The following is a 57,671-nucleotide window of genomic DNA, read 5'->3' as shown; positions in this document are numbered from 1 at the left end:
CGGCGGACTCCGAGAGCACGACGGTGGTCGCACCGAGCCATCCCGCTCGATCCGGAATCGTCGTTCGCACGTCGACGTCCCGGCCGGCCGCGGCCACGACCCGCCGCACGCGGTCGGACAGCACGGGATCGTCGACGACGACGGTCACGGCGGCGTCGGTCACGGCCGGGTCCGTCGAGGAGGGGAGTTCGGGCGAGGTCACGCCGCCGATCGTGCGCCGAGTCCGAGGCCGGACAGCCCTGCGAACCACCACCCGGGGATGATGACGCGACCCGGGGAGAACTCCCTCGGCGGGTCGGACCGGCGTGCTAGGTGGACCGGCGGTCGACCCCGGACATGGGACGACCCCCGCCAGGGGGGGAGGAGGCGGGGGTCGTCGACGTTCAGCCCCGGGGGGTCGGGCTGAACGCGCCCGATTCGTGACCGGGCACAACGAAGTCTACACCTGACTGCGCTCGGACAACATCGCCGCGCGGCGCGTCGTCGCAGCAGGTCCGGCCGACTTTTCGGTGACCTCCGGGCCCGCCCGTTACCCTGGCCGAGTGAGCAGCACCGACGCACCAGGACGCATCGCCGCGTTCTTCGATCTGGACAAGACGATCATCGCCAAGTCGTCGACCCTGGCGTTCAGCAAGCCCTTCTTCGACGGTGGATTGATCAACCGACGCAGCGTGCTCAAGAGCAGCTACGCCCAGTTCCTGTTCCTGGTCTCCGGAGCCGACCACGACCAGATGGAGCGCATGCGCATCCACATCGCGAGCATGTGCACCGGCTGGGATGTCGAGACGGTCCGCACCATCGTCGCGGAGACCCTGCACGACATCGTCGATCCCCTGGTGTTCGCCGAGGCCGCGGATCTGATCGCCGACCACAAACTGCGCGGCCACGACGTGGTGATCGTGTCCGCGTCCGGCGAGGAGGTGGTCACCCCCATCGCGGAGGATCTCGGTGCCGACCATCACGTCGGGACGCAGATGCGGATCGAGGACGGCAAGTACTCGGGCGAGATCTCCTTCTACTGCTACGGGCCGGGCAAGGTCGAGGCGATGGAGAAGCTCGCCGCCGAGCACGGGTACGACCTGTCCCGCTCGTACGCGTACACCGACTCGGTCACCGACCTGCCGATGCTCACGGCCGTCGGGCATCCGACGGCGGTCAATCCGGATCGCGGACTGCGCAAGGAGGCGGCGAGCAACGGGTGGCCGATTCTCACGTTCTCGAATCCGGTCTCGTTGCGCAGCCGGTTCACCGCGCCGTCGTCGGGCACCGTCGCCGGGGTCGCCGCGTCGCTCGCGGCCGTCGCCGCCGGCGCGGTCTCGTACGGCGTGCTGCGTCGCCGTCGCTGACAGCGACAGTCCACACGAGTCGCTGAATCGATCGGGCTCACGGAAGCCCTTGCTGTGGCGCCGATCACAGAGTAAGAATGGACGCACGGAAAGACGGAAGGCCAAGAGCGAGCCGGAAGAGAAGGAACGCTCTCCCAGCCGGGCTTTCCCGGCACGGACCGACGGTACCCACGCGTAGCGCGCCGCTATGATGGCACAAGTGTTGTGGGCCTGCGGAATTCGGGCGGACGACGTGAGAACTCTGCACTGGTTGCGGACACGAACGAAGGTCGCCACGCATTCTCGCCGAGGCCACGTGGAGGTTTCTCCACCGCAACCCACCCTGCACGCCTGGTAACCGCGGATTCCGTGCCTACGGGCGGCGACGTCGGAGTGAGATCCCGGCATCGCCGCCCGTTGTCATGTGCGGGTCAGGCAGGCTGCGCGTTCTCCGCGATCGTCGTCGCCTCGGCGGCGCCCGCCTCGAACGACCCACAGCACAACAGAACCCAGCTCCCCACGCCGCGTTCGGTGCCGTCCGCGAAGCCCTCGACCCCCGTGCGGTAGGCGGCGAGACGCTTGGCCCAGCTCTCCTCCGGCACGCCCAGATTGTGAGGGTCGAGGCCGGACGCGACGGCGACCAGCCGCGACGCCGCGCGCGCGACCACGCCGTCGGCCGTCCCGAACGGCCGGAGCGACACCAACTCACCGTGGACGATCGCCGCGACCACCGGCGCCGGCGCCCGCGTCCCGCCGGTCACGAGGTCGGCGAGGATCGACAACCGCTGCGCGACGTCGTCCCCCGCCCGCGGCCGGCCGAGCTGATCCTGGTCGTCGACCAGGTCCGCCGCGGCCAGCAGATGCAGGCGGGCCAGCGCCTGGAGCGGGGCGCGTCGCCAGGTCCCGACGGTGCCGGTGAGCGCATCGCCGTCGAGCGCCTGCGCCACCCGCAGCGCACCGGCCAGAATCGGCGGGGCCGTGCCGTCGTCCGCGACGGCGGTCGAGGACCCCTCGATCACCGCAGACGCCCGGGCCGCCCGCACCGCCGCTTCGGCGGCCGTTGCGGGCCATCCCCGTCTGTTCGCCTTGTGCCGGTGCACCTCGGCCAGCGCGTCGCGGGCGCGGTCGGCGGCATCGCGAACGCCCGGTAGGTCGAGGAGCGGAGCCAGCGGATCGGTCACGGGGCGAATCTACCGACCGCCCGCACGCTCGGCGGCGAGCAGTTCCGCCCGCTCCCGACGTCGCACGGCCTGCTGCTCCGGGTCCGGCACGGGCACCGCGGCGAGCAGGCGCTTGGTGTACGGGTCGGTGGGCGAGCGCAGGATGCGGTCGGTGCGGTCGAACTCGACCAGCTTGCCCTTGCTCATCACCGCGATGCGTCGCGCGAGCACCTCGACGACGGCCGGGTCGTGCGAGATGAACAGGCATGCGAAGCCGTATTCGCGCTGCAGTTCCTGGAACAGCTCCAGCACCTTGGCCTGCACGGACACGTCGAGGGCCGACGTCGGCTCGTCGGCCACCAGCAGCGTCGGCTCGAGCGCGAGTGCCCGCGCGATGCCCACGCGCTGTCGCTGACCACCCGAGAGCTGGTGCGGGTAGCGGTTGCGCATGTCGCGGGACAGGTGCACCTGGTCGAGGAGCTCCTCGACCTTCTTGTTGCGCTGCGTACGGTCCATCTCCGTGTGCAGGAGCATCGGCTCCGCGATCGACTGACCGATGGGCCAGCGCGGGTTCAGCGACGACCCCGGATCCTGGAACACGATGCCCACCTTGCTGCGCACCGGGCGTAGCGCGCGGGTGGACGCCGACGTGATGTCGGTGCCGGCCACGGACAGCGACCCGGAATGCAGCTTCAGCAGACCGACGGCGGCCTTGCCGATGGTCGACTTGCCGGATCCGGACTCACCCACCAGCCCGACGACCTCGCCGGGCTCGATGGTCAGACTCACCCCGTCGACCGCGCGGAACCCGCCGGATCGGCGCGACCCGGGGTACTCGATGACGGCGTCACGGAGTTCGAGCGCGTACGTGACGTCCGGCGTGTCGTCGGTGCCCTGCTCGCCCGCCCGCGATCCCAGGTGCGGCACGGACGCGAGCAGTTCGCGGGTGTAGGCGTGGTCCGGGCGGTGGAAGATGTGATCCGCCGTGCCCTGCTCGACGATGTCGCCGTTGCGCATCACCAGGATGCGGTCGGCCATGTCGGCGACCACGCCCATGTCGTGGGTGATGAGCACGATCGCGGCGTCGACCCGTCCGCGCAGGTCCCGCATCAACTCGAGGATCTCGGCCTGCACGGTGACGTCGAGCGCCGTCGTCGGCTCGTCGGCGATGAGCACGGCGGGCTCGGACGCGAGAGCCTGGGCGATCATGGCGCGCTGACGCTGACCGCCGGACAGTTGGTGCGGGTAGTAGCCGACGCGCTTCTCCGGCTCCGGCATCTCGACCAACCGCAGCAGCTCGATGACGCGATCCTTGGCCTGCGACTTGGTGACGTCGCTGTGCGCGCGGATGGCCTCGGTGATCTGCCAGCCGATCGTGTAGACCGGGTTCAGGGCCGTCATCGGCTCCTGGAAGATCACGGCGATGTCCTTGCCGCGCACGCCGTTCAGCTCGCGCTCCTTCAGGCCCGTCAGTTCGCGACCGTTCAGGGTGATGCTGCCGGCGACGCGGCTGTTGTCGGCCAACAGCCCCGGAATCGCCATGGCCGTCGTGGACTTGCCCGAGCCGGATTCACCCACGATGGCGAGGATCTCGCCGCGTGCCACCTCGAAGGACACGTCGCGCACGGCCGTACGCCAGGTCTTGTCGACCTCGAAATCGATGGTCAGGCCGGAGACGCCGAGAATCGGGGTCCCCGCGTCCGATGTTGCCCGTTCGGTCATCGTCAGCTCCGTTTCGGGTCGAGCGCGTCACGCAGCGCGTCGCCCATGAGGATGAAGGCCAGCACGGTCACCGACAGGAACCCTGCCGGGAAGAGCACCAGGTGCGGCGAGGTGGAGATGTAGTTCTGGCCCAGGTTGATCTGCAGGCCCCACGAGATCGCGGGCAGCTGCAACCCGATGCCGAGGTAGGACAGCGTCGCCTCCGCGGCGATGAACGTGCCGACGGCGATGGTGGCGTACACCAGCACCGGCGCCAGGGCGTTCGGCAGGATGTGCCGGACCAGGATTCGGTACGTCGACGCGCCGAGAGCCTGTGCGGCCTGGACGTATTCGCTCTGCTTGATGGTGATGACCGACGAGCGCACCAGACGCATGGCGGTCATCCAGCCGAACGCCACCAGGGCCAGGGCGACCGTCACCACGGTGCGCTCGCTGGTCACCGTGAGCAGCACCAGCGCGCCGAGCAGCAGCGGAATGCCGAAGAAGATGTCGGTGAACCGCGCCAGCAGGCTGTCGAGGAACCCGCCGAAATAGCCTGCGAGAGCACCGATCAGCACACCCACGACCAGGACGCCGATCACGGCGAGCAGGCCGATGGTGAGCGAGATGCGCGCCCCGTAGATGACGTTGGCGTAGTAGTCGCAGCCCTGCAGGTCGGTGCCGAACCAGTGCTCGGCGCTCGGCTTCAGCCGAGTGTTCGTCAGGGTGCAGTCGCGCGGATCGATGCCGCGGGCGAACAGCTGCGGCACCACGGCCATGAGAACGAGGACCAGCGTGATGACGGCCCCGAACCAGAAGAACGCGCTGCGGCGCAGCTTCTTCCACGCGTTGCCCCACAGGCTGGCCTGACCGACGAGGTCCTGCGCCTCACCGGTGACGACGTTGCCCGGCTCGCCCTCGGCGGCCGCGTGCTGTGCATCGGAGGTCATGGTGCCTACTCGTATCGGATTCGGGGGTCGAGGAGCGCGTACAGCACGTCCACGACCAGGTTGAAGAAGATGTAGAAGAACACCATCAGCGTCACGATGCCGACGACGACGGCGCCCTCCTGGTTCTGCACGGCGTCGAAGATGGCGCGTCCGAGACCGGGGATGTTGAACACCGACTCGGTGACGATCGCGCCGCCCAGCAGCGATCCGATGTCGGCGCCGATGAAGGTGACGACGGGAATCATGCTGTTGCGCAGGGCGTGCCGGAAGACGATGCGCCGGTACCCGACGCCCTTGGCGCGGGCGGTGCGGATGTAGTCCGCCGCCATCGCCTCGGACACCGCGGTGCGGGTCAGTCGGGCGACGTACGCCATGGACAACGCCGCGAGGACCAGGCCGGGCAGCAGGTAGCTGTACCAGCCGGCGTTGATGCCGGCGATGGGGAACAGATCCAGCTTGTAGCCGAGCAGGTACTGAGCGACGAAGCCGAGGACGAACACGGGCACCGACACCAGCAGCGTGGTGGACACCAGCACCAGGTTGTCGAAGAACGAGTTCCGACGCAGGCCGCTCAGCACACCGGCGGCGATACCGATCAGGGCCTCGAAGACGATGGCCACGATCGTCAGCCGCACGGTGACGGGCAGACGCTGGGAAATGGTGTCCAGGACGGGCCGACCGGCGAAGTCGGATCCGAAGTCGCCCTGCAGAAGTCCGCCGACGTACTTCACGTACTGCACCAGGAACGGATCGTCCAGGTTGTACTGCGCACGCAACTGCGCGACGACGGCAGGGGCGAGCGGACGATCGCCCGCGAGCGCGCGAATGGGGTCGCCCGGCAGGGCGTAGACCATCGCGAAGATCAGAAAACTGGCGCCGATGAGGACCGGGATGGTCAACAGCAGTCGGCGAGTGATGAAGCGACCCACTGGGTTCTCCTCGAGAGGGGTCTCGTGCCGAAGGGGCACGGACCGTTGCCGTGCCGAACGGCACGGGCCGATAGGTCACGCACCGGTGGGGCGCTCCGCTGTCAGGCAGAACGCCCCACCGGGTGTTCGATCAGTTGACCGTGACGTCCGCGACTTCGATGTCACCGAACAGGTCGATCTTGACGTTGTCCACGCGGTCGCTCCACACGGCCTGGTTCAGACCGTAGAACAGCGGAGTGGCCGGCAGGTCGCGGAACAGGATGTCCTCGGCCCGCTGGTACTGCGTGGTCGCGTCCTCCAGGCTGTCGGCGTTGTTACCGGCCGACAGGGCCGCGTCGAACTCCGGGTTGGAGTAGAACGGCTTGTTCGACCCGGCCGGCGGGAGAGCCGCCGTGCTGTAGGTCGGAGCGAGGAAGTTGTACAGCGACGGGTAGTCCATGATCCAGCCGGAGCGGAACGGACCGGTCATGCCCTTCTGATCCTGCAGGGGCAGGTACTGGGCGAACTGGAGGTCGCCGCGCAGGACGTACTCCACACCGAGGTTGGTGCGCAGCTGGTTGCCGATCGCGGTCATCCAGGTGTCGTGCGCCGCACCGGCGTTGAACCACAGGTCCACCGGCTGCGACCGGTCGAAGCCGGCCTCGTCCAGAAGCTGGTTCGCGCGCTCGACGTTCAGCTCGCACTTGGTGCCGCAGGCGTCCTCGCGGTAACCGTCGACCACGGGGGAGCCGAAGGAGGCCGCCGGGGTACGGGTGTTGGTGAAGATCGCCTCGGTGATCGCCTTGCGGTCGATCGCCATCGAGAAGGCCTCGCGCACACGGGGATCGGAGTACCGCGGGTCGTACGTCGGGAATCCGAGAGCCGTGATGTCGGGACGCGCACGCTCGGCGTAGCGGTCACCGAACTGGTCGCGGGCGGTGGCCCAGGCGTCGGAGGGCAGGTCCAGCATCACGTCGAGGCCGCCGGCCTGGACGTCGGTGTAGCCGGTGCTGAGCTCGGTGTAGACCTTGAACTGCACGCCCTGCGCCTGCGCCGGATCGTCGCCCTTGTAGTCGTCGTACTTGGTCAGGGTGATGCCCTGGCCCTGGACGAAGTCCTGGTCGGCCTTGAACGGGCCGTTGCCGATCGGCTTGCGACCGAACGCATCCGGATCCGCGTAGAACGCCTCGGGCAGCGGCGAGAACGCCGAGTAGCCCAGCGTCACCGGGTAGATCGCGAACGGCTCCTTCAGCTGCACGCGAATCGTGGTGTCGTCCACCGCCGTCAGGCCGGACATCGCGGTCGCGGCGGGGGCGGCGCCGTCGGCGGCCTGCAGATCGTCGTAGCCGGCGACGTTCTCGAAGAAGTACGACGCCTGGTATGCGTTGGTCGAGTTCGCCGTGTAGTTCCACGCGTCGACGTAGGACTTCGCGGTCACCGGCGTGCCGTCGTGGAACGTCCAGTCCGGCTTGAGCTTGATGGTCCAGGTGACCTGGTCGTCCGACTCGACGGACTCCGCGACGCCGTTGTACTCGACCTCGCTGGTCTCGTCGCTGTACGTCACCAGCGGAGTGAAGAGGGCCTTGAGGACCTGGTTGCCCTCGCTCTCGGTGGTGTTGCCGGGAACCAGGGGGTTCTCGGGCTCGCCGATGTAGAGGCTGTAGACGCCCTCCGCGCTGGAGGAACCTCCCCCGCCACCACAGGCCGCGAGCATGCCGACGGCCACGAAGCCGACCGACACGATCGCGAGCGCGCGCTTGATCCTCACAATCGATCCTCCATACATGTCCTGCGGGACAGGGTGCTGCCCTCGACAGTTTCCGTGGACGTCCACGGGCTCGGGTGTGGGCCGCATGCGATGGTGCGACCCGGATATTCGCTTGACTGTAGACACACTCCGGACCCGTGTCGTCGAGTCCCCCGAAATTGGCGCCCGCCGAAACACAGCCGTAATTCGGGCCGGACCGGACCGGTCCGGTCGGACAGCCTGATGGGACGGTTTTTCGGCCCGGTCGCCGCCCGTCGCCGCAGACCACCGCCCGTCGCGCCCAATCGACCTCTCGGCGCACACGTCGTCGTGCTGCCCGATGCAACGGTGCGGCGCCGGTCACACGTGACTACCCTCACATTCGTCAAACAAGTCCAGTCCGAGAGGGGCCAGGAGCACCATGACCGAGACGGTGACCGGCGGCGACGCAGCCGCGGCAACGACCGACACGACGGAGTCGGAACACCCCGTCTCCTACGCTCCGAGCGAGGACTTCGCGCGCCAGGCCAATGCCGGCGCCGAGCTCTACCAGGCCGCCGAGCAGGACCGACTCGCCTTCTGGGCCGAGCAGGCCGGTCGCCTGCACTGGCACACCCCGTTCCAGGAGGTCCTCGACTGGTCGGACGCCCCCGTCGCCAAGTGGTTCGTCGGCGGCGAGCTCAACGTCGCGTACAACTGCGTCGACCGGCACGTGCACGAGGGCCGCGGCGACCAGGTGGCCATCCACTGGGAGGGCGAGCCCGGCGACAGCCGCGACCTCACCTACAGCGACCTCCTCGCCGAGGTCAGCCGTGCCGCCAACGCCTTCACCGATCTCGGCCTCGTCGCCGGCGATCGCGTCGCCATCTACATGCCGATGGTCCCCGAGGCCATCGTCTCCATGCTCGCCTGCGCACGGCTCGGCCTGACGCACAGCGTCGTCTTCGCCGGCTTCTCCTCGTCCGCCCTGCGCTCGCGTATCGACGACGCGCAGGCCAAGCTCGTCGTCACCACCGACGGGCAGTGGCGTCGCGGCAAGGCGGCGCCGCTGAAGGAATCCGTCGACGAGGCGGTCGACGGCGCCGAGTCCATCGAGCACGTGCTCGTGGTCCAGCGGACCGAGATCGACACCCCGTGGACCGAGGGTCGCGATCTCTGGTGGCACGAGACCGTCGGGCAGGCGTCCGCGGAGCACGAGGCGCAGCCGTTCGACAGCGAGCACCCGCTGTTCATCCTGTACACCTCGGGAACCACGGGGAAGCCGAAGGGCATCATCCACACCTCCGGCGGCTACCTCACCCAGACCGCCTACACGCACCACTACGTCTTCGACCACAAGCAGGGCAAGGACGTCTACTGGTGCACCGCCGACATCGGCTGGGTCACCGGGCACAGCTACATCGTCTACGGCCCGCTCGCCAACGGCGCGACGCAGGTGGTCTACGAGGGAACGCCGAATTCGCCCGACGAGCACCGTCACTGGAACATCGTCGAGAAGTACGGCGTCACCATCTACTACACCGCGCCGACGCTGGTGCGCACGTTCATGAAGTGGGGCCGCCAGATCCCCGACGCCCACGACCTGTCGTCGATCCGCCTGCTGGGCAGTGTCGGTGAGCCCATCAACCCCGAGGCCTGGCGTTGGTTCCGCGACGTCGTCGGTGGGGGCACGGCGCCCATCGTCGACACGTGGTGGCAGACCGAGACCGGGGCCATCATGGTCTCGCCGCTCCCCGGCATCACCCACACGAAGCCGGGATCGGCGCAGACGCCGCTGCCGGGCATCTCCGCCAAGATCGTCGACGACGAGGCCAAGCCCCTCGGCCCCGGCGGCAACGGCTACCTGGTGCTCGACGAGCCGTGGCCTTCGATGCTCCGCGGCATCTGGGGCGACATGGAGCGCTACAAGGACACCTACTGGTCGCGGTACGCCACCGAGGGCTGGTACTTCGCCGGCGACGGCGCCCGGTTCGACGACGACGGCGACCTCTGGGTCCTCGGCCGCGTCGACGACGTCATGAACGTCTCCGGCCACCGCATCTCCACCTCCGAGGTGGAGTCCGCGCTGGTGAGCCATCACGGCGTGGCCGAGGCGGCCGTCGTCGGGGCGTCGGACGAGACCACCGGCCAGGGCATCGTGGCCTTCGTGATCCTGCGTGGCGGCGTCGAGAACACCGGTGACGAGCTGATCGCCGAGCTCAAGGCCCAGGTGAGCAAGGAGATCTCGCCGATTGCGAAGCCACGGCAGATCACGGTGGTCCCCGAGCTGCCGAAGACCCGCTCCGGCAAGATCATGCGCCGCCTGCTGCGCGACGTCGCCGAGGGCCGCGACCTGGGCGACACCTCGACCCTGGTCGACCCGGCCGTGTTCGACGCGATCAGTCAGGCGAACGCGAAGTAGTTCTCGCCTCCCCCGACCCCTACCGTCCCGCCCCACCTTCCCGCGCTGCCACCGTGCACCGGCGCTGCGAGCATGCAGCGCGCGAGCACGGAGGCAGCGCGGGAGTCGGTTCAGACCCGGTCGAGATCCCGATCGCGCGTCTCGCGCATGACGATCAGCGCGAACAGGGTCAGCGCCGCCGCCACGGCGAGGTAGACACCCACCCAGGCGACGCCGTAGGAGTTCACCAGCCACGTGGCGATGAACGGGGCGACGGCCGCGCCGAGGATCGAGGCGGTGTTGTACGAGATGCCCGATCCGGTGTAGCGGACGTTGGTCGGGAACAGTTCCGGCAGAACGGCACTCATCGGTCCGAAGGTCAGACCCATCAGCGCCAGACCGACGCACATGAAGGCCAGCATCCGGCCCGCGGTGGCGGTCTCCGGGGCCGCGAACCATCCGAAGCTCAGTCCGAACAGGATGATCGCCGACGTCACCACGATCAGCGTGATACGACGTCCGAATCGGTCCGCGAGCCACCCCGACACGGGGACGAACGCGGCGAAGAACAGCACCGAGATCAGCTGCAGCCCCAGGAAGTCCGTGTAGGCGATGGACACGGCGACCCCGCTGGCGTCGACCACCTTGCCGGTGCCGTAGCTGACCACCCACGTCGTCATCACGTAGAACAGCGTGTAGGTGGCCAGCATGACGAAAGTGCCCAGGACGAGCGGCCGCCAGCTGGTGCGGAAGACCTGCGCCACCGGCGTCTTGACCCGCTGCCCCTGCGCGACGGCGCGCTTGAACACCGGGGTCTCCTCCAGCTTGAGCCGTACGTAGAGACCGATGATCACCATGACGGCGCTGAGCAGGAACGGCACGCGCCAGCCCCAGGTGAGGAAGGCGTGATCGGACGCCGAGGTCTTGGCGTCGTAGTCCATCAGCGTCATCAGCACGAGGAAGATGCCGTTGGCCAGGAGGAAGCCGATCGGGGCGCCGAGCTGGGGCCACATGGCAGCCCACGCACGCTTGCCCTTCTTCGCGGTCTCGGTCGCCAGCAGGGCTGCTCCGCTCCATTCCCCGCCGAGGCCGACACCCTGCGCGAAGCGCATCAGCGCCAGCAGCATCGGGGCGACGATGCCGACACTGTCGTAGGTGGGCAGGAGTCCGATGAGGAAGGTCGCGATGCCCATCGTCAGCAACGAGCCCACCAGGGTCGCCTTGCGGCCGATGCGGTCGCCGAAGTGACCGAAGAGGATGGAGCCGACCGGCCGAGCGACGAACGCCAGGCCGAAGGTGGCGAAGGACGCGAGCAGCGCCGTGGTGTCGTTACCCGCCGGGAAGAACAGGCGAGGGAACACCAGCACGGCGGCGGTGGCGTAGATGTAGAAGTCGAAGAATTCGATGGAGGTACCCACCATCGAGGCGACGACGATGCGGCTGCGGGGAACCCCGTCGACCACGTCGGCGTCGGTTGTCGGACCGTCGGTGGGAACCTGGTCCGCGGAAGTGCTGGTCACGTGTGTGCTCCTGCGGCATGGAGATCGGAAGTACGAGAAGACCCGACCGGGGCGGGTCGACCCGGGAAAAAATACCCGAGTGCTCGCTCGGGCGGACCGAATCCCGCTGCGCGCGGTCGGTGGGACTCGGGGAAGATAGGGTGAGCCCCGACGGGGTATGGATCCCATCGGGCGTGCCGGACGGCACGCGAGACGAGAGAACGTCGAAGGGGACAACACGTGAGCAGCAGCCGAGGCAACTCCCACGCCGACACCACCGTTCCGGCCGGCGTGTCCTCCATTCCGCTCACGGACGTCGACAGTCGGTCGAACCCGGCCACCGCCAGCATCGGAGCACTGGTCAAGGACGCCACCACCCAGGTCTCGACGCTGGTGCGCGCCGAGGTCGAGTTGGCCAAGGCCGAGGTCACGGGCGAGATCAAGAAGGGCCTGCAGGGCAGCGTCCTGTTCGTGCTGGCCCTCGCCGTGCTGATCTTCAGCTCGTTCTTCTTCTTCTTCTTCCTGGCGGAGCTCCTCAACACCTGGGTCGTGCGGTGGCTCGCGTTCCTCATCGTCTTCCTGATCATGGTGGCCATCACCGCGCTGCTCGCCTTTCTCGGCTACCTGCGGGTGAAGAAGCTGCGCAAGCCCGAGAAGACCATCGACTCGCTCAAGGCCACCGCGACCGTGATCCCGGGTCAGCGCGGCTCCGACGCTCCCGAACTGGCAGCGAAGGACGTTCGCGCCCCGCTCACCCGCTGACGCCGGCGGTGCCCGCACCGGATCCCGCCACGGTTCGACTTCCGGGACCGTGGCGTCACCGCGACGTGCGGGCCAACGGCATCAAGTTCCACGTCGCGGAGATCGTCCCCGACCGGTCGATCGACGACCCCACGCCCGAACTGGTCCTGCTCGTCCACGGGTTCGCCGACCTCTGGTGCTCCTGGCGCGCGCAGGTGGTCGACCTCGGCGCCGCCGGCTATCACGCCGTCGCCGTCGACCTACGGGGCTACGGGGACACCGACAAGCCACCGCGCGGGTACGACGGCTGGACCCTCGCGGGCGACATCGCCGGATTGATCCGCGCGCTCGGCCACACCGACGCCCACATCGTCGGTCACGCCGACGGTGGGTTGGTCTGCTGGGCCACGGCGGCGCTGCATCCCCGATCGGTCCGCAGCATCGCCCTGCTCGCGTCCCCGCATCCCCTGGCGCTGCGCCGCGCGGCCGTGCGTGACCGCGGACAGCGACGCGCGCTGCTGCCCACCTTCCTGCGGTATCAACTCCCCCGCGTCCCGGAACGCGCCCTCACCGCGCAGGACGGCGCGGAGGTGGAACGGTTGGTTCGCGAGCGCTCGTCGGAGAGGTGGCAGGGCTCGCCGGATTTCCCGACGACGGTGGACGTCATGCGGCGGGCCATCCTCGTGCCGGGGGTCGCCCACAGCACGCTGGAGTACCAGCGCTGGGCCTTCCGGAGCCAGTTCCGACCGGACGGGCGCCGGTTCGCGTCCGTCGTCGACACCGTTCTGGACCTGCCGGCACTGCAGATCCTCGGCGGCGCCGACCCGTACGTCGTGAGCCGCACCGCCCGCCGCGACGCCCACTGGGCTCCTCGCATCACGACGCACGAACTCCCCGGCGTCGGCCACTACGTGCACCACGAAGAGCCGGAGCGCGTCACCGAGTTGCTGCTGGAGAATCTCCGCCGCTCGTGAGGGGGTCCTCGAGGTGGGCCACCGCCGCGTCGAGACCGACCCGCAGTCGACCCGACGGCGGCGCCTCGCCCCGCACGAAGGCCCGGACCGCGGCAGCCACCGACGCACCGCCGAGCGCCACGTCGCCCGCCAGCTGAGGCCACGTCGACAACGACGTGCCGATGTGCGGCAGCGACGCCGCCATGCGCGGCGTGATCGACTCGGCGCCCAGGATGCGGGGTGCGAGGCGAGCGCGGTCCTCCGCGGACAACGACGCGAGTCCCGCGAGGTCGAGATCGCCGAGCAGGCCGTGGAAGAACGGGCGGGCGCCGTCGAGATCGAACCGTTCGACGTCGAGGACCCCGCCGTCGCTGGTCTCCATGATCACCGGGATGCCCCGCCGACGAGCGTGCTCGCGCACGAGGAACTTCGCCGCGACGGAATCGCATTCCTCGATGACGAGGTCGAGGCCGTCCAGGAAGTCGTCGATCACGGCTTCGTCCACTCCCGTCGGGAAGGTGCGCACCGTGAGATACGGGTCCACCTCGGCGATCCGCCGCGCAGCGACGACCGACTTGTTCACGCCGAGGTCGAACACCGTGGCCGGGACGCGGTTGAGGTTCGACAGGTCGAGTTCGTCGAAATCGGCCAGCCGCAGCTCCCCGCACAGTCCCTCGAGCGCGAGGGTGTGCGCCACCGCATGACCGACGCTGAGCCCGACGACACCGATCCGGAGGTCGAGGGCGCGGGCCTGCTCGTCGAGTGTGAGCTTGTCCCGGTTGCGGTCGAGCCGCAGGCGTCGGAAGCCGATCGGGCCGAGGACCCGGACCAGCGAGCGCCGCCACGGATAGTGCACCCACCGCACGGGCTCGTCCGGACCCGCGACGGGTGTGGGCAGGAGTGCTCCGAGCGAGAGTGCCTGCTCGGCCGTCGTGTCGATCACGGTGGTCGACTCGTCGTTCATCAGTACCTCGGCCGCGCGGGTGTCCGCATCGTCCCGGGGGTCGAACACGCGGTGGGTCACACGGACTCCGTTCTGTCGGCGACGACGACCGGCCGGCCGGCCGTCACGACGCCCCTCGCCGCAACACCTCGAGGCGATCGCGCCGGGACGAGATTCCGCCGAGCGGCCACTCCACCGGGTCCTCCAGGGCGAAGGCGACGCGGTCCCGGCCGGAGGTCTTCGCGGTGTACAGCGCGCGGTCCGCGGCGTAGGTCAGGCGGTCCAGCGTGGTCTCGACATCGACCACCGCATCTGCCGAGCCGGGCCGCACGTCGGCCTGAGCGACGCCGATACTGACGGTCACGTCGCAGGACGAGCGCACGGCCTCGAGAATGTGCTCCTCGAGTCCGGTCACCGTGGCGGCCACCCGCAGGACCAGGAACTCCTCACCACCGAGCCGGGCGACGACGGCGTCGGACGGCACCTGTCGCGCGATCGCCTCCGCGACGGTCGTCAGCACGTCGTCACCCGCGGCGTGGCCACGGGTGTCGTTGACGGCCTTGAAGTGGTCGACGTCGACGAGCGAGACCACGACGGCCTTCTGCGCGAGGCATGCTCGGGCGAGGAGCGCCTCCACCTTCGGCAGCATGCCGCGACGATTCAACAGACCGGTGAGGGGATCGGTGTTGGCGAGAGTCTCGAGTCGCTCGGTGACCGATTCCAGGGACGTTCGCATCGCGGCGATGAGCAACGCCGGCACGATCACGGTGGTGACCGCGGCGCCCGCCGCGACGTAGCGGACCACTCCCTCGGCACCGTTGATGCTCAGCGCGACGGCGAGAATCACCGCGGCACCGGTCAGGGACAGCGTGACCCGGCGAGGCGATCCCGACGCCGCAAGCGCCGGCACGACCGCGAGCATGGCGGTGACGGCACGCGCGCCCGACGGGTCCGCGATGAGGAACGCGCACACGGCCACCCCGAGCATGCCGCCGGATCCGAGCACGGTGAATTGACGGTCGGTCAACGTGCCCACCCGCACGGTGAAACCCACGGTCACGACGGTGAAGACGACGATGCCGACCAGAATCGGCAGGGTGCCGGGGCGGAGGAACGTCGGTTCGAGCACCGCGATCAGCAACAGCGGCAGCGCACCGCCGGCGCTGAAGATGACTCCCTTGGAGCGTGTGTCGAAATGCGATTCGCGCTCCGGCCGGAGACGCCGGTCGGCACGGCGTGTCATGCGTGCCTCACCTCCCCGGGGGACGATCCGCCGACGGAACATCGGTGTCAGCTCGCACCGACGGACGAGTCCGGCCACCCCCGACAGTGCGGACCCACGTCGCCACCGTACGCGGGGAACGCTCCCCGCGGCACCTCCGTCGCACGATCCTCAGACGACACAGGCGCCGGTTCCGACGGCGTTCCCGTTCTGCAGGCCCAGAGCGACCTCTTCGGCGACTTCCGCTGCCGTGAGCACGAATCCGGTATCCGGATCGTCCACCGCCGCACCGAACACGACGCCCAGAACCAGACCGTCCGTGCTCATCAACGGACCGCCCGAGTTGCCCTGCCGGATCGACCCGCGCACCGTGTACACCTCGCGTTCGACGGTGCCCGTGCGATAGATGTCCGGGCCCGACAAGTTCAACGTCTCGCGCACGCGCGCGGGCGACGCCGTGTACGGGCCGCCGCCCGGGTAGCCGAGCACGACGGCGTCGGTCCCGGACTGCGCGCGCTCGGGGGCGAACTGCAGGACGTCCGCGCGCAGACCGGGCACGGCGAGGACCGCGACGTCGATGGACGGATCGAACAGCACGACGTTCGCGTCGAGCGGACCGTCCTGCGTGTCGACGGCGACCGACGACGTCCCTGCCACGACGTGGGCGTTGGTGATGAGCCGTTCGGGTCCGATGACGAACCCGGAGCCCTCCAGCGCGCGCTGGCAACTCTGCGCGATCCCGCGAACCCGCAGGACGCTGTCCGCGACGTCGGCGGCCACCGGCGACTGCGCGACGCTCGGGTCGGGCGGGCCCACGTCCGCGACCGGGGTGCGCCCGAAGGGGCCGATGACGTCGGGCAGTCCTGAGGTGTCGAGCAGCGCGGAGAAGTCGTTGGGAATCTCGCGCACCCAGTCCGGCGCGAGTCGGTCCACCGCGCCGAGCACCGCCGACCCGCGGACCGCGGCGGCGATCTGCGGTTGCGAGGTGGCCGTCAGGGGCACCGCGAGCAGCCATGCAGCCACCAGTACCGCCACGGCCTGCAAACCGGCGCCGATCACGCTGTCCACGCCGCGGGCCACCGGACTGTGGATGCCGCTGCGCAGCGCGCGCCCCAGCACCATGCCGGCGATCTCGCCGACGACGACCACGACCACGATGAGCCCGATACCGGCGAGAATGCGCAGGCGAGGTTCCTCGACGTGGACCAGCACCTTCGGGGCCAGCAGGATGCCCGCCACCGCGCCGATGACGACGCCCAGGAAGGCGAAGGCCGACGCGACGGCGCCCTGGCGCCACCCCGAGGACGCCGCGAGCACGGCGACCAGCACGACGACGATGTCGAGCCACGTCGATCCGGTGACCGTCACAGCAGCTCCGATCCCGCGGCGGCCAGGGCGGTCTCGAGATCTCGCACGTCCGCGGTGTCCCAGGGGACGGTCCATCCGGCCGTGTCGAGAATGCCCGCCAGCACGCCGGCGGTGAATCCCCACACCAACATGCCGCGCACGTCGAACGCCGGTCCCCGGTAGCCCAGCGGATGCCGGACGACGAATCGACGAGCCGGATCCAGCAACTCGCGCAGCGGTACCGCCTCGACCCGCGCCACCTCGGCCGTGTCGATCACCCGGACCGGCCCGGGCCGACGCCAGTAGGCCAGCACCGGCGTGACCTCGAATCTCGACGGCGGCACGAAGATCGGGTCGAACGTCGCGAGTGGATCGACCCCGTCGGCATCGAGGCCGGTCTCCTCCGCGGCCTCGCGGAGGGCCGTCCCCACGGCGCCGCCGTCGCCCGGGTCCGCGGCTCCGCCTGGAAACGCGACCTGACCGCTGTGCTGGCGCAGCGAGGACGCCCGTTGCGTCAGCAGGACCGTCGCGTCGTCGGGCAGGGAGTCCGCGGCGGGGTCACCGCCGAACAGCACCAGCACGGCAGCAGGCCGACCGTCCGCATCCGGCGGTGTCTGCAGCCGGGTGATCGGATTGTCCGGGTGCTGCGCCATCGATCCGGCATCGACGAGACCCTGCAGCCACGACGGCCCGCTCACGTGGTCACCCCCAGTCGGGTGCGGACCGCCTCGGCGATCTCCTCGACCGACCGGAACGGTTGCGGCAGCACGGCGGCGACGTCGCCGGACGGGTCCAGCAGCACGGACACCGGCAGCACCGCCGGCGCGCCCACCGCCGCGGCCACGGACTTGCCGCCGTCCTGCACGCCGGGGAGGCGAACGCCGTAGTCGGTGAGTCGGGCAAGCGCGCTGCCCTGCTGCGGATCCTCGTGCACCGTCAGAACGGTAACCGCATCACCGGCGCGCGCCGCGTACTGCTGCAGATACGGCAGTTCCTCGGCGCACGGTTCGCACCAGTGCGCCCACAGATTGAGCACGACGGGCCGACCGGCCACCGCGCGCCCGAGATCGATCGGTGCGCCGTCCGCGAGGCACGTCACCTGCAGGCCGGCCAGCGGGCCGGTGGATTCCGCGGCACCACCATCGGCCGGCCGCGGACACTCCGCGAGACCCGCCGCGGCCCGCTCGGCGCCGAGGTCGACGGTCGGCGCGTCACCGGTGGCGGTGGTGCCCGCCCGGTCGCGGTACTCGGCGAAGCTGCCCGGCGTCGACACGTCGTCGTCGCGAGGCCAGATGGCGACGATCAACGCGATCACCACCACGAGCGCAGCGAGCGACCACCGAGCGGCCGACGACGGTCTCACCGCTCCACACCGGCCAACGCGAGAATGTGGTCGGTCTCGGGACCGCGCACCAGGGCGGCGGCCTTGCGCGCGTCCGTGGGCCCGGTGCCGTTGGCGGGACACAGCGGAGCGAGCAGACAGACGCCGCACGCGGGCGTCCGGGCATGACAGACCCGGCGGCCGTGGAAGATCACGCGGTGCGAGAGCACCGTCCAGTCCTTCTTCGGAATCAACGCACCCACCGCGTGCTCGACCTTGACCGGATCTTCCTCGGCGGTCCATTCCCATCGGCGCACGAGCCGACCGAAGTGCGTGTCGACGGTGATCCCCGGGACGTCGAACGCGTTGCCGAGCACGACGTTGGCCGTCTTGCGACCGATCCCCGGCAGGGTGACGAGGTCCTTCAGGCGGGGCGGGACCTCGCCGTCGAACCGCTCGAGCAGCTCCCGACCCAGGCCGATCAGCGACGTCGCCTTGTTCCGGTAGAAGCCGGTGGAGCGGATGTACTCCTCGAGTTCCGTCCGGTCCGCCTCCGCGTAGTCCCGCGCCGAGCGGTACCGGGCGAACAACGCGGGCGTCGTCTCGTTCACCCGCTTGTCCGTGCACTGCGCCGACAGGATCGTCGCCACCGCGAGCTCGAGCGGCGTGGTGAAGTCCAGCTCACAGTAGACATGCGGGAACACCTCGCCCAGCTGTCGGTACATCCGCCGGGCACGGCGCGTCAACGCCAGCGGAGTCTCCGACCGAATACCCACGTGAGGGCTGTTTCCGGGTGTTCTGGGCACGACCACGACTCTACGGACACGCTCCGACAGAGCCCTCGATCCGTCCGGCGGACCACCCCGCCGCCGTGGCCGAGGCGGGTCGCCACCGTGTTCTCCCCGTGACCGAGGCAGTGTTTACTCCTCGGTATGCAAGCTCTCGCTGTGGTGCTGTTCCCGGTCTTGCTGATGCTGTTCGCGCTCGCCATGGAGCGCTTCGAGGTCCGCCTCAACCGCGTCGGCGTCCGCGAGCAGGAAGTGCAGGAGTTCCTCGACGCCGCCAGCTCCTCCGAGGTGGCGACGCTCGCGGCCGAGGGCTTCCCGCACGCCCTCGCGCGCTTCAAGACCCGTCGTCGGCGCGGCGGCGAGGTCGCCGACGACGACATCGCCATGCTCGACGACAGGGCGCGCCGCGCCAGCTGACACACCCGTGGGTGGCCGTGCTCACTCCCCGACCGCCCGAGCGACGTAGACTTCCCTCCCGGTACGACTGGACGCAGTCGGATGGCTACGAACGGCGCAGTCATTCGCGGATCGGCAAGGAGCACACGTGGACGAGGTTCTGGCACGGGCCGGCATCTTCCAAGGGGTCGAGCCGTCGGCGGTGTCGGCGCTCACGAAGCAGCTGCAGCCCGTCGACTTTCCGCGTGGACACGTGGTCTTCAACGAGGGCGAGCCCGGGGACCGCCTCTACATCATCGTGAGCGGCAAGGTGAAGCTCGGCCGCCGCTCCCCGGACGGCCGCGAGAACCTCCTGACGATCATGGGACCGTCCGACATGTTCGGCGAGCTGTCCATCTTCGATCCGGGCCCGCGCACGTCCACCGCCACCACGGTCACCGAGGTCCGCGCCGTGAGCATGGACCGCGACGCTCTGAAGGCCTGGATCGATCAGCGTCCGGAGATCGCCGAGCAGTTGCTCCGCGTGCTCGCACGTCGCCTCCGTCGCACCAACAACAGCCTCGCCGACCTGATCTTCACCGACGTGCCCGGTCGCGTCGCCAAGGCACTGCTGCAGCTCGCGCAGCGTTTCGGCACCCAGGAAGCCGGCTCCCTGCGCGTGGTGCACGACCTCACGCAGGAGGAGATCGCGCAGCTCGTCGGCGCCTCCCGCGAGACCGTCAACAAGGCGCTGGCCGACTTCGCACACCGGGGTTGGTTGCGCCTCGAGGGCAAGAGCGTTCTGATCTCCGACTCCGAGCGCCTGGCGCGTCGCGCCCGATAGTCGCAGCGCGTCGCGCCCGATAGTCGCAGCGCGTCAAGCCCGACAGTCGCGCCCGATGACGACAGCGGTCAGCTGCGCAGGTACTCCAGCTGCGCCTTGACCGACATCCGGGCCGCCGGCCACAGCCGCTTGTCGACGTCCGCGTAGACGTGGCGTACCACGGCCCGTGCCGACGCGTCCGCACCGAGGACGTCCAGGGCCCCACGTACCTGGTCCAACCGCTGTTCGCGGTGCGCGCGGTAGGCGCGAGCGAGCACGGCGGTGTCGGGATGGTCGGGTCCATGGCCGGGCAGGACGGCTCGCCCCTCCCCCAGTTGTTCGAGCCGGTCGAGGGAGGCGAGATAGTCGCCGAGGCTCCCGTCCTTCCCGTCGAGCACCGAGGTCCCGCTGCCCAGCACGGTGTCACCGGTGAGGACGGCGTCGGGCAACAGGAAGCTCACCGAGTCGGCGGTGTGACCGGGCGTGGCGACGACGGTGAGGTCCAATCCGGCCGCGGTGATCACCTCGCCGTCTTCGAGCGGTGCGGCGTCGCCGCGAAGGTAGGTGGAGGTCACGGCGCGTACGGGCGCGCGAGTCAGGCGGTGCAGCCGGGCGATGCCGCCGGTGTGATCGTGGTGGCGGTGGGTGACGAGCACGAGGGCGACGGGTCCGCACGCGGCGACGGCGTCGACGTGGGCGCGGCTGCGCGGTCCCGGATCGACCACCACGCACCGGTCCTCGCCCGGTGCGCGCAGAATCCAGGTGTTCGTCCCGTCGAGGGTCATCTTGCCGGGGTTGTTCGCCAGCAGTACCGACGCCGTGGGTGTCACCCGGCGGAGTTGCCCGTAGGCGGGATGCGCGAGACCGGCCATGATTCCACCCAACCACACCCCGGATCGGCACAGTCGGGGTGCAGCTCGAGAAGAACGAGGAGAGAACCGTGCGTATCGGACTCGTCGGCGCCGGCCCTTGGGCGCGCCAGGCCGCCGTTCCCGCCCTCACGGCACACGACGGCGTCGACTTCGTCGGCATCTGGGCGCGCCGCCCGGAGGCCGCGGCGGAGGTGGCACCGGGGGTGCCGATCGTCGACTCGGTCGACGCGCTCATCGACTCGGTCGACGCAGTGGCGTTCGCCGTGCCGCCCGAGGTCCAGGCGGACCTGGCGGTGCGGGCGGCGGAAGCGGGCCGACACGTGTTGCTGGACAAGCCGATCGCCGGGACGGTCGACGACGCCGAGCGGCTGGCGGCAGCCGTGGATCGGGCCGGCGTGGGCTCGATGGTGACGCTGACGCGTCGCTTCGCCGAGGAGACGCGCGAGTTCCTTCGCGCGGTCCGCGCGCACCGGACGGCCAGGGTCACCGCGACGTGGCTGTCCGGGGCGTTGCTGGGCGGTGAGTACGCCGGCTCGACCTGGCGTCACGACGGCGGCGCGCTGATGGATGTCGGTCCGCACGTCGTCGATCTGGTGGAGGCCGTGCTGGGCCCGGTCACCGACGTGCCCTTCGCGCGTCGTGACGTCGACTCCGACACGTGGGCGATCACGCTCGACCACGACGGCCGGGTGAGCCAGGTGACGCTGTCCATGCGAACGCCCGTGCGGCCGTCCGTGCTGCGTGTGTCCGCGAGCGGGCCCGACGGGCTGGTGGAGCTGCAGGAGCGCACCACCCCGCCGGACCGGTGCTACGCGGTGTTGCTCGACGAGTTCCTGGCGTCGGTGCGGCTCGGAGTGCCGCACGAGTGCTCGGTGCACCGCGGCCTGCACCTGCAGCGCGTCCTGGCGCAGGTGACCGCGCGGCTCACCGAGCAGGGCGGCTAGGTCCGCACCTCGACGATCAACTCCACCTCGACGGGGGCGCCGAGCGGCAGTTCGGCGACACCGACCGCGGATCGGGCGTGGACACCGGCGTCGCCGAAGACGTCACCGAGCAGGTGGGAGGCGCCGTTGATCACGCCGGGTTGTCCGGTGAAACCCGGTGCGGAGGCGACGAATCCGACCACCTTGACCACGCGGGTGATCAACTCGAGACCGACCAGCGCGTCGATCGCGGCGAGCGCGTTCAACGCGCAGAGTCGGGCGGCCTCCGTCGCGACCTCGGGATCGACCTCGGCGCCGACCTTGCCCGTCGCGTGGAGAGCGCCGTCCACCATCGGCAGCTGCCCGGACGTGAAGACGTGGTTGCCGCTGCGCACGGCCGGGACGTAGGACGCCACCGGCGGCACGACCGGCGGCAGGGTCAGGCCGAGCTCGGCCAGGCGCTCGCGGATCATCAGCCGACGGGACGCTTGAAGTAGGCCACGAGCTGCTCGCCGGTGGGCCCGGGGGTCACCGTGACCAGTTCCCAGCCCTGGGATCCGAAGTTGTCGAGAATGGTCTTGGTGTTGTGGATCAGAAGAGGTGCGGTGAGGTATTCCCACGTCGTCGATGCGCTCATGGGTGCAAACCCTAGCGAAGACCCTCACCAACCGGACTTTCTATAGGCTCGGCGATGTGTCCGACGAGCCCGACATTCCCGAGAACCCGGCGACGCACGAGTCCACCGGCTGGCCACCCGAGGCGGCGCGGGCGCGTCTGCACTTCGTCTCCGGCAAGGGTGGCACCGGGAAGTCGACCGTCGCGGCCGCGTTGGCCCTCGCTCTCGCCGCGGGCGGCCGAAAGGTCCTGCTGGTCGAGGTGGAGGGCCGCCAGGGCATCGCGCAACTCTTCGATGTCCCGCCGCTGCCGCCCGTCGACACCAAGGTCGCGTCCGCGGAGGGCGGCGGCGAGGTGTACGCCCTGGCCGTCGACATCGAGACCGCGTTCCTCGAGTACCTCGACATGTTCTACAACCTCGGTTTTGCGGGGCGTGCGATGCGGCGAGTCGGGGCGATCGAGTTCGCCACGACGATCGCGCCGGGGCTTCGCGACGTGCTGCTCACCGGCAAGGTGAAGGAGCGCGCGGTCGCGACGAGCAAGGACGGTCGCCCGCTCTACGACGAGATCGTGGTCGACTCGCCCCCGACGGGCCGGATCGGCAGCTTTCTCGACGTCACCACGGCCATGCGGGATCTGGCGAAGAGCGGGCCGGTGCGGTCGCAGAGCGAAGGCGTGGTGCGCCTGCTGCACTCCGAGCAGACCGTGGTGCACCTGGTGACGCTGCTCGAGGCCCTGCCCGTGCAGGAAACCGCCGACGCCGCAGCCGAACTCGCCGCGGCCGACCTACGGCTGGGCACCGTCGTGGTCAACCGGAGTACCGCGTCGTACCTGCCGGACGCGGTGTTGGACGAGGCCGCCGACGGTGTCATCGATTCCGCCGCGGTGCAGCGCGTGCTCGCCGGGGCGGGAATCACGTTGTCCGAGGACGACTTCGCCGGATTGCTGACCGAATCCATCGAGCACGCCGCGACCGTGCGCACGCAGCGGGAGAGCGCGCGCCGGCTCGAGACGCTGCCGGCGGCGCGGCTGGTGCTGCCCACGCTGCCCGACGGGATGGATCTCGGCGGTCTGTACGAACTGGCTGCTCACTTGACCGAACAGGGAGTCCGCTGATGGCCACCGTGCCCACTCTCGACGTCGCGTCCATTCTCGAGAACCCCGCCTCGCGCATCGTGGTGTGCTGCGGTTCCGGCGGCGTCGGCAAGACGACGACGGCCGCGTCGATGGCCCTGCGCGCCGCCGAAAGCGGCCGAAAGGTGGTGGTGCTCACCATCGATCCGGCCCGACGGCTCGCACAGGCACTCGGGGTGGGCGAGCTCGACAACAGCCCGCAGCCCGTCGCGCTGGGCCCCGAGGCCACGGGCGAACTGCACGCGATGATGCTGAACATGCGGCGCACGTTCGACGAGATGGTGATCGAACACTCGACGCCGGAGAAGGCCCAGCAGATCCTGAACAATTCCTTCTACCAAACCGTGGCGTCGTCGTTCTCCGGCACGCAGGAGTACATGGCGATGGAGAAGTTGGGGCAGTTGGCCGCCGACGGCGAGTGGGACCTGGTGGTGGTCGACACCCCGCCGTCCCGTAACGCCCTCGATTTCCTCGACGCACCTCAGCGGCTCGGCTCGTTCCTCGACGGCCGCATGATCAAACTGCTGATGGCCCCCGGGCGGGGTATCGGCCGCGTCGTCACCGGCGCCGTCGGGCTGGCGATGCGGGGCGTCTCGTCCATCGTCGGCTCTCAGATGCTGTCGGACGCTTCGGCGTTCGTGCAGTCGCTCGACTCGATGTTCGGTGGCTTCCGCGAACGCGCACGCCACACGTACGAGCTGCTCCGCCACGAGGGCACCCATTTCGTGGTGGTCGCGGCGGCCGAGCCGGATGCCCTGCGAGAGGCGTCGTTCTTCGTCGACCGCCTCAGCGCCGACGGGATGCCCCTGGCCGGCCTGGTGCTCAACCGAACGCACCCGACGCTGAGCTCGCTGTCCCCGGATCACGCGTCGAGCGCGGCGGACACGGTCTCCGGCTCCGGCGATCCCGACGACGAGCTCGCCGCCGGGATCCTGCGCGTACATGCCGATCGGGCCCGCACGGCCACCCGCGAACTGGCCTTGCTGCGCCGCTTCACCGCGGCCCATCCGCGGGTGCCGATGGTGGGTGTGCCGTCGTTGCCGTTCGAGGTCTCGGACCTGACCGCCCTGCGCGCCGTGGGCGATCAGCTCACCGGAACGGCCTGATCGACCGGCCGGAATCCTGCGCCCGCGCCGCCGGTCCGAGTGACCTCGCGCACGATCGACTCCATGGTGGTGACCACCGCCGGGCCGACGCAGGGCACGCCGAGGTAGGCGTTCACCATGCCGATCACGGCGTCCCCCTCGACCACCGGCGCACCCGAATCACCCTGCCCGACACAGAGAGCCGAGAAGGCCTGCTGCGTGCCGAGCACGTCGCCGACGGTGAGTCCGCACGTGCGGCCCGTCGACCGTCCCTGCTTGCACACCGCGTCGGCGAACGACGGCGGGGCACCCACCCGAGTGATGGTGGTCTCGCCGATCGTCGTGACGGGGAGCGTCTCTCCGGCGTCGAACTCGATGACGGCGGTGTCGTAGTCGGGCAGGACCCGCACGATGTGTCCGATCACGCGATCCCGCTCGAACTCCGGCGTCACCGCGTCGCCGGGATCACCGCAGTGGCCCGCGGTGAGTCCGACGCTCCGGCCCGCGTCGTCCGTTCCCACGACCGTCACCGTGCAGATGGATCGGTCGGCGACCACCACGGGGGACCCGCCGCCGACGGGCACCGGGTCGGCAGCGGAGGCGATGCCTCCGCCGCCGACCACGAGACCGGCGAGCACGAGGGCCGACGCAGCGACGTGACGCGCTCGCACGATGCCTACTTCTTCGGAGCCGGCGGCGCCTGCAGCAGCGTCACGAACTGCTGAGCGTTGCCCGCGACCGCACCGAGACCGCCGATCGCCGTGCCCGCCAGGGACGCGCCCGAGCCGAGCAGCACCGCGCCGCCGATGCAGCCGGCGAGCGGGCCCGCTCCGAAGAGGAGCGCCACGGGTGCCGACACGACGCCGGCCGCGGTGGCGCCGAGGAGGCAGCCGCCGACCAGACCGCTGGCGGCACCGAGGAATCCGCCCACCGAGGCGCTGAGCGCGATGTTGTCCTTGACGCCGGCGACGGCGGCCGGGAGGTCGACCGGCACGGTGCCGGGGAGGTCGTAGACCGGGGTGGTCGGCGCCGCGGCGTCGACGGCGAGGGTGGCGGTGTTGCCGTCCACCTGCGCGGAGACGGGGTGGACCACGCCGTCCAGCGCCAGTCCGAGCGGAACGGAGTCGACGACGACACCGGCGGCGTCGCGCACCACGAGGTGGTTGTTCTCGGTGCTCAGGGTGCCCGAGTCCGTCGTCACCAGGACGCCGGTGCCGGCGGCCACCGCGTTCCAGTGCACCTCGGGTGCCGTCGGGTTCGCGTACGCGGTGGCCGACGCCCCGCCCAGAGCCACGATCGTCATGGCGGCGACCGCCGCCATCCTGTTGAGCTTCATGCCAGTCCTTTGCCGCGTCGAGGTCGAGCCCGGGTGTCGGGCCGACGAATGCGGAGCCGTCGAGCTCCGGGCACGGCGAAACAGACCGTCTCGTCAGAGGTGAGGTAGTCGAAAGTCGCTGTGCCGACGGAAGTCTCGGTGGGGCCGGGGCGCGTGTCAATCGACGGCGAGGTGTCCGCCGGGCGACGGAACGGCGGCGGGACGGACCGGGGACACGGGACCGGAACGAGCGGTCCGCGGGCGATGGAGCGGGCGGGCTGTCGGCGGCGCGTCTAGTGGCGGGCGACGGCGTCGACAGGGCATCACCGCAGGTGACGGGGCCACGAGGCGTCGGGAGGCGGCGAGGTGATCCCGCTCGGCGGACCGACGAGGATCGGGCGAACGGGACGGACCGGCGGGCGAGAGCACGAGACCGCGTGACGACGAATCGGGACGGATCGGACGACACCGTCGCGGCGGGACGGCGATACCGGCCCCACCCGTCCGTCGTCCGTTCACCGAGAATTCATGCTCCGGCGGACCCGCAACATGGTGGCCGATAGTGAACTGTCCCACCGCAATTCGGACATCGCGGTGGGACAGGACAAGCGTGCGTCGGATGCGGAGTCAGACCGCCGACTGGTGCTGACGCTGCGCCTCGAAGAATTCGGCCCACGACTCGACGTCGGGGTGCTGCTTGATCAGAGCGCGCCGCTGACGCTCGGTCATGCCGCCCCAGACACCGAACTCGACCCGGTTGTCCAGAGCGTCGGCTCCGCACTGCATCAGAACGGGGCAGTGACGGCAGATGGTGGCGGCCTTGCGCTGCGCCGCACCGCGAACGAAGAGCTGGTCGGGGTCCACACCCCGGCACCGCGCCTGCGAGACCCACGCGATGCGCGCTTCGGCCTCTCCGATGTCGAGCGCGGAGTTCGACGTTCCTGCGTGCATTCGAAGATCCCTTCACCGTCCGAGAACACCGGGACCAGCCGGTGTCCGGTACCGCTGCCGTGATGCGCCACCTGCTGCACACCCACCCGAGCGCTACCCCACTAACCGGAGTGATTGTTAGCTGAATCACAACGGCCTGATCAATGTAAGCGACAGCCCAGCGGCGAAGCAAGGTGGGCGGTCAGATTTCTGGTACGGGCGTGCGGACTGTGACGTAAGCCCAGGTCACGGGGTCGACGCGGGCGGGCTGCCGCCGAGACCACCGGCCCGCGGCCCGGCGACCCGTACTCTGTTCAGCGTGTCGATCGCCAGAACAGTCGCCAAGCTCGCCGGGTGCAGCGCCCTCGCGGGTGCCTTGCTCGCCGGAGTGATGTTTCCGCTCGCCGGTGGGTTCGGCTACGCCTCGAACCGCGCGGCCGACACCGTGGACAACGTCTCCGCCGAGTTGGTCGAGGGCACGGTTCCGGCGGTGTCCACCATGGTCGACGCCGCGGGCAACCCCATCGCCTGGCTGTACGAGCAGCGCCGATTCGAGGTGCCGAGCGATCGCATCTCCAACGAGATGAAGCTCGCCATCGTCTCCATCGAGGATCGTCGCTTCGCCGAGCACGACGGCGTCGACTGGCAGGGCACCGTCCGCGCGTTCCTCACGAACACCACCAGTGGTCAGGTGGAGCAGGGCGCGTCGACGCTCGATCAGCAGTACGTGAAGAACTACCAGTTGCTCGTCGTCGCCAAGACCGACGCGGAACGCCGGGCGGCGATCGAGACGACTCCCGCTCGCAAGATCCGTGAGATCCGCATGGCGCTCACGCTGGACAAGCGACTGACCAAGGACGAGATCCTCACCCGCTACCTCAACCTGGTGCCGTTCGGTAACTCGTCGTACGGCATCCAGGACGCGGCCCGGACCTACTTCGGGGTGGACGCGGCCGACCTCACGCTCACCCAGGCCGCCATGTTGGCCGGCATGGTCCAGTCGAGTTCCGCGTTGAACCCGTACACGAACTACGACGGCGTCATGGACCGTCGCAACACCGTGCTCGACACGATGATCCAGAACATCCCCGAGCGCGCCGCGGAGATCGAGGCCGCGAAAGCCGAGCCGCTCGGTGTCCTGCCGGAGCCGAATCAGCTTCCGCGCGGATGCATCGCGGCCGGCGATCGCGGGTTCTTCTGCGACTACGCCCTGCAGTACCTCGCCGACGCCGGCATCAGCAAGGAGCAGGTGGACAAGGGCGGGTACCTCATCCGCACCACGCTCGACCCGGAGGTGCAGGCCAGCACGTCCGCCGCCTTGACCGGGAACAGCAATCCCAACCTCGACGGCGTCGCGACGGTGATGAACGTGATCGCGCCGGGCCAGGACGATCACCGCATCCTCGCGATGGGCTCGTCGCGGCGCTACGGGCTGAACGGCGACGCCAACGAGACGGTGCAGCCGCAGCCGTATTCCCTGGTCGGCAGTGGCGCCGGATCGATCTTCAAGATCTTCACCACCGCGGCGGCCATGGAGAAGGGACTCGGCACGTCGGCCGTTCTCCAGGTCCCCAGCCGCGTCGAGGTCAAGGGCCTCGGTGACGGCGGTGCACGCGGCTGCCCGCCTTCGACCTACTGCGTCACCAACGCCGGCACCTACCCGGCGGCCCTCTCGGTGACCGACGCTCTCGCCCAGTCCCCCAACACCGCGTTCGTGAAACTGATCGAATCGGTCGGCGTCACCCCGACCGTCGACATGGCCGTCCGCCTCGGACTGCGGTCCTACACCCTGCCGGGCACCGCCGGCCAGGGGACGGACCAGAGCCTCGCCGACTACCAGAAGGAGGCCAACCTGGGCTCCTTCACCCTCGGCCCCACCTACGTCAACCCGTTGGAGCTGTCCAACGTGGCCGCCACCATCGCCTCCGGGGGCAAGTGGTGCCCGCCGAACCCGATCGACAGCGTCTTCGATCGCAGCGGCAAGCAAATCCCGGTGACGCACCAGGCCTGTGAGCAGGTGGTCGAGCCCGGGTTGGCGAACACCCTGGCCAACGCGATGAGCAAGGACGACCAGCCGGGCGGGACCTCCGCGTCCGCGGCCGCGTCCGTCGGATGGACGCTGCCGATGGGCGGCAAGACGGGGACCACGGAGTCCCACCGGTCCTCGGGCTTCCTCGGGTTCACCAACCGCTACGCGGCGGCCGCCTACACCTACGGCGACTCGCCGACGCCCAGCGAGATCTGCTCGTTCCCGCTGCGCCCGTGCGGATCGGGCAACCTGTTCGGCGGTAACGAGCCCGCCCGCACCTGGTTCGACGCCATGGATCCCGTGGCCACCAAGTTCGGCGACGTCTCGCTTCCCCCGGTCGATCAGAAGTTCGTCCGCGGGTCCGCCAACGGCCAGGTCCCGGATGTGGTGGGACTGAACCAGGGGTCGGCGCAGTCGCAGGTGCAGGCCGCCGGATTCCGCGTGTCCATCGCCACCACCGCGTCGTCGGAACGACGGGGCACGGTGGTCAGCACGTCGCCGTCCGGTTCGGCGATCCCCGGCTCGACGATCACGCTGTACGTGTCGGACGGTTCCGTGCGTCCGTCGCCGGCCCGGCCCGCGCCCGGCCTCACGCTGCCGTCGTTGCCGCCGGACGTGACCATCCCGCCGATCCCCGGCCTCACCGCACCCCCGCGGTAGGGTCCGGCCGGGGCTCGGCCTCCGGAGCTCGCGTCAGAGGCGGGCGCGCACCGCGGCGGAGAGCCGTGAGCCGTCGGCCTTGCCCGCGGCAATGGCGGTGGCGGCCTTCATGACCTGGCCCATCTGCCGCATGCCCGGCCGCTCGCCGAGCTCCTCGGCGACCTGCGCGATGGCGGTGTCGGCGACGTCCGCGAGTTCGGCGTCGGTGAGCGGGGTCGGCAGGTACTCGTCGATGATCTGTGCCTCGGCGCGCTCCGTCGCGGCAAGTTCGCCGCGCCCGTTCTGGGTGTAGATCTCGGCGGACTCGCCGCGCTTCTTCGATTCCTTGGCCAGCACCCGCAGCACGTCGTCGTCGGTCAACTCGCGTGCTTCCTTGCCGGCGACCTTCTCGGCGCCGATCGCCGACAGCAGCATGCGCAGCGTGGCGGTCCGCAGCGCGTCCTTCGCCTTCATCGACGTGGTGAGGTCCGCGCGCAGGCGCTTTTCGATGTCAGAGTTCTCGGCCATGCTCGAAACGGTATCCTCGACGAGGTGTCCGGCAAATCCGCGTTCCCTTCTCGTCCGGCCTCCGCCGCGTCCGTCGGTGCTGCCTCGTCCGCTCGCGCGGCCCGTGAGGTTCTGTCCACCCCCGCCGGCGTCGCCGCCCTCGCGGTCGGCAGCGCTGCCGCCGGACTGACGTACGCCACGGCCGTGGAGCGCAACGCGTTCACGCTGCGGGAAGCGACCCTCCCCGTGTTGGCCCCGGGGAAACCGTCGCTGCGGGTGCTCCACATCAGTGACCTGCACATGATGCCGAACCAGAAGCTCAAGCAGACCTGGCTCCGGGAGCTCGATCGCCTCGAGCCGGACCTGGTGGTGAACACCGGCGACAACCTGTCCCACCGCAAGTCGGTTCCGGCGGTGGTGCAGTCCCTCGGCGGTCTGCTCGGTCGGCCCGGCCTGTTCGTCTTCGGCTCCAACGACTACTTCGCGCCGGTGCCCAAGAACCCGCTGAAGTACTTCCGGAAGAACCACACTCGCGTGTTCGGCGACGCTCTGCCGTGGCAGGACCTGCGCGCGGCGTTCACCGAGCGCGGATGGCTCGACGTCACCCACGTCCGTCGTGAACTCGAGGTGTCCGGCGTGCGGATCGCCACCGCCGGCGTCGACGATCCTCATCTGCAGCGCGACCGGTACGACACGGTCGCCGGGAATCCGAACCCGGTGGCGGACGTCAGCATCGGACTCACCCACTCCCCCGAGCCCCGCGTTCTCGACCGCTTCGCCGCGGACGGATACGACCTGATCCTCGCCGGGCACACGCACGGCGGTCAGCTGTGCCTGCCGTTCTACGGTGCGCTGGTGACCAACTGTGGACTCGACCGGTCGCGGGTGAAGGGCCCCTCGCGGTGGGGTGCGCACACGCGGCTGCACGTGTCGGCCGGGCTGGGTACCTCGCCGTACGCGCCCTACCGGTTCTGCTGCCGCCCCGAGGCCACTCTGCTCACGCTCGTGCCGAGCGGTCGCGCGCGCGAAAATGTGCCCGAGGTGGGCGTTTCGCGTTCCGAGGCGGTCGTGCGTTAGAGTGATGCGGCTGCCCGAAAGGGTGGCGATCACGGGGTGTGGCGCAGCTTGGTAGCGCGCTTCGTTCGGGACGAAGAGGTCGTGGGTTCGAATCCCGCCACCCCGACTCGTGGTTGAGACACGATGGAAAAGCCCTGACCAGGGAAACCCGGTCAGGGCTTTTCTCTGCTCACACCACGGCCCACACGGTCACGACGGACCTCGCCCGGCAGAGGTGATGCCGGCGTGCAGGGCGTCGAGCGTCAGACGGAAAGTCGTCGCGGGCACGAGCGTCCGATAGTGCTCGGTCAGTGCGCGAGTGATGGGGAAGCGCTCGGGATCCAGCGCCGTCACCTGCTCGACGAGGTGGTCGTCGAGAGGCGCGATCAAGCCGCGCACCTCCCCCACCACGAGACCGATCACGCAGGAGAACCACCCGGTGGTCACGTCGGCCATCCGATCCCGGTCGACTCCGGCCTCGTCGAACGCGCGATGGACCACCTCGGTGAGCGCCTGATCCGCGACGCCCGTGAAGGTGAACGCCTGCAGCAGCGGAAAAGTCTCCGGATGCCGAAGTCCCACTGCTCGATACGCATCGGCCAGCGCGTCGAGACGTGCTCGCCAGTCACCGTCGACGGGCGGCTCGATCTGCTCCTCGACCCACGACGCCATCGCCTGCTCGAGACCCGCCTTGGAACCGAAGTGGTGGACGATGCTCATCGGGTCGCACGGAACTGCCGCGGCGACGCGGCGGAGCGAGAATTCGCCGGCACCCAGTTTCTCCCGCGTGCGCACCGCGGTCACGACCATGTCCTCCCGTGAGAGTCGCTGCCGCGTGGTCGTCGCCATCCCGTCACCTTCGTTCGTGATCGTCCATCGGAGAGCCCCGCGGCCCTTTCTCTACAGCGTAGAATACCGTGCGCCCCGGCTCGTCGGGTCGGGTACGGCCCCTCCGCGTTCACGTCGCGCCTCCGTGAGGGATGCCCGCGACCGACCGCCGGGTCTGCCTATCATGGCGGCATGATCCGCACTCGGTTCGCCATCGCGATCGTCGTCGCGGCAACAGTTCTCGGCATCGCCGGCTGCTCCGACGCGTCGTCCGCGGAGGACCTGCGTTTCGACGGACTCACCACCGGTGAGCGCGTCTACGACCGGACAGGATTCTCGCTCGATCGCGACCAGACGGACGCTCTCGAACGACGACTCGAGACGCTGCGGGTGGAGACGGGCGCCGACGTCGTGGTCTGGGTGCGCGAGCTCGACGCCGATTCGGACGAGACCCTCGACCAGGTCGAGGCACTGCAGCAGGCCCGGGTCGCAGCCACCGGCATCGACCAGGACATCGCCGGCGCGATCCTGATCAACCGCGAACCCGGCACCACCGACGAGGCCCGGGCCGGCATCTTCCTGGGATCCCGGTTCGACGACGGCAACGTTCCCTCGGACGAGCAGGAGGCGATCGTCGAGGACGCGTTGATACCGCCACTGAAGGACGGCGACGTGGCGGGCAGCCTGAACGCCGGACTGGACCGACTGCAGTCGTCCATCGTGAACGGCCCGCCGGTCACCGCGCTGAATCGGTTCGCCGCCGGGCCGGGGTCGTCGTGGTTGCCGTGGACCGGACTGGCCGCGGTACTCGCCGGGACGGTCGTGGCCTTCTCGCTCTACCGGCGTCGTCCGCGCGCGACCGTGTCCGCGGACACGCCGACGACGTACCGGCCGGACCACCGCACCGACCCGGCCGTGGCCACGGCCCTCGTGCACCGCAGCAGTCAGGCGAGCGCCACGTCGGCCACCGTCGTGGCGCTCGCCGCCGACGACGCCGTCGCCTTCGAACCCGACGAGAAGAAGCACGGGAAGCCGACCGTTCGTGTGCGCCTGCTGGACGAGAGCAAGGTTCGGGGGGACGTGCCCCGCGCCGTATGGGACCAGCTGTCCGAACATGCCGTGGACGGCGTCGTCGACAACGCGGCTCTGAAGAAGATCGGGGCGAACACGCGCCCGGTCGGTGCGGTGGTGAATGCCGAGTTCGACGCGCGGGGATGGCGAGCCCACGGAATCGGGCGGTTGCGCTGGGCGTTCGCGGGACTGGCCCTGCTCAGCGGAGCGATCATGGTCGGCGCCGGGGTGGTCGCGGCCGCCGGGGCGCCGATCATGCTGGTCGCGGCCGTCCCCGGTGGTCTCCTGATGGTGACCGGTCTGGTGATGGCCGCGTCCTACCCGGGCCTGACCGTCGCCGGTCTCGACGCCGCCCGACCGTGGGAGGCGTACCGCGACGGTCTGAAGGCGGCCGCGAAGAAGGACGACACGACCGTCGACCTCGACGCGGCGCTGCCGGACATCGTCGCGCTGGGTCTCGGCGCGGCATACAAGAAACGGCTCGAATCCGGCCCGGAGCTGAGGGCGTTCACCGCACCGGCCGGGCTACCTCTGGCCGTCGACCCGTCGGTGGTGAACTGGGCCGCGTTCTCCGCGACGTTCGGGGCGAGCGCCTCGTCCGCGACGGTGTCCGGCGGAGGCGCCGGCGGCGGGGGCGGTGCGGCGGGCAGCACCTGAGGCGACCTGGGCCCTTCCCGCGCTGCGACCTCGCGGACGCGCTGACCGTAGGCAGCGCGCGAGTGGAACGGCAGCGCGGGAAGGGGTGAAGGGTCAGTCGCCGATCAGGACGACGCCGCCCGGAGCTTCTCGAGCAGCGGCTCGGCGGCCTCGGCCAGGAACCGCTCCTGCGTCTCGTCGCCCACCTGCACCAGCGCGATGTCGGTGTAGCCCGCCTCCCAGTACGGCTTGACCTTCTCGACGATCGCGTCGAGGTCCGGGCCGCACGCGATGGTGTCGGCGACGTCCTCCGGCCGCACGAACTGCGTGGCCCCGGCGAAACCCGCCGTGGTGGGCAGGTCGGCGTTGACGGCCCAGCCGCCCGCGAACCACCGGAACTGCTCGTGTGCCAACGTGATCGCGGCCTGCTCGTCCGGTCCCCAGCAGATCGGAATCTGGCCGATCTTCTTGGAGTTCTGCGCCAGTCCGGTGCCGATGTGCCGCGCCTTGTCCCATCCCTCGATGAGTTCGGGCTTGGGCTCGGTGGAGATCATGTGGTCGGCGAGCGGGGCGAAGCGCTCGATCGACTTCTCGCCACTGACGGCGACGCCGATCTCGAGGGGAGTGTCGGGGGTGTCCCACAACCGCGCCGAATCGACGCGGTAGTGCTCGCCCTCCCAGGTGACCAGCTCACCCGACTGCAACTGCCGGATGATCGTGACGGCTTCCTCGAACATGTCCTGCCGCTTGTCCACCGACGGCCAACCCTGGCCCACGACGTGCTCGTTCAGGTTCTCGCCGCTGCCGAGGCCCAGCGTGAACCGGCCGTCGGCGAGAATCTGCAGCGTGGCGGCCTTCTGCGCGACGACGGCGGGGTGGTAGCGAATGATCGGGCAGGTCACGTACGTGTAGAGCTCGACCCGCGAGGTCACCTGCGCGACGGCGCCCAGCATCGTCCAGGCGTACGACGCGTGACCTTGCGCCGACAGCCACGGCGAGTAGTGGTCGCTCGAGACCTCGAAGTCGAAGCCGACGTTCTCGGCTTTCTGCGCGTAGTCGACGAGCCGCTTGGGCCCGCTCTGCTCGGTCATGAGGGTGTATCCGAAGCGTGTCATGGGTGTCTTTCCGTGTCGTGCGTCGGTTCGGGGTCTAGATGGTGGCGACGGATCCCGAGTCGACGCGGTAGTTGCTGCCGTTGACGAAGGCGGCGCGCTCGGAGCACAGGAACGTCACCACGGCCGCCACTTCCTCCGGGGTACCCCGTCGACCGAGTTCCATGAACGGACGTTCTTCCTTCAGGAAGCTCTCGATCGCCTCGTCGCGGTCGGTGCCGCGCTCGTCCGCGCGCTTGTCCATCATCGCGTCGGTCATCGGCGTGTGGATGAACGCCGGCGACACGGCATTCACCAGGACGCCCTCCGAGGCGTAGGTCTTGGAGAGACCCTTGGTGAGCGACAGGATGCCGGCTTTGGCTGCGCAGTAGGGCAATTCGTCGACGTAGGGCTGTTCGGCGTCCTCGGAGGCGAGCAACACGATGCGCCCCCATCCGCCCTGGCGCAGCTCCGGGAGGAACGCGCGAATCAGGCGCACCGGTCCCAGGAGGTCGATCTCGACGGTGGACGCCCACCCGTCGTCGTCGATCTCGTGGAACAGGCCCTGCGCGCCCGTGACGCCCGCACTCTGCACCAGGATGTCGACGGAGCCGAGCGCCTCGACGGCGCGGCGGTGCAGTTCGGCCACCGACGCCGGGTCGGTGACGTCCGCGGCGACCGCGGTGACGGCACCTTGGGGTCCGGTCAGCTTCGCGGCCGACTCGGCCAGCGCGTCCTCATCCTTGTCGCTGACGACGACGCGGACACCCTCGTCGAGCAACATCTGTGCGGTGCACCAGCCGATGCCCGAGTCGGCACCCGTGACGACGGCCGTGCGGCCCTTGATTCCGAGATCCATGAGTGCGCTCCAATTTCCTTGTGGGTCAAGCGGTGTGGTCGTGTCCGCGCGCGAGGGTCAGCGCGGAGTTGATGAGGGCCAGATGGCTCAGGCCCTGCGGGAAGTTGCCGAGATGCGTGGTGGTGCCCCGATCCGGGGTGCGGTGCGGGTCGACCATCTCGGCCCACAACCCGACATCGTTGGCGCTGGTGACCAGCCGATCCATGAGATCCGAGGCCTCGTCCTTGCGTCCGATGTGCGCCAGGGCGTTCACCACCCAGAACGAACACGCGACGAAGGTGCCCTCGACGGTCTGCATCCCCGAGTAGCGGTACAGGTGGTCACCCGCACCGAGTTCGGAGCGGAGGGCGTCGATGGTCGACGACATGCGGGCGTCGTCGGTGCAGGGGCTGCCGGCGTGGAGCAGTACGGACGCGTCCAGCTTGTCCGTGCCCGGGTACCAGACGTAGGCCTGCACGGACTCGGACCAGCAATGGTCGTGGATCCACTCGGCGATACGATCGCGCTCGGTGACCCAGCGGTCCGCGATGCCGGGAATCATGCCCTGCTCCGACAGGTGCACCGCCCGATCGAGCGCGTGCCAACACCCCATTTTCGACGAGGTGTAGTGCTGCTCGTCCGGCAACTCCCAGAGCCCGGCGTCCTTGCTGCGCCAGATGTCGCAGGTGGTGTCCGCGATGGCGGCGAGCAGTCGACCCGTGGGCGCGTCGAGGATGTTGCCGGCGTCGACGTACAGCGAGACGATGTCGAACAGGTCGCCGAAGATGCCCTGCTGCAGCTGGGTCGCGGCATCGTTGCCGGCGATGACCGGGCCGATACCGCGCCACCCCGGCACATCCGGATACGAACTGCCGCCGGGGATTTCACCGTCCAGGGTGTAGAAGACCTGGGTGAGCTTGTCGTTGCGGCGGATGATGCGCAGGAGCCACGCCACCGCCGCGTGCACTTCCTCGCGCAGACCGAACCGGATCATCGCCTTGATGGTGTAGGCGGCGTCGCGCACCCACGCGTAGCGGTAGTCCCAGTTCTTCGCACCCGCCCACCGCTCCGGGAGCGAGGTGGTCGCGGCGGCGGCAATGGCCCCGGAGGGGCTGTACAGCAACAGTTTCAGAGCCAGCGCACTGCGGTGCACCGACTCCTTCCACGGCCCGTCGTACCGGAACTCCTCGGACCAGCTCTGCCAGTTGCGCACGGTGCGGTCGATGCCGGCGTCGACCTCTTCCGGGGTGGGCAGGTACAGCGGCTCGACCTCGGTTCCGACGACGGCGACCGTCGACCGCGAACCGGCTGTCGTGGTGAACCGCCCACGGATGGACCGGGTGTCCTTGTCGACGTCGTCCGCGTTCAGGGTGCGGACACCGAGCGTGATGCCGTCGACCCGGAGAACCGTGCCGTGCACGGTGTCGTACGCCCACGGCGAGGCGTTGCCCAAGCAGGTGCCGGGGACGACGGCCCACTCCATGTCGACGGTGCCCGACACTCCCTCCACCCGACGCGCGAGCTCGGTCCACGGAAGACGGCCCGCCACACCGGTGTTCAGGGAATCGGTCATCCGCGCCACGCCCGTCTCGGTGGCGAACGTGGTGATGAGGACGTTGGTGCCGTCGTAGTAGGAGCGCTCGGTGGTGTACTCACCTACCGGATGCAGTGCGATGTAACCGCCCTCGTCCGCGTCGAGCAAGGCCGCGAACACCGGCCGGGTGTCGAGGTTGGGGACGGGGAGCCAGTCGATCCGCCCGTCCGCCGCGATGAGAGCCACCGTCCGGCCGTCGCCGATCGCCGCGTAGTTCTCGATGCCGGTGTACCCGTCGTGCCTCATCGTCGGTCGAGCAGTCGTGCGATCGGAGAATCATCCAGTGACGCAAGGAGATCCGCGGGGTCGTCGTACACCGCGACGGCCCCGGCGTCCCGTAGTTCCGCGGACGAGATGCCGCCGCTCCGCACCCCGATGCAGGCGACCTTCGCCGACCGCGATGCCTCGACGTCCCAGACGCTGTCACCGACGAACACCGCTCGATCCGCCGGAACTCCGGCGCGCTCGAGCGCGATGTCGACGATGCGCGGCTCGGGCTTGGCCGTCTCCACGTCCTCCGACGACGTGGACTCCGACACGATGTCGTCGATCCCCAGAACGTCACGGACGATGGACAATTCGTTCTCCGGAGCCGACGTCGCGAGCACGACCTGCAGCCCGCGGTGTTCGATCTCGGCCAGCAGTTCGCGGGTTCCCGGCAGCGGTTCCAGAAGCGGCGCGAGCTCCTCGTAGTACTGAGTGTGGAGTTCCTTCGCGTGCTGCGCGCGGTCCTCGTCGGCGTCGCCCGTGAGCGACTCCAGCAGCTTGCTCCCGTCCATGCCGATCGACCGATGTGTCCGCCACGCCGGCACCGGAATCCCCGCCTCGCGGAAGGCGCGGGTCCAGGCATGGACATGGGCGTAGTTCGAGTCGACGAGGGTGCCGTCGATGTCGAAGAGCGCGGCAGGGGACGAGGTCACCCCGGTCGGCTACCCGGCGGTCCATTCCTACAAACGGTCGGGCGCTGCGGCGCGGGCGCCTACCTGCGCACGTTGTGGTCACCCTCACCGGTTGCAACCAGTGCACGTGGCGGGAACCCGCGCAGGTGGCGGGGTGCGCCCACCTGCGCAGGTTGCAGCCAACCTCACCGGCTGCAACCCGAGCAGGTGGCGGGAACCCGCGCAGGTACAGCCTCCATCCCCGCCCTGCTGACCCCTCAGCCCCGCGCCGCCGACACCACCCGGATCGGTACGCCGTCTGTTGTGCGGGGTGACCACACTCCCTGGACCGTCGCGGCAGCGACTGCGGGCGGGGTCACCGCGTCGGCCGGAACGGTGGTGCCGTCGTCACAGCTCAGCCCTCCCCCATCGGCCGCGGTGCAGACCACTCCGTCTGTGGTGGTCAGCCGAGTCACCGCGTCCTCCGCCGGACCCGTGAAGGTCGTCGCGGGCGCAGTCGTCGTGGTGGGTGCCGTCGTGGTGGGTGCTGTCGTCGTCGTGGTCGGCGCAGCACTCGCCGTCGTTGTCGCAGCGCCCGTCGTGGTCGATGCGGCACTCGTCGTAGTTGCCGTGGTCGGCCCGGCGCTGGTTGTCGCCGACCCTCCGACCGTGGTGGTGGGCGATGGGCTCGCGGTCGTGGTCGCCGCAGCCGCGGTCGTCGAGCTCGAACCGGGTGTTGTCGTCGACGTGGCCACACCGATACTCGTGGAGGTGGGTGGCGCTGCCGTTGTCGATTGTTCGACGTTTGCCGATCGTGCTGCATTGCCTGACGTCGTCGCGGCATTCGAGGCAGAGGCCGACGCCTCTCCGCCACACTTCGCCTCGACAAGAACGACGGAGAAGTTGAGTGGCACCAGACCCAGGAAGCTTGCGGAACCACTGACCGTCAGCACCGAAGACGCCTGACCCGACGTCGACACCAGACTGCTGACGGTCGCGTTCACCTGTCGACCCGGGGTGCTCTGACGTGTGGCCCCGGGCGGGGGTATTTGGAGAAGCTCGCCACCGACGGAGATGAATCCATAGCCGGCGCCGTCGCTACCACTCCGAGGGGCCTGTGCAGTAAACGCCCGTTGTGCCGTGGACAAGTCGCAATTCGCGGACGCCGTGAGACTGCGGCTCGACGGCACCGTCACGATGTCGGTGTTGACGAGTGTCAGGAGCAGGGTCGTTCTCAGCCGATACGACGTCAGTGACGCGGTCGCCGACACCGGGCTGTTCGTGACGCACGGAGTAGCCCTTGGCGCAGGTCCGAAAGTGTAGGACGCGCACACCGGGCCGTCGATCCCGGCGCCGGACGTACCGCTCGAGATGAGCCGCAGGGCTGTTCCCAGCACAGACCCGGTTTGATAGGAGTTCACCGAACTCGCCTCCGATCTGACTGGCGACGACTGGTTGCTCGTTGCCGTGGGCCCCTTCCACGGCAAGGGGGATCCTCCGGGGATGATGTCGGCTCCTGACGCCGACGTCACCGTCCCCGCCTGCGCGGCGGCACTTCCCTTTGTCGGCCAGTACCCAGCCGTCACTCCGGCTTTGGCGAATTCCGACCCGTACCCGTTGGCCTCGGTGAGGTCGGCGCGCAGAACTCCGGACAGCATGACGCTGACCGCACCGACCAGCGCGACCGCGGCACGCAGTCGACCCCTCACGGCGACCGCCGGGGCTCACGAGGCCAGAACACCGTTACGACCAGTGCGGTCATGCCGACGGTGATCAGACCCAGCACAACAGGATTCGACAACCACACGACAGCGCGGGCCAACCCAGGGACGGACCACAGCACCTTCCGAACCTCGGTCACGGTGTAGCCGGCCGGGTCCTCGTAATTGTTGGCGTCGCCTTTCAGCTCGAGCAGGGTGGTACCGGACGGGCCCGGGGACGTGCGCACAACACGGTGCGTGACGGGCAGATCGCCAGGACGATCGACGGTGACGACGTCACCGGGCACGACCGACGACGCCGGCACCTCACGCACCACGGCGAGCGATCCCGTGGGGATGGTGGGCGCCATCGATCCGGTCTTGAACATGATCAGCGAAACCCCGAAGACGAACGACGCGAGCACCGCGACGATGCAGACGACGCCGCCTGCGGCGAGGACCGTGAGCACGGCGTCGCCCAGCCGCCCGGCCACGCTGCGGCGGGTCGACGGGGCAGCATGGCGCGGCGTGACGGCCGGATCGGTGGTGCTCATGGCTTCTTCCCCTCGAAGTTCCATACGGGCGGTCCGCTACCGGGTACCGACGAGTCGGTCCAGACCTGGATGCTGTCCGGGAGGCGCAGTCGGAAGCAGAGGGACACCGTCGGTCCGGGCGCGGTCGCGGTCGCGGCCTGCAGGGGGAAGTCCGTCGGTGCCGTCGATAGCGGCACGTCCGTCGCCACTCCACCCACCAGAAAATTTCCCGGGTCGGTGAATGCGGACGACGTGCACGTGCTCGACCGCACGACGGCGTACAGCAGTCGATTCGGGAGTCCCGTTGCGGTGTTCGTCGCCTTCGTCGCGACTGTGATCGCGGATGATCCGGTTTTCGTCCGGAGCGAGACTGCGGTGTACACGGTGGTGCCTGGCAGCATGGCCGTGGCAGGCGTCGCGGTCATCGTGACGGCGTCGGACGCCGACGTTCCGGATCTCCAGGTCGACCCGTCGCCCGAGATCTCGAACCCGTTGTTCGCCGCCGTGAAGGTCGTCCCGCCGAACACCGGATCTCGCAACGTCGCCACGACGTTCGTGGTGGTGAGTCCGACCGCGGCCACGCCGAGCAGCACGCCCGACGCGGCCACGACCGATGCCCGACGACGACGCCGTGACGGCGACGTCGGGGCAGCGTGGTGCGCCATCGACCGGCTCAGGGCACGACGGCGGTCGCGTCGAACTTCCAGGTGACAACACCCGTGGTCGTACCCGCGACCGTACTGGCCGGGGCCGTCGGGGACATGGTGACCGCGAAGCACAGCGGGACCTCGGTACCCGCTTTCGGCAGGGTGAGGGCACTGTCGGCGCTCGACACCCCCAGCGCGCTGCCTGCGGTCACGATGGGCGCCGTTCCGCCGGCGAGGGACTTCGCGAGGCAGTTCGCCCGTGTGACACCGGGGACGACGGTGTAGGTCAGGTAGGGGAACAACGCACCGGTACTCGGAGTCGCCCCGTTCAACTTGACCGCGGCGTCGTATGCACCCCCGGCCGTGCTGCCCTTGCCCACCCGCAGCGACACCGGTGCATAGACGGTGTCACCGGGACCCATGGCGTTGAATCCGGTCGAGAAGGAGAACGACCCCGCCGCGTTCCCCGGTGTCTGGTCGTACTCGCCCCACGTCGTTCCGTCGAAGTTGCCCTGCACGTTCCAGTTCGCCGCGCTGAACTCCGCCTGCCCGAACACGTTGTCCGTCCACGCCGCCAGGGTGACGGCCGCGCCGACGCCGAGGACGAGACCGCCAGCCAGCAACGCACGGACCTTGCGGCGGCGGACGGAGCGGTCGTCGCGCTCCGAATCCTGTGGGAGATCGGTAGTCATGACGGGCCCCTGTTCCATTCACTGCGCCATTCCAGCAATGGCCGCGGAGGAACTATAGAGCCAAACGCGACCCGTCACATTCCAAACGTTCTCTTTATTCCGGGTAACCATCCGGCGGAACCCGGGTTAGCACCGACCGGAAGCGATGATAGGGACCGAGAAACTTGAACCAACCGATCGTTCGTCACCCGAACTCGGTACCAGTGGCCGCAGCAGGGCCGCAAAGCGCGATTAAGACGGGATTTCAGACACGCGCGACCCAAACGTGATTTACATCACATAAAGGTGCACCCCACCCCGGCGGACCGGAGTGGGGTGCGACAGCCTGCGATCAGACCCGGGCAGCCTCGTCCGCTGGGTCGTCGACGGCACCGGCTCCGGTGGTGGGTGCGGACTCGCCCTGCCCGGCGCGCACACCCTCCTCGACCTTCTTGCCGATCTCGGGGTCGACGTTCCGCCAGTACTCGAACACGCGCAGCAGCACCGGCTCGGTCACGCCGTTGAGGGCGTGGCCGACGATGTTGTCGACCAGTCGCTCACGGGCGTCGTCGTCCATGACCTCCCGCACCAACTGCCCGGCCTGGACGAAGTCGCCGTCCTCGGGATGCTGGACGTAGCCGGTGCGGACGAACCGCGGCTCGAAATCCCACGCGCCGTCGTCGCCGTAGCGGTTGCTGTCCGCGGCGGGCCCGCCGTACGAGTTGGGCGCGTACACCGGCGTGTCCGCCGAGTTGTAGTGGATGTTCATCGCGCCCTCCTTCGAGTAGGAGTTGATCTCCGCCTTGGCGCGGTTCACCGGCAACTGCGCGTAGTTGGTGCCGATCCGGTAGCGGTGAGCGTCGGCGTAGCTGAAGATGCGGCCGAGCAGCATCTTGTCGGGGCTCGCGCCGATGCCGGGCACCAGGTTGGACGGCTCGAACGAGCTCTGCTCGATCTGGGCGTGGAAGTTCTCGGGATTGCGGTTCAGCGTCATCCGGCCGACCTCGATCAGCGGGTAGTCCTTCTGCGACCACACCTTGGTCAGGTCGAACGGGTTGAACCGATAATTCTCCGCCTCGTCGTACGGCATGATCTGCACCTTCACGGTCCAGCTCGGGAAATCGCCGTTGCGGATGGAGCCGAACAGATCCTGGCGGTGGTGATCGGGCGAGGTGCCGGCGAGCTCGTCGGCCTTGTCCTGCGTCAGGTACTCGATGCCCTGGTCGGTCTTGAAGTGGAACTTCACCCACGACTTGGTGCCGTCGGCCGCGATGAACTGGTAGGTGTGCGAACCGAAACCGTCCATGTGCCGGAACGACTTCGGGATGCCGCGATCGCCCATCAGCCACGTCACCTGGTGCGCCGACTCGGGCGAGAGCGTCCAGAAGTCCCACTGCATGTTGTTGTCACGCAGACCGGAGTCCGGCATGCGCTTCTGACTGCGGATGAAGTCCTGGAACTTGAGCGGATCGCGGACGAAGAAGACCGGCGTGTTGTTGCCGACCATGTCCCAGTTGCCCTCGGTCGTGTAGAACTTCAGCGCGAAACCGCGCGGATCACGCCAGGTGTCGGGGCTGCCCTGCTCACCGGCGACGGTGGAGAAGCGCGCTAACACCTCGGTGGTGGCGCCGGGCTGGAACACGGCCGCGCGCGTGTACTGCGAGATGTCGCCGGTGACCTCGAACGTGCCGAACGCACCCGAGCCCTTGGCGTGCACCACGCGCTCCGGCACCCGCTCGCGGTTGAACTGCGCCATCTTCTCGATGAGGTAGTGATCGTGCAGCAGGATCGGCCCCTGCGCACCGGCGGTCAGCGAGTGCTCGTCACTCGGTACGGGCACTCCCGCGTTGTTGGTGGTGGGCTTGGGCGTCGTCATGGATCCACTGCCTCCTGCTGATCGGGGGACGCGGGGGCCGCCGCGTCAACGGAACGGCTACCCGCTCCCCCGCTCACGCAACCGTGGTCAGCGATCCTGGCCGACCACCGTCAACGGCAGCCGGAGAGCGCCCGGTGCGTGCACCGGCACCACCGGTGCGGCCGGGCTCTGCGGTGGCAGCGCCACGTACTCGCCCTGCATCGGCGGACGACGATCCTCCTCGCCCTTGTTGGGCCAGAGCGCCAGGGCCCGCTCGGCCTGGGCGGTGATGGTGAGCGACGGGTTGACCCCGAGGTTGGCGCTGACGGCGGAACCGTCCACCACGTGCAGCCCCTCGTACCCGTACACCCGGTGGTAGGGGTCGATGACGCCACGCTCGGGCGTGGCACCGATGACGCACCCGCCGAGGAAGTGCGCCGTCATCGGAATGTCGAAGACGTCCGCGAAGGACCCACCGGGATCGCCGCCGATCTTGTCCGCCGCCTTGCGAATGGCGACGTGACCCTCCGGAATCCATTTGGGCGGCGGCGTGCCACCACCCGGACGCGAGGTGAGTCGTCGGCCGAAACGACCCTTCTTCGACCCCAGTTCGAGCGAGTTGTCGTCGGTTTGCATGACCAACGCGATGACCGTGCGCTCCGACCAGTTGCGCACCGACAGGCTGCGCAGCGTGGCGGCCGGATGCCGCACGGCGACGCCCAGCGTCTTCAGCGGCCGGGGCAGTCGCCCACCGCCGTCGCTGAGCACGGTCTGCAGCAGCCCGATGGCGTTGCTGCCCTTGCCGTATCGGACCGGCTCGATGTGCGTGTGGTCGTTCGGGTGGAACGACGACGTGATGGCCACACCCTCGGTGAAGTCGATCTGGCGATCGCGGGCGGTGGCCGCGAGGACCGCCTCGGAGTTGGTGCGCACCACCGAGCCGAGCTTGTCCGAGAGGCGGGGCAGCTCACCACTCTCCTTCATGGCGAGCATGAGCTTCTGAGTGCCGTACGTGCCGGCCGCGAACACCACCTGAGAAGCGGTCATCACGGTCTCGCGGCGGCGCAGCTTCGCGCCGGTGCGGCGCACCCGCACCTCGTAGCCACCGCCCGCCCGCGGGCGCACCGAGGTCACCGTGGTGAGCGGATGCACGGTCGCGCCGGCGCGTTCGGCCAGATGCAAGTAGTTCTTGACCAGCGTGTTCTTCGCGCCCACCCGGCAGCCGGTCATGCAGGACCCGCATTCGGTGCAGCCGGTTCGGGTGGGTCCGACGCCTCCGAAGTAGGGATCGGGAACGTCCTTGCCCTTCTGTCCCGGCGCACCGAAGAACACGCCGACGGGCGTCGTGCCGAAGGTGTCGCCGACGCCCATCTCCTCGGCGATGTCGCGCATGATCTTGTCGGCGGGGGTGATGGTGGGATTGTCCTCGACGCCGAGCATGCGCTTGGCCTGGTCGTAGTACGGCGCCATCTCCTTCTCCCAGTCGGTGATGTCACCCCACTGCGGATCCCGGAAGAAGGGAGTCGGCGGCTGGTACAGGGTGTTCGCGTAGTTCAGCGACCCCCCACCGACACCGGCCCCGGCCATGACGAGGACGTTCGGCAGCAGGTGGATACGCTGAAGCCCGTAGCACCCGATCAGCGGCGCCCACAGGTACTTTCGCAACCGCCAGCTGGTCTTGGGCAGTTCGTGATCCTCGAACCGTCGACCCGATTCGAGCACGCCCACCCGGTAGCCCTTCTCGGTGGCGCGCAACGCCGCGACGCTGCCGCCGAAGCCGGACCCGATCACGATGACGTCGTACGTGTCCTTCATGCCTCCACCTTCTCGGTCGCGCGGTCGTCCCGCGTCGCAGCCACCGGACGCAGCGTGCGGTAGTTCTCGCGGTCGAAGTTCTTGGTAGCCCGGCGGAAGAGCCAGGTGAACGTCGGCCACATCGCCGAATTACGGCCGCTGGCATCGAGATACCAACTCGAGCACCCGCCCGTGTTCCACACCGTGCCGGCGAGATCGCGGTCGAGGCCGGCGTTCCAGGCGTCCATCGCGTCCGGGCGCACGTCCACCGCCTCGACGCCGGCGTCGGACATCTCCCGCAACGCGGATTCGAGGTAGGCCGACTGCGATTCGAGCATGTAGACGATCGAGCTGTGCCCGAGGTTCGTGTTGGGCCCGTACATCATGAACAGATTGGGGAAGCCGGCGACGGTGGTGCCGCGGTACGCCCGCGGGCTGCCCGCCCACCGCTCGGCGAGCGTGACACCCTCCCCGTCCCGGATCAGGTGCGCCACAGGGGGTTCCGTCGGGGTGAACCCGGTTCCGAAGACGATGACGTCGACCTCACGCTCGCGACCGTCGCGGTCGACGACGCCCGTGGGCGTCACCGCGGTCAATCCGGAGTCGACCAGCTCGACGTCGGGACGCTGGAGGGTGTCGTACCAGTCGTTGGACAGCAGCATGCGTTTGCAGCCGATGGTGTACGACGGCACGATGCGCTCACGCAGCGTCCGATCCCGCACCTTGCGCCGGAGGAAGGCCGTGGCCACCAGATGCGCTGCGCCGAGCAGCTTCGGGCGACGGGCCATCATCTCCACGTACATCTCGCGGTAGGCGTAGATCGCGCCGCGCTGCGCCTTGAGCGTCCACGGCGCGCGACGGTACAGTGCGCGCTCCAGCGGGCCCCTGGTGCGGTCCGCGCGCGGGACCACCCATGCCGGAGTCCGCTGGAACACGACCGTGCGATCGGCGATCGGCGCGATCTCCGGCACGAACTGGATCGCCGACGCGCCCGTCCCGACGACGGCGACCCGCTTGCCGGAGAGTTCCACGTCGTGATCCCACGTCGCGGAATGGAATGCCTGTCCCTGGAACGAGTCCAGACCGGGCACGGCGGGCAGCTTGGGGGTCGAGAGGGTTCCCGTCGCGGCGACGAGGATCCGCGCCGTGCACTCCCCCTTCTCGGTGGTCACCTGCCAGCGGCACCGATCCTCGTCCCACCGCGCGTCGAGCAGCGCGCACCCGGTGATCAGCCGCTCACGAATGCCGTGGCGGTCCGCCACCCCACGCAGGTACTCGTGGATCTCCGGCCCGCGCGCGAAGGTGTGCTTCCAGTCGGCGTAGGGGGCGAAGGAGAACGAGTAGAGCGACGTCGGGACGTCGCAGGCGACGCCGGGGTAGGTGTTGTCGCGCCACGTGCCCCCGACGTCGTGGGCCCGCTCGATCACGGTGATGTCCGCGGTCGGGTTCTGCCGCAGGACCCGGGCGACGACGCCCATCCCGGCGAATCCGGAGCCCACGACGAGAATGTCGGTGTGGGCGGGCAACTCTCGTGTCGCCGACTCGAGTGACGTGGTCATGCCTCGGTCACCGCCTTCTCCCACACCGGCAGCAGTCGAGCCCGCATGTCCTTCTCCTCTCGGGGTGTGCGCAGGATGGCGGAGACCGCCATTCCCCTGGCCAGTTCGATACTCAGTTCGAAGGCGGCGGGACTCATCCGGTCGCCGTAGATCTCACGTCCACCGAGTTCGAGTGCCTCGGTGACCTTGCGTTCGAGCGGCAGCACGGCCGCGTGCAGCGACGGGTCGGTCCGGGCGGCCACCCACAACTCCAGTGCTGCGTGGAACAGCGGGCCCGAGAACGCGTCGAGCAGCAGCTCGAGTCCGGCCGCCTCCCGGTCGACGGTCAGGAACTCCGCGAGCCGACGCTCGACGAGGTGCTCGACGGCCGCGACCACCAGCGCCTCACGGGTGGGGAAGTGATGCAGCTGAGCGCCGCGCGAGACACCGGCGCGGCGCGCGATCTCCTGGGTCGACGCCCGGGCGTATCCGAGGTCGACCAGCACGTCGATCGCGGCGTCGAGCAGCCGGGCTCGGGTCGTCGCCGTGCGCTCGGCCTGGGTGCGCCGGGGTGGGGCGGTAGTGGTGTCGCTCACACCGGTGACGATAGCGGGAAACTTACAAACAGTCCAGACTGACTTTAAGTTGCCCGACGCGCCGCACCGGCCAGGATGCTCAGCATCGCGTCGACCGCCACGGGCCACGCGAACTCCTCCGCGCGAGCGCGGGCGGTGTGCCGGCCGCCACCAGGCAGGCTCAGCGCGTTCGCGATGCCGTCGGCGAAGTCGCGGCCGGTGTTGGCCACGGCCGCACCGCACGCCGGGGTGACGATCTCGGCGGACGCCGAGGTCGCCGAGACCACGGCGGGCGTCCCCGAGGCGAGGGCCTCGAGCGCGGCGAGCCCGAACGTCTCGTGCGGGCCGGGCGCCAGGGCGACGTCCGCCCCTGCGAGCAGCCGCGCCACGCGCATCCGATCGCCGACGAAGCCGGTGAACTGCACCGGCAGTCCGGCCGCCCGGCGCTCCAACGCAGCCCGACGGGGCCCGTCACCGACCACGGTCAGCTCGGCGTCCACGCCCTCCCGTCGCAGGTGGGCCAGGGCATCGATGCTGCGTTCGGCGTGCTTCTCCACCGACAGCCGGCCGCAGTGCACCAGACGGACGAGACGCCCCTCGTTCCGACGACGCCGTCGCGGATGGAACAGCTCGAGGTCCACCCCGAGCGCCACTCGCCGGGCGTCGACGTCGATGCGGTCGAACTCCTGTTCCGCGAACTCCGTCGTACACACCACCGCGTCGTGACCGGCCGCGCTGCGACGATTCGCCGCGTCCGCCAGACGCCGTGCCGCGGCGCCGGGCAGCACCTGACCGAGCAGCCGATCGAGCCGTTCGTGGCTGATCATCACGCTCCCCATGCCGCGCTCGCGCGCCCATGCACCGAGCCCGCGCAGAGTCAGCCGGTCGGATACCTCGAGCACGTCCGCACCGATCTCGGCGACGACCTCGGCGGTGGGGCCGGGCCGAGCGACGCGGTAGCCCCCGGTGAACGGGAGGCCCGACGACGGGACCTCGATCCGGCGGACGCCGGTGGCCGTCGTCGACTCGGCGTACGACGTGCCCGGCACGATCAGGGTCACCCGGTGGCCGCGGGCGACGTACCCGGCGCCGAGCTGATCGACGGCAGTGCGGAGTCCGCCCGATCGCGGGCCGTAGAAGTTGGCCACCTGCACGATGCGCATGGCGGGAGTATCGACAGGCCCGGTCACGGAACCGATGTACGACGACGGGCCGCGCGGCGAACTCCGGACGAACTCGTCGCGTCGACCCGACCTGCCCCGCCCGAGGAGGCCGACCCGAGCGAGCCACGCGGGAACCCGCGACCGGCGCTGCACGTTGTCCCGGTGACCGATCGCCCGACCGGAAGGACTCGCCATGACCACGCCCGCACGTCGCCTCACCCGATCCCGTCGCAGCAAGGTCGTCGCCGGCGTCTGCGGCGGACTGGCCGAGCGGTTCGGGCTGAGCCCCAATCTGGTTCGCCTGCTCTTCGTGCTGTCGTGCATTCTGCCCGGTCCGCAGTTCGTGGTGTATCTCGTGCTCTGGATCGCGATCCCCAAAGCGGCGTACTGACCGACTCGCGAGGCGGACCTGCCGATCGTCCCGATCGGACCCCGGATTCACGGGAGAATGGACACTTGCGCCCGTTCCCGAGGGCGTCCTAGTGTCGATGCGACGCCCGCGCCGGGACCGCCGTTCAGCGGTGGACCGGTCGGGCAGCCAATGCTCGTGACGATCGAACCCGCGTCGTCACCGCACGTGCCCCGCCGATCACGATTCGCCCGCACCCTTCCGGGCGATCCGAGGACGCCGATGCCTGCTCTACCCCCGAACGACCCGTCGGTCCCCCCACCCGACCACGCCCGGGCGCGGTACGCCTGGAGGTCGCTGGACCGACGCGACGCCGCCCGCTTGTGGGACGACCTGGTGGACTGGGTCTGGTGGCTGCGCGACCGGTACGAGCTCACGGAGACCGTGCCGGCGTGCTGGTACCGGCACGGCGCGGTGGTCGAGGAGTTCACCGCACTGTTCGCCTGGTGGCGAGCGGCTCAGGCCGCGGTCGAGGTCGGTCGGCACGACGACGTCGCCATGCGACGCCTGGCCGAGTGGCACACTGACGGACTGTGGGCCCTGGTCGACCGGCTTCACCGCATCACCGACTTCGATCGCTGTCTCGCCGATGGCTGCACGCACACCTCCGGGTTCCTGCACGCGCCCGACGGCGCCGCCGAGTCGATGGAGCCGATCGAGATCGAGCCCGTGGCGATCGACGCGGACTACGCGGGCGATTACACGGGTGACGACGTCGCCGAGGCGGACGTCGTCGCGGTGTTCGGCGAGAACCTCATGCTCTCGGCCGTCGTCAGCGGCGAGGCCACCGCACTCGACACCGACTCCCGACACGGCCGCTACCGCATGGGCGGCCGGTTGTGGTCCTGGAGCCCGATTCTCGGCGGGTACATCCCGTCGGAGGATTCGATCTCCCGGAACTGACCCGCGATTCAGGTCGCGAGCAGTTCCGCGATCTGAATCGTGTTGAGCGCCGCGCCCTTTCGCAGATTGTCACCGGAGACGAAGAGCGCGAGGCCGCGCCCGTCCGGTACGCCCGGATCCTGCCGGATGCGACCGACGAGCGACTCGTCGATCCCGGCCGCCGCCAGCGGAGTGGGGACGTCGGTCACGCGCACGCCCGGTGCCGAGGACAGCAGTTCCGTGGCCCGCTCGACCGACAGCGGCGCGGCGAACTCGGCGTTGATCGACAGCGAGTGCCCCGTGAAGACGGGCACCCGAACGCAGGTACCGCTGACGAGCAGGTCCGGCAGACCCAGGATCTTCCGGGACTCGTTGCGCAGCTTCTGATCCTCGTCGGTCTCGCCGCTCCCGTCGTCGACCAGCTTGCCGGCGAGCGGCAGCACGTTGAACGCGATCGGGGCGGTGTAGACCTGCGGATCGGGGTACGCGAGCGCGCTGCCGTCGTGCACCAGTTTCTCCGCGTCGGCGACGACCGCGCGGGCCTGCGTGGCCAGCTCCTCGACGCCGGCGAGACCGCTGCCGGACACGGCCTGGTAGCTCGAGACGATCAGTCGCTGCAGACCGGCTTCGTCGTGCAGCACCTTGAGCACCGGCATCGCGGCCATGGTGGTGCAGTTGGGGTTGGCGATGATGCCCTTCGGCAGGTTCCGCACGGCCTCCGGATTGACCTCGCTGACCACCAGCGGCACGTCGGGGTCCTTGCGCCACGCCGACGAGTTGTCGATGACGGTGACGCCCGCCGCGGCGAACCGAGGAGCCTGCTCGCGGGACATGGTGGCGCCCGCCGAGAACAGCGCGACGTCCAGACCCGTCGGGTCCGCGGTGGACGCGTCCTCGACCACGATCTCGCCGTCGCCCCAGGGCAGCGTCTTCCCGGCCGACCGTGCTGATGCGAAGAAGCGCACCGACGCCGCCGGGAATCGGCGCTCCGCGAGCAGCGTGCGCATGACCGCGCCCACCTGTCCGGTGGCGCCGACGACGCCGATGTTCAGTCCGCTCATGGTTCTACCGTCCTGTTCCGCCGTGGACCACGGCGATCTCGTCGCCGCCCAGTCCGAATGCCGCATGCAGCACTCGGACCGCGTCGTCGAGCTCGGAGTCCTTGGTGAGCACCGAGATTCGAATCTCCGAGGTGCTGATGAGGTCGATGTTGATGCCCGCCTCGGCCAGTGCCTCACAGAAGGTGGCCGTGACGCCGGGATGGGACTTCATGCCCGCGCCGATCAGCGAGACCTTCCCGATGTGGTCGTCGTAGAGGACCTTCGAGAATCCGATCTCCTCCTGCATCGCCGTCAACTTGGTGACGGCGGTGGGGCCGTCGGTCTTCGGCAACGTGAAGGTGATGTCCGTCTTGCCGGTCTCCACCTTCGAGATGTTCTGCAGGACCATGTCGATGTTGATCTCGGCGTCGGCGACGGCGCGGAAGATCTTGGCCGCGTAGCCGGGCTCGTCGGGCAGACCGACCACGGTCACCTTGGCCTCGCTGCGGTCGTGCGCGACGCCGGTGAGGATGGCTTCTTCCATTGGGATGTCCTCCATGGATCCGGACACGATGGTCCCTGGCTTGGTGGTGTACGACGAGCGGACGTGCACCGGAACGTCGTACCGGCGGGCGTACTCGACGCACCGGAGCATGAGCACCTTGGCCCCGCACGCGGCCATCTCGAGCATCTCCTCGAAGGACACCTTCTCGAGGTGACGCGCGTCGGGCACGATGCGCGGATCGGCGGTGAAGATGCCGTCCACGTCGGTGTAGATCTCGCAGACGTCGGCGTTCAGCGCGGCCGCGAGGGCGACGGCCGTGGTGTCCGATCCGCCGCGGCCGAGGGTGGTGACGTCCTTGCTGTCCTGGCTCACCCCCTGGAAGCCGGCGACGAGCACGATCGACCCCTCGTCGAGGGCGTCGCGCACCCGGCCGGGGGTGACGTCGATGATCTTGGCGTTGCCATGGACTCCGGTGGTGACGACGCCGGCCTGCGACCCGGTGAAGGATCGCGCTTCCGCGCCGAGCGAGTGGATGGCCATCGCGACCAGCGCGTTCGAGATGCGCTCGCCGGAGGTGAGCAGCATGTCCATCTCGCGCGCGGGCGGTGCCGGGCTGACCTGCTGGGCGAGATCGAGCAACTCGTCCGTGGTGTCGCCCATCGCGGAGACGACCACGACGACGTCGTCGCCGCGGCGCTTGGTCTCGACGATCCGCTCCGCCACGCGCCGGATGCGCTCGGCGGTGGCCACCGAGGACCCCCCGTACTTCTGGACGACGAGTGCCACGCTGGTACTACCTCCTGGACTGCTGTCTTCGCTCCGGGTCGGGTCGGCGAGTCAGCCTACCGAGAACGCCTCCACTCGGGGCAATCGCGTGCTCGCTCCCTACCATCGATCCGTGAGCCGACCCGATTCCCCCGCTCTGCCGCCGCGGCAGGGATTGCGACGGATGTTCGTGGAGGTCCCCGCCCGCGGCCGACGGTGGCCCGCCGGTATCAGGGCCGCGCTGGCCTTCGGCATCCCGGCGTTGGTCCTGCTCGCGCTCGGTTTCCCGACCGAGGCACTGCTCACGGCCGCGGGCGGATTCGCCGTCGTCTACGGCGAGGGACGCGCGTTCCGCGCGCGGTGGGCGGTGGTGCTCACCGCCGGTGCGGCCCTGGTGGCGTCGGCGGCCGTGGGCGGACTGGTCGGGCAGTACGCGCCCGCGCACACGGTGGCCGGCGGCGTCGTGCTCGTGGTGGTCCTGACGGTGACCGCAGTGATCGGCGTGGTCGTGGTCGACGCGCTGCGGCTGGGTCCGCCCGGCCCCTTCTTCTTCGTGCTGACGTGCGCCATCGGATCGGTGGTGCCGCTCGCGGGGGTGTCGTGGACCGTCAACGCCGGCTGCGTCGCGATCGGTGCCGCCTGGGCCGTCCTGGTGTCGATGTCGTCGGCGTTCCGAGACCCGATCCGGCGACGTCACGCCGACCCGAGGCGGGCTCCCGAACGCGACGCCGTCGCCGCCGCCGAACGGGCGGTCACGGCGTTCCTCTCCACGCTGGACGACACCGACCGAGACGACACCGCCCGGACCGAGCACGCGGCCGGTGGCCGGGTCGTGTCCGCGCGGCATCGGGCGGCCACGGCCCTCGACACCGCCTGGGCGACGCTGCACGATGCACGACTCCCCGCCCACCGACCGGACGACCCGCTGGTCCAGCGACTCCTGACCGTGCACCACACGTTCGCGGCAGCCGGTGCGGGACTTCCCCTCGACCCCGACCACGCCGCGGACGCGGTGCACGACGGCATTCCCATGGCCCGGCCGTCGGTCGGCTTCCGGCTTCGCCGGGCCCTGCACCCGCACTCGCACGCGACCACCACCGCGGTGCGGGTCGGCGTCGCCTCGCTCGCCGCGGGCGGTCTGGCCGTCGCCGCCGAACTCGGGCGACCCGACTGGGCCGTGGTCGGCGCAGTGCTGGTGCTCCAGCAGGGGCCGGATCGACCACGGGGCCTGGTGCGCGCGGCCCATCGACTGGCGGGAACCGCACTCGGGGTGGTGCTCTTCGCGGCGATCTTCTCGCTGCACCCGTCGGGTTTCGCTCTGGTGCTGACACTCATGGCGCTGCAGTTCCTCGTGGAACTGGTCATCGCCCGGAACTACGGCATCGCCGTCGTCTTCATCACCCCGCTCGCCCTGCTGATCGGCGGTGCCTCGCACCCCGGCGCGCAGGCGTGGCCGCTGGCGGCGGAACGTCTGATCGAGACCACCATCGGCGTCGCGTGCGCCGTGGCGGCGCTGTGGCTGGTGCTGCCCCGAGCGCATCGACGGTGCCTCGACCGGTGCCTCGTCCGGACCGTCACCGCCTGCCGGACCCTCCTGATCCACCTGCGCGGGTCCACCGTCGACGCACCGTCGTCGATGGCCCTGCGTCGGGACGTCCAGTTCGAACTGACCGGGGCCGCGCTGGCCGCGGAACACGCCGTCGGGGACGACCGTGCGTGGGCGTCGACGCAGTGGGATCGCTACCTCCGGGTGGACGCCGTCGGGCACGACCTGCTGGCCGCGTGCCGAACCCGCGGCGCGGGCGCGATCGACCCCGAACCCTGGCTGCGTCGACTTCCTCGGTAGCGGCCCCCCTCTCGTTCGGAGCGCCGCGGCGGAGTAGTGTGACGGCCATGTTCGGCGCCGGGTACGCCCTTCTCCTTCGTCGCCGCGACGGGGTCTGACCACCAGACCGGCTCCCTGTCGCGGGTCTTTTCGGCGCCGGTCGACCCCTCATTTCGCCAACGGAGAGTCACCATGTCACCCGCCGACGCATTCGTATCCGGTTCGCGCACCGTCACCACCCCGACGAAGCCCGCGCCCCCGGACCAGCCCGCCTGGAACACCCAGAAGACCTCGTCGATGCCGACGTTCCGGTATCGCCCGTTCGCCGACGAGGTCGAGACCGTCACCCTCCCGGACCGCACCTGGCCCGACGTGGTCGTCGACCGCGCCCCCCAGTGGTGCGCCGTGGATCTGCGGGACGGCAACCAGGCGCTGATCGACCCCATGAGCCCGGCTCGCAAGCGACGGATGTTCGAACTGCTGGTGCGCATGGGCTACAAGGAGATCGAGGTCGGATTCCCGTCCGCGAGCCAGACCGACTTCGACTTCGTCCGCGAGATCATCGAGGACGGTGCCATTCCCGACGACGTGACCATCCAGGTGCTCACGCAGTGTCGGCCCGAACTCATCGAGCGCACGTTCGTCGCCTGCGAGGGCGCGAACAAGGTGATCGTCCACTTCTACAACTCGACGTCGATTCTGCAGCGCCGGGTGGTCTTCCGCGCGGACACCGACGCGATCGAGAAGATCGCCACCGACGGTGCCCGCAAGGTTCTCGAGGAATCGCTGAAGTACCCCGACACCGACTGGCGGTTCGAGTACTCCCCCGAGTCCTACACCGGCACCGAGCTGTCCTACGCCAAGCAGGTGTGCGACGCCGTCACCGAGATCATCGCTCCCACACCGGAGAAGCCGATGATCCTGAACCTGCCCGCCACCGTCGAGATGACCACGCCGAACGTCTACGCGGACTCCATCGAGTGGATGCACCGCAACCTGGCGCGTCGGGACTCGATCGTGCTGAGCCTGCACCCGCACAACGACCGCGGAACCGGCGTCGCCGCAGCGGAACTGGGCTACGCCGCCGGTGCCGATCGCATCGAGGGCTGCCTGTTCGGCAACGGTGAGCGCACCGGCAACGTCTGCCTGGTCACGTTGGGGCTCAACCTCTTCACTCGGGGCGTCGACCCGCAGATCGACTTCTCGAACATCGACGAGATCCGCCGCACGGTCGAGTACTGCAACCAACTGCCGGTCCACGAGCGTCACCCCTACGGCGGCGACCTGGTCTACACCGCGTTCTCGGGCAGTCACCAGGACGCGGTCAACAAGGGTCTCGACGCCATGAAGGTCGCCGCGGACGATCAGGACCAGGACGTCGACGACATCCTGTGGCAGGTGCCGTACCTGCCGATCGATCCGAAGGACGTCGGGCGCACGTACGAGGCCGTGATCCGGGTGAACTCGCAGTCCGGCAAGGGCGGCGTCGCCTACATCATGAAGTCCGATCACGGTCTGGCCCTGCCGCGCCGCCTGCAGATCGAGTTCTCCTCCGCGGTCCAGCGCGTCACCGACGGCGAGGGCGGCGAAGTCTCGCCCAAGGCCATGTGGGACGTCTTCGCCGAGGAGTACCTGACGCCGATCACCCCGCTCGAGCGCATTCGTCAGCGCGTCGCGGCAGCCGAGGTCGACGGCGGCACCGACTCCATCACCGCCACGGTCAAGATCGACGGCACCGAGCAGGAGATCTCCGGAACCGGCAACGGCCCGTTGGCCGCCTTCGTCGACGCGCTGGGCGCCACGCAGTACGACGTGCGCGTGCTCGACTACTCCGAGCACGCGATGTCCGCCGGGGACGACGCCCAGGCCGCCGCGTACGTGGAGGCGTCGGTCACCCTGCCCGGCGGCCAGGAGCACACGGTGTGGGGTGTCGGCATCGCCACCTCCATCACCACCGCGTCGCTGCGGGCCGTGGTCTCCGCTGTCAACCGGGCCGCCCGACGCGACTGACCACATTTCGCCCCCGCACCGCCCACGGGTATGACAGGCTGCAGACCTGTGGGCGGTCGCGTCGGGCGAACTGCGCCCCGGACCCCATCCGAGACCGGCACGGACGCGGGTGAGCCGAGCGGAGTCGAAGGGGAGGGCGTTGGCCGAGCGTGACCCGGGCCCGATGTCGAATTCCGTCGTCGCCGAACACACCGAGCAGGGCCTTCGCATCGTCACCGTCCGCGGCACCCTCGACCTGAGTTCGTCGATCCACCTCACGCCGGTCGACGCGTCCGTCCGGGCGGTGCTGCTGGACCTGCGCGGCGTCGACTTCCTGTCCTCCGCGGGCATCGCGACGCTGCTCCGCGTACGAAACGACGTGCCCTCGCGCGCCCCCCTCGTGGCCGTCGCCGACCACCAGGAAGTGGTGCGGCCGTTCGAGCTCAGCGGCCTCGACCGGCTGATCCCGGTGGTTCCGGATCTCGAGGCGGGCCGTCGCCGGGTGGGATGACGACGTCCTGCAGCGCGGCCACCTCGTCGTCGAACGCACGCAACACCGCTCGCACGGCCGGGCGCAGGTCCGCGCCGGGCCTGATGGCCACGTCGTAGACCCGCGCCGCGCGCACACCGGCCAGACGGCACCGCGCCACCGCCGGGTGGGCCGAGGCGTACCGGGGCATGAGGGCGATGCCGTGGCCGGACGAGACCAACTCCTCGATCAGACGAAAATCGTTGATACGCATGATCACTCGTGGCTCGACGCCCGTCACGGCGGCCACCGAGAGCAGAACGTCGTCGACCGGGAAGCCGCCACGCACACTGATCCATCGCTCGTTCGCGAGTTCGCGCACCTCCACCGATTCCCGTCCGGCCAACGGATGGTCCGGTGGCACGACGAGGTCGATGGGCTCGCGCAGCACGGTGCGCACCGCGACCCGCTCCGAGGCGATGGTCGGGGCCCGCTCGTCGCGGTGGGTGAGCACGACGTCGTAGTCGGCCAACAACCGCGGCACCGCCGAGGCCGGCACGTCCTCGTCGCGGGCGTCGACGGTGACACCCGACGACGCCATCCGGTGCAGCACGCGGGGCAGGAGGAGGGCCGCGCCCGACGGAAACAGTGCCACCCGCACCGTGCCGCGCGGGGTCTCGGAGAACGACTCCATCTCCGCCACGGCCCGGTCGAGCGCGGACAGCACCTCGTCGACATGGGGCAGCAGTGCCCGGCCCGCGGCGGTGAGGCGGAGACGACGCCCGTCGGGTTCGAGCAGCGGCACACCCGCCTCGCGGGTCAGCACCTTGAGCTGTTGCGAGACCGCGGACGGGGTGGTGGACAGCGCGGCCGCGGCGGCGGCGACCGTGCCGCGATCCGCAACCTCCCGCAACACCCGCAGACGACGGACATCCATGTAGCGAAACTACACGGAAGGGTCGGAACAATTCGATGGTGCTACAGCCTTCCGGGCCCCACCATGAAAGCCATGACCACCCGCGACCGCCTCCTCGGCCTCACCGTCGTCATCCTGTGGGGACTGAACTTCCTGGCCATCCGCGCCGGT

Annotated in this window: 55 protein-coding genes and 1 tRNA gene (2 of these 56 cut by a window edge); 20 read left to right on the top strand and 36 right to left on the bottom strand. The window is 69.6% G+C overall.

The window, feature by feature from the left end:
- On the bottom strand, positions 1-202 hold the beginning of the coding sequence (ssd, locus tag RC2_RS19220) for a septum site-determining protein Ssd (protein WP_245811157.1). The gene continues 881 nt to the left of window position 1, outside the view; only the first 202 of its 1,083 coding nucleotides appear in the window; its start codon is at positions 200-202; its stop codon lies off the left edge, out of view.
- A gap of 340 nt (positions 203-542) precedes the next feature.
- Here ssd and RC2_RS16645 point away from each other — a divergent pair, with 340 nt between their 5' ends.
- Entirely contained in the window at positions 543-1,346 is an 804-nt protein-coding gene (locus RC2_RS16645) for an HAD family hydrolase (protein ID WP_139277442.1), read from the top strand.
- A 410-nt stretch (positions 1,347-1,756) separates the two neighbouring features.
- Here RC2_RS16645 and RC2_RS16640 read toward each other — a convergent pair whose 3' ends face one another.
- From RC2_RS16640 to RC2_RS16620, 5 genes are all read right to left on the bottom strand, one after another.
- On the bottom strand, positions 1,757-2,506 hold the full coding sequence (locus tag RC2_RS16640; RefSeq protein WP_068150672.1) for a Fic family protein: 750 nt from the start codon (positions 2,504-2,506) through the stop codon (positions 1,757-1,759).
- 9 nt (positions 2,507-2,515) lie between these two features.
- Positions 2,516-4,207: an ABC transporter ATP-binding protein gene (locus tag RC2_RS16635; RefSeq protein WP_139277441.1), complete on the bottom strand. Its 1,692-nt coding sequence runs from the start codon at positions 4,205-4,207 to the stop codon at positions 2,516-2,518.
- A 2-nt stretch (positions 4,208-4,209) separates the two neighbouring features.
- The gene (locus RC2_RS16630) at positions 4,210-5,136 is read right to left on the bottom strand and encodes an ABC transporter permease (protein ID WP_068150669.1); all 927 of its coding nucleotides are present in this window, start codon (positions 5,134-5,136) and stop codon (positions 4,210-4,212) included.
- Positions 5,137-5,141: 5 nt separating this feature from the next.
- Positions 5,142-6,065, bottom strand: a complete 924-nt coding sequence (locus tag RC2_RS16625) for an ABC transporter permease (protein ID WP_068150666.1) — start codon at positions 6,063-6,065, stop codon at positions 5,142-5,144.
- Between the two features lie 130 nt (positions 6,066-6,195).
- On the bottom strand, positions 6,196-7,812 hold the full coding sequence (locus tag RC2_RS16620; RefSeq protein ID WP_174552341.1) for a peptide ABC transporter substrate-binding protein: 1,617 nt from the start codon (positions 7,810-7,812) through the stop codon (positions 6,196-6,198).
- Between the two features lie 400 nt (positions 7,813-8,212).
- Between RC2_RS16620 and acs the strand changes: the two genes are divergently transcribed.
- Entirely contained in the window at positions 8,213-10,192 is a 1,980-nt protein-coding gene (acs, locus tag RC2_RS16615; protein ID WP_068150663.1) for an acetate--CoA ligase, read from the top strand.
- 110 nt (positions 10,193-10,302) lie between these two features.
- On the opposite strand, the gene RC2_RS16610 is transcribed toward acs, so the two are convergent.
- Entirely contained in the window at positions 10,303-11,592 is a 1,290-nt protein-coding gene (locus RC2_RS16610) for an MFS transporter (protein WP_082895642.1), read from the bottom strand.
- Positions 11,593-11,910: 318 nt separating this feature from the next.
- On the opposite strand from RC2_RS16610, the gene RC2_RS16605 reads away from it, so the two are divergent.
- On the top strand, positions 11,911-12,432 hold the full coding sequence (locus RC2_RS16605) for a phage holin family protein (protein WP_068103991.1): 522 nt from the start codon (positions 11,911-11,913) through the stop codon (positions 12,430-12,432).
- An 8-nt stretch (positions 12,433-12,440) separates the two neighbouring features.
- Positions 12,441-13,385: an alpha/beta fold hydrolase gene (locus RC2_RS16600; RefSeq protein WP_068150660.1), complete on the top strand. Its 945-nt coding sequence runs from the start codon at positions 12,441-12,443 to the stop codon at positions 13,383-13,385.
- Here the strand turns inward: RC2_RS16600 and RC2_RS16595 are convergent.
- The 6 genes from RC2_RS16595 to nth all read right to left on the bottom strand — a co-directional run bounded on the left by RC2_RS16595 (position 13,348) and on the right by nth (position 18,922).
- Positions 13,348-14,388: an Rv1355c family protein gene (locus RC2_RS16595; protein WP_068150657.1), complete on the bottom strand. Its 1,041-nt coding sequence runs from the start codon at positions 14,386-14,388 to the stop codon at positions 13,348-13,350. The genes RC2_RS16600 and RC2_RS16595 overlap by 38 nt on opposite strands.
- Positions 14,389-14,431: 43 nt before the next feature.
- On the bottom strand, positions 14,432-15,550 hold the full coding sequence (locus RC2_RS16590) for a GGDEF domain-containing protein (RefSeq protein WP_068150654.1): 1,119 nt from the start codon (positions 15,548-15,550) through the stop codon (positions 14,432-14,434).
- Positions 15,551-15,700: 150 nt separating this feature from the next.
- A complete protein-coding gene (locus RC2_RS16585; RefSeq protein ID WP_068150652.1) occupies positions 15,701-16,897 on the bottom strand; it encodes a MarP family serine protease in 1,197 nt (398 codons plus the stop codon).
- Positions 16,894-17,529 (bottom strand): NUDIX hydrolase, encoded by a 636-nt coding sequence (locus tag RC2_RS16580; protein ID WP_068150703.1) that lies wholly within the window; start codon positions 17,527-17,529, stop codon positions 16,894-16,896. Before RC2_RS16580 ends, RC2_RS16585 begins: the two co-directional genes overlap by 4 nt.
- A 41-nt stretch (positions 17,530-17,570) precedes the next feature.
- Positions 17,571-18,239, bottom strand: coding sequence for a TlpA family protein disulfide reductase (locus tag RC2_RS16575; protein ID WP_068150650.1), 669 nt, complete (start codon positions 18,237-18,239; stop codon positions 17,571-17,573).
- Positions 18,236-18,922, bottom strand: a complete 687-nt coding sequence (nth, locus tag RC2_RS16570) for an endonuclease III (RefSeq protein ID WP_082895641.1) — start codon at positions 18,920-18,922, stop codon at positions 18,236-18,238. Before nth ends, RC2_RS16575 begins: the two co-directional genes overlap by 4 nt.
- 207 nt (positions 18,923-19,129) lie before the next feature.
- Between nth and RC2_RS16565 the strand changes: the two genes are divergently transcribed.
- Positions 19,130-19,402 carry a hypothetical protein gene (locus RC2_RS16565; RefSeq protein WP_068104004.1) on the top strand — a complete coding sequence of 91 codons (273 nt, stop codon included), beginning with the start codon at positions 19,130-19,132 and terminating at the stop codon, positions 19,400-19,402.
- Between the two features lie 127 nt (positions 19,403-19,529).
- Positions 19,530-20,204, top strand: coding sequence for a Crp/Fnr family transcriptional regulator (locus RC2_RS16560; RefSeq protein WP_027506688.1), 675 nt, complete (start codon positions 19,530-19,532; stop codon positions 20,202-20,204).
- Positions 20,205-20,272: 68 nt separating this feature from the next.
- Here the strand turns inward: RC2_RS16560 and RC2_RS16555 are convergent, their stop codons facing one another.
- Positions 20,273-21,055 carry an MBL fold metallo-hydrolase gene (locus RC2_RS16555; RefSeq protein WP_068104005.1) on the bottom strand — a complete coding sequence of 261 codons (783 nt, stop codon included), beginning with the start codon at positions 21,053-21,055 and terminating at the stop codon, positions 20,273-20,275.
- A gap of 68 nt (positions 21,056-21,123) precedes the next feature.
- On the opposite strand from RC2_RS16555, the gene RC2_RS16550 reads away from it, so the two are divergent.
- The gene (locus RC2_RS16550) at positions 21,124-21,999 is read left to right on the top strand and encodes a Gfo/Idh/MocA family protein (protein ID WP_068150700.1); all 876 of its coding nucleotides are present in this window, start codon (positions 21,124-21,126) and stop codon (positions 21,997-21,999) included.
- Here the strand turns inward: RC2_RS16550 and RC2_RS16545 are convergent.
- Both RC2_RS16545 and sp36 read right to left on the bottom strand, forming a co-directional pair.
- The gene (locus RC2_RS16545) at positions 21,996-22,451 is read right to left on the bottom strand and encodes a RidA family protein (RefSeq protein WP_068150644.1); all 456 of its coding nucleotides are present in this window, start codon (positions 22,449-22,451) and stop codon (positions 21,996-21,998) included. The genes RC2_RS16550 and RC2_RS16545 overlap by 4 nt on opposite strands.
- Positions 22,451-22,615 (bottom strand): Sp36 family protein, encoded by a 165-nt coding sequence (sp36, locus tag RC2_RS18990; protein ID WP_167323208.1) that lies wholly within the window; start codon positions 22,613-22,615, stop codon positions 22,451-22,453. The genes RC2_RS16545 and sp36 overlap by 1 nt, the downstream gene beginning before the upstream one ends.
- Before the next feature lie 56 nt (positions 22,616-22,671).
- Between sp36 and bagA the strand changes: the two genes are divergently transcribed.
- Together bagA and bagB are read left to right on the top strand one after the other, a co-directional pair.
- A complete protein-coding gene (gene bagA, locus RC2_RS16540) occupies positions 22,672-23,709 on the top strand; it encodes an ATPase BagA (RefSeq protein ID WP_371828701.1) in 1,038 nt (345 codons plus the stop codon).
- A complete protein-coding gene (gene bagB, locus RC2_RS16535) occupies positions 23,709-24,833 on the top strand; it encodes an ATPase BagB (protein WP_068150641.1) in 1,125 nt (374 codons plus the stop codon). Before bagA ends, bagB begins: the two co-directional genes overlap by 1 nt.
- Here bagB and RC2_RS16530 read toward each other — a convergent pair.
- The 3 genes from RC2_RS16530 to RC2_RS16520 form a co-directional block, all read right to left on the bottom strand.
- Positions 24,812-25,483 carry a chymotrypsin family serine protease gene (locus RC2_RS16530; protein WP_139277440.1) on the bottom strand — a complete coding sequence of 224 codons (672 nt, stop codon included), beginning with the start codon at positions 25,481-25,483 and terminating at the stop codon, positions 24,812-24,814. The two genes, bagB and RC2_RS16530, sit on opposite strands and share 22 nt — an antisense overlap.
- A 5-nt stretch (positions 25,484-25,488) precedes the next feature.
- The gene (locus RC2_RS16525) at positions 25,489-26,148 is read right to left on the bottom strand and encodes a DUF8020 domain-containing protein (RefSeq protein ID WP_068150639.1); all 660 of its coding nucleotides are present in this window, start codon (positions 26,146-26,148) and stop codon (positions 25,489-25,491) included.
- A gap of 606 nt (positions 26,149-26,754) precedes the next feature.
- Positions 26,755-27,078, bottom strand: coding sequence for a WhiB family transcriptional regulator (locus tag RC2_RS16520; protein ID WP_068104015.1), 324 nt, complete (start codon positions 27,076-27,078; stop codon positions 26,755-26,757).
- A 298-nt stretch (positions 27,079-27,376) separates the two neighbouring features.
- Here RC2_RS16520 and RC2_RS16515 point away from each other — a divergent pair, with 298 nt between their 5' ends.
- Positions 27,377-29,746, top strand: a complete 2,370-nt coding sequence (locus RC2_RS16515; RefSeq protein WP_269465601.1) for a penicillin-binding protein — start codon at positions 27,377-27,379, stop codon at positions 29,744-29,746.
- 33 nt (positions 29,747-29,779) lie between these two features.
- Here the strand turns inward: RC2_RS16515 and RC2_RS16510 are convergent, their stop codons facing one another.
- Positions 29,780-30,253: a GatB/YqeY domain-containing protein gene (locus RC2_RS16510; protein WP_068104017.1), complete on the bottom strand. Its 474-nt coding sequence runs from the start codon at positions 30,251-30,253 to the stop codon at positions 29,780-29,782.
- Between the two features lie 111 nt (positions 30,254-30,364).
- Between RC2_RS16510 and RC2_RS16505 the strand changes: the two genes are divergently transcribed.
- Positions 30,365-31,309, top strand: coding sequence for a metallophosphoesterase (locus RC2_RS16505; RefSeq protein WP_068150694.1), 945 nt, complete (start codon positions 30,365-30,367; stop codon positions 31,307-31,309).
- Positions 31,310-31,341: 32 nt separating this feature from the next.
- Positions 31,342-31,415 (top strand) — tRNA-Pro (locus RC2_RS16500).
- A gap of 83 nt (positions 31,416-31,498) precedes the next feature.
- Here the strand turns inward: RC2_RS16500 and RC2_RS16495 are convergent.
- On the bottom strand, positions 31,499-32,137 hold the full coding sequence (locus RC2_RS16495) for a TetR/AcrR family transcriptional regulator (RefSeq protein ID WP_068150633.1): 639 nt from the start codon (positions 32,135-32,137) through the stop codon (positions 31,499-31,501).
- Positions 32,138-32,308: 171 nt separating this feature from the next.
- On the opposite strand from RC2_RS16495, the gene RC2_RS16490 reads away from it, so the two are divergent.
- Positions 32,309-33,844 carry a DUF2207 family protein gene (locus RC2_RS16490; protein ID WP_072681643.1) on the top strand — a complete coding sequence of 512 codons (1,536 nt, stop codon included), beginning with the start codon at positions 32,309-32,311 and terminating at the stop codon, positions 33,842-33,844.
- Positions 33,845-33,948: 104 nt separating this feature from the next.
- On the opposite strand, the gene RC2_RS16485 is transcribed toward RC2_RS16490, so the two are convergent.
- From RC2_RS16485 to RC2_RS16470, 4 genes are read right to left on the bottom strand one after another with little or no spacing between them, the layout of a single operon-like run.
- Positions 33,949-34,938, bottom strand: coding sequence for an LLM class F420-dependent oxidoreductase (locus RC2_RS16485; protein WP_068148899.1), 990 nt, complete (start codon positions 34,936-34,938; stop codon positions 33,949-33,951).
- Between the two features lie 34 nt (positions 34,939-34,972).
- Positions 34,973-35,773 carry an SDR family NAD(P)-dependent oxidoreductase gene (locus RC2_RS16480; RefSeq protein WP_068148903.1) on the bottom strand — a complete coding sequence of 267 codons (801 nt, stop codon included), beginning with the start codon at positions 35,771-35,773 and terminating at the stop codon, positions 34,973-34,975.
- A gap of 25 nt (positions 35,774-35,798) precedes the next feature.
- Positions 35,799-37,592, bottom strand: a complete 1,794-nt coding sequence (locus tag RC2_RS16475; RefSeq protein ID WP_068148905.1) for a glycoside hydrolase family 15 protein — start codon at positions 37,590-37,592, stop codon at positions 35,799-35,801.
- Entirely contained in the window at positions 37,589-38,266 is a 678-nt protein-coding gene (locus RC2_RS16470) for an HAD family hydrolase (RefSeq protein ID WP_068148908.1), read from the bottom strand. The genes RC2_RS16475 and RC2_RS16470 overlap by 4 nt, the downstream gene beginning before the upstream one ends.
- A gap of 453 nt (positions 38,267-38,719) precedes the next feature.
- On the opposite strand from RC2_RS16470, the gene RC2_RS18745 reads away from it, so the two are divergent.
- Positions 38,720-39,190: a hypothetical protein gene (locus RC2_RS18745; protein WP_139277439.1), complete on the top strand. Its 471-nt coding sequence runs from the start codon at positions 38,720-38,722 to the stop codon at positions 39,188-39,190.
- Between the two features lie 739 nt (positions 39,191-39,929).
- On the opposite strand, the gene RC2_RS16455 is transcribed toward RC2_RS18745, so the two are convergent.
- From RC2_RS16455 to RC2_RS16420, 8 genes are all read right to left on the bottom strand, one after another.
- The gene (locus RC2_RS16455; RefSeq protein WP_068148916.1) at positions 39,930-40,478 is read right to left on the bottom strand and encodes a signal peptidase I; all 549 of its coding nucleotides are present in this window, start codon (positions 40,476-40,478) and stop codon (positions 39,930-39,932) included.
- Positions 40,475-41,065 (bottom strand): hypothetical protein, encoded by a 591-nt coding sequence (locus RC2_RS16450; protein ID WP_068148920.1) that lies wholly within the window; start codon positions 41,063-41,065, stop codon positions 40,475-40,477. Before RC2_RS16450 ends, RC2_RS16455 begins: the two co-directional genes overlap by 4 nt.
- Positions 41,066-41,130: 65 nt before the next feature.
- Positions 41,131-41,796, bottom strand: a complete 666-nt coding sequence (locus RC2_RS16445) for a SipW-dependent-type signal peptide-containing protein (RefSeq protein ID WP_068148922.1) — start codon at positions 41,794-41,796, stop codon at positions 41,131-41,133.
- Between the two features lie 331 nt (positions 41,797-42,127).
- On the bottom strand, positions 42,128-43,651 hold the full coding sequence (locus RC2_RS16440) for a catalase (RefSeq protein ID WP_068148927.1): 1,524 nt from the start codon (positions 43,649-43,651) through the stop codon (positions 42,128-42,130).
- 87 nt (positions 43,652-43,738) lie between these two features.
- Complete coding sequence (locus RC2_RS16435) at positions 43,739-45,445, bottom strand: GMC oxidoreductase (protein WP_068148931.1); 1,707 nt, start codon at positions 45,443-45,445, stop codon at positions 43,739-43,741.
- Positions 45,442-46,983 carry a flavin-containing monooxygenase gene (locus tag RC2_RS16430; protein ID WP_068148934.1) on the bottom strand — a complete coding sequence of 514 codons (1,542 nt, stop codon included), beginning with the start codon at positions 46,981-46,983 and terminating at the stop codon, positions 45,442-45,444. The genes RC2_RS16435 and RC2_RS16430 overlap by 4 nt, the downstream gene beginning before the upstream one ends.
- A complete protein-coding gene (locus RC2_RS16425) occupies positions 46,980-47,558 on the bottom strand; it encodes a TetR/AcrR family transcriptional regulator (RefSeq protein ID WP_068148935.1) in 579 nt (192 codons plus the stop codon). The genes RC2_RS16430 and RC2_RS16425 overlap by 4 nt, the downstream gene beginning before the upstream one ends.
- A 44-nt stretch (positions 47,559-47,602) precedes the next feature.
- The gene (locus RC2_RS16420) at positions 47,603-48,700 is read right to left on the bottom strand and encodes a glycosyltransferase (RefSeq protein ID WP_068148973.1); all 1,098 of its coding nucleotides are present in this window, start codon (positions 48,698-48,700) and stop codon (positions 47,603-47,605) included.
- 193 nt (positions 48,701-48,893) lie between these two features.
- Here RC2_RS16420 and RC2_RS16415 point away from each other — a divergent pair, with 193 nt between their 5' ends.
- Both RC2_RS16415 and RC2_RS16410 read left to right on the top strand, forming a co-directional pair.
- Positions 48,894-49,091, top strand: coding sequence for a PspC domain-containing protein (locus RC2_RS16415; protein WP_068148938.1), 198 nt, complete (start codon positions 48,894-48,896; stop codon positions 49,089-49,091).
- A 240-nt stretch (positions 49,092-49,331) separates the two neighbouring features.
- On the top strand, positions 49,332-50,012 hold the full coding sequence (locus tag RC2_RS16410) for a hypothetical protein (protein WP_139277438.1): 681 nt from the start codon (positions 49,332-49,334) through the stop codon (positions 50,010-50,012).
- A gap of 8 nt (positions 50,013-50,020) precedes the next feature.
- Here the strand turns inward: RC2_RS16410 and RC2_RS16405 are convergent, their stop codons facing one another.
- Entirely contained in the window at positions 50,021-51,052 is a 1,032-nt protein-coding gene (locus RC2_RS16405; protein WP_068148944.1) for an aspartate-semialdehyde dehydrogenase, read from the bottom strand.
- 4 nt (positions 51,053-51,056) lie between these two features.
- A complete protein-coding gene (locus RC2_RS16400; RefSeq protein WP_068148948.1) occupies positions 51,057-52,322 on the bottom strand; it encodes an aspartate kinase in 1,266 nt (421 codons plus the stop codon).
- Between the two features lie 112 nt (positions 52,323-52,434).
- On the opposite strand from RC2_RS16400, the gene RC2_RS16395 reads away from it, so the two are divergent.
- The 3 genes from RC2_RS16395 (at position 52,435) to RC2_RS16385 (ending at position 56,626) form a co-directional block, all read left to right on the top strand.
- Positions 52,435-54,147 (top strand): FUSC family protein, encoded by a 1,713-nt coding sequence (locus RC2_RS16395; protein WP_083529701.1) that lies wholly within the window; start codon positions 52,435-52,437, stop codon positions 54,145-54,147.
- Positions 54,148-54,318: 171 nt separating this feature from the next.
- Positions 54,319-56,136 carry a 2-isopropylmalate synthase gene (gene leuA / locus RC2_RS16390; RefSeq protein WP_068148952.1) on the top strand — a complete coding sequence of 606 codons (1,818 nt, stop codon included), beginning with the start codon at positions 54,319-54,321 and terminating at the stop codon, positions 56,134-56,136.
- A gap of 163 nt (positions 56,137-56,299) precedes the next feature.
- Positions 56,300-56,626, top strand: a complete 327-nt coding sequence (locus tag RC2_RS16385) for an STAS domain-containing protein (protein WP_068148955.1) — start codon at positions 56,300-56,302, stop codon at positions 56,624-56,626.
- On the opposite strand, the gene RC2_RS16380 is transcribed toward RC2_RS16385, so the two are convergent.
- Positions 56,559-57,521: a LysR family transcriptional regulator gene (locus tag RC2_RS16380; protein WP_082895533.1), complete on the bottom strand. Its 963-nt coding sequence runs from the start codon at positions 57,519-57,521 to the stop codon at positions 56,559-56,561. The genes RC2_RS16385 and RC2_RS16380 overlap by 68 nt on opposite strands.
- Positions 57,522-57,593: 72 nt before the next feature.
- On the opposite strand from RC2_RS16380, the gene RC2_RS16375 reads away from it, so the two are divergent.
- Positions 57,594-57,671, top strand: partial view of an EamA family transporter gene (locus tag RC2_RS16375; protein WP_082895536.1) — the 5' end (the start) only. Its footprint extends 876 nt past the window's final position; only the first 78 of its 954 coding nucleotides appear in the window; its start codon is at positions 57,594-57,596; the stop codon falls past the right edge of the window.

The organism is Rhodococcoides corynebacterioides NBRC 14404 (genome assembly GCF_001894765.1).
Taxonomy (GTDB): Bacteria; Actinomycetota; Actinomycetes; order Mycobacteriales; family Mycobacteriaceae; genus Rhodococcoides; species Rhodococcoides corynebacterioides.
Note: the sequence above shows the minus strand (reverse complement) of the source record. Positions and strands in the feature narration are given on the sequence as shown.

Bases quoted from the DNA above. Each gene is read 5' to 3' on its own strand.
- RC2_RS16420 (WP_068148973.1), bottom strand. From the start codon at position 48,700: ATGCGCATCGTGCAGGTGGCCAACTTCTACGGCCCGCGATCGGGCGGA.
- RC2_RS16610 (WP_082895642.1), bottom strand. From the start codon at position 11,592: ATGGTGGGTACCTCCATCGAATTCTTCGACTTCTACATCTACGCCACC.
- RC2_RS16495 (WP_068150633.1), bottom strand. From the start codon at position 32,137: ATGGCGACGACCACGCGGCAGCGACTCTCACGGGAGGACATGGTCGTG.
- bagB (WP_068150641.1), top strand. From the start codon at position 23,709: ATGGCCACCGTGCCCACTCTCGACGTCGCGTCCATTCTCGAGAACCCC.
- RC2_RS16445 (WP_068148922.1), bottom strand. From the start codon at position 41,796: ATGACTACCGATCTCCCACAGGATTCGGAGCGCGACGACCGCTCCGTC.
- RC2_RS16435 (WP_068148931.1), bottom strand. From the start codon at position 45,445: ATGAAGGACACGTACGACGTCATCGTGATCGGGTCCGGCTTCGGCGGC.
- RC2_RS16480 (WP_068148903.1), bottom strand. From the start codon at position 35,773: ATGGATCTCGGAATCAAGGGCCGCACGGCCGTCGTCACGGGTGCCGAC.
- RC2_RS16490 (WP_072681643.1), top strand. From the start codon at position 32,309: ATGATCCGCACTCGGTTCGCCATCGCGATCGTCGTCGCGGCAACAGTT.
- leuA (WP_068148952.1), top strand. From the start codon at position 54,319: ATGTCACCCGCCGACGCATTCGTATCCGGTTCGCGCACCGTCACCACC.
- RC2_RS16380 (WP_082895533.1), bottom strand. From the start codon at position 57,521: ATGGATGTCCGTCGTCTGCGGGTGTTGCGGGAGGTTGCGGATCGCGGC.
- RC2_RS16555 (WP_068104005.1), bottom strand. From the start codon at position 21,055: ATGGCCGGTCTCGCGCATCCCGCCTACGGGCAACTCCGCCGGGTGACA.
- RC2_RS16410 (WP_139277438.1), top strand. From the start codon at position 49,332: ATGCCTGCTCTACCCCCGAACGACCCGTCGGTCCCCCCACCCGACCAC.
- RC2_RS16455 (WP_068148916.1), bottom strand. From the start codon at position 40,478: ATGAGCACCACCGATCCGGCCGTCACGCCGCGCCATGCTGCCCCGTCG.
- nth (WP_082895641.1), bottom strand. From the start codon at position 18,922: ATGTACCGACAGCTGGGCGAGGTGTTCCCGCATGTCTACTGTGAGCTG.
- RC2_RS16405 (WP_068148944.1), bottom strand. From the start codon at position 51,052: ATGAGCGGACTGAACATCGGCGTCGTCGGCGCCACCGGACAGGTGGGC.
- RC2_RS16525 (WP_068150639.1), bottom strand. From the start codon at position 26,148: ATGAAGCTCAACAGGATGGCGGCGGTCGCCGCCATGACGATCGTGGCT.
- RC2_RS16440 (WP_068148927.1), bottom strand. From the start codon at position 43,651: ATGACGACGCCCAAGCCCACCACCAACAACGCGGGAGTGCCCGTACCG.
- RC2_RS16415 (WP_068148938.1), top strand. From the start codon at position 48,894: ATGACCACGCCCGCACGTCGCCTCACCCGATCCCGTCGCAGCAAGGTC.
- RC2_RS16475 (WP_068148905.1), bottom strand. From the start codon at position 37,592: ATGAGGCACGACGGGTACACCGGCATCGAGAACTACGCGGCGATCGGC.
- acs (WP_068150663.1), top strand. From the start codon at position 8,213: ATGACCGAGACGGTGACCGGCGGCGACGCAGCCGCGGCAACGACCGAC.
- RC2_RS16485 (WP_068148899.1), bottom strand. From the start codon at position 34,938: ATGACACGCTTCGGATACACCCTCATGACCGAGCAGAGCGGGCCCAAG.
- RC2_RS16580 (WP_068150703.1), bottom strand. From the start codon at position 17,529: ATGGCGCAGCACCCGGACAATCCGATCACCCGGCTGCAGACACCGCCG.
- sp36 (WP_167323208.1), bottom strand. From the start codon at position 22,615: ATGAGCGCATCGACGACGTGGGAATACCTCACCGCACCTCTTCTGATC.
- RC2_RS16510 (WP_068104017.1), bottom strand. From the start codon at position 30,253: ATGGCCGAGAACTCTGACATCGAAAAGCGCCTGCGCGCGGACCTCACC.
- RC2_RS16590 (WP_068150654.1), bottom strand. From the start codon at position 15,550: ATGACACGCCGTGCCGACCGGCGTCTCCGGCCGGAGCGCGAATCGCAT.
- RC2_RS16630 (WP_068150669.1), bottom strand. From the start codon at position 5,136: ATGACCTCCGATGCACAGCACGCGGCCGCCGAGGGCGAGCCGGGCAAC.
- RC2_RS16430 (WP_068148934.1), bottom strand. From the start codon at position 46,983: ATGACCACGTCACTCGAGTCGGCGACACGAGAGTTGCCCGCCCACACC.
- RC2_RS16635 (WP_139277441.1), bottom strand. From the start codon at position 4,207: ATGACCGAACGGGCAACATCGGACGCGGGGACCCCGATTCTCGGCGTC.
- RC2_RS16545 (WP_068150644.1), bottom strand. From the start codon at position 22,451: ATGATCCGCGAGCGCCTGGCCGAGCTCGGCCTGACCCTGCCGCCGGTC.
- RC2_RS16520 (WP_068104015.1), bottom strand. From the start codon at position 27,078: ATGCACGCAGGAACGTCGAACTCCGCGCTCGACATCGGAGAGGCCGAA.
- RC2_RS16385 (WP_068148955.1), top strand. From the start codon at position 56,300: ATGTCGAATTCCGTCGTCGCCGAACACACCGAGCAGGGCCTTCGCATC.
- RC2_RS16565 (WP_068104004.1), top strand. From the start codon at position 19,130: ATGCAAGCTCTCGCTGTGGTGCTGTTCCCGGTCTTGCTGATGCTGTTC.